The sequence below is a fragment of the Frisingicoccus caecimuris genome, from assembly GCF_004340975.1.
In the GTDB taxonomy this organism is placed as follows: domain Bacteria; phylum Bacillota; class Clostridia; order Lachnospirales; family Lachnospiraceae; genus Frisingicoccus; species Frisingicoccus caecimuris.
In genome coordinates, this window is record NZ_SLXA01000004.1 from 1 (window position 1) to 57671 (window position 57671).

Sequence of the window (57671 nt, forward strand, 5' to 3'; positions counted from 1 at the left end):
ATAAGATGTTCCTCCCTAAAAAACCTTAGATTTTTTAGAGTAATTATCTCACAAAAACTAGCAAGTGGCATGGTACCGGCTATTTACCATTTACTATAAAACTGCGGCAGTCGGACATCTGACAATAATTGTGTCATTTCCCGGCTGCCGCAACTTAAACTATTTTTTAAAATTATAATCTTCTCCTTTTATCCAACCACTTCATCCCAATAGGGAATCGAGACAGCGGCTCCCGGCCTGGATACGGCGATTGATGCTGCCCTGGACGCTATCATTAACGCCCTTTCCGGCGATTCTCCCTCTGCCGCACATTTGAGAAAATACCCGGTAAACGTATCTCCCGCTCCGGTCGTATCCACCGCATCTACTTTAAACGCTTTCTGATAACATTTCTTTTCACAGGATTGATATAAAACGCCCTGGCTGCCAAGAGTAAGCACCACTTCCATATCCGGATAGGATGCCAACAGGCTTTTCGCAATATCTTCCGGTTCTTTCTTACCGGTCAGCCATTCTCCTTCAATCTCATTCAGCAAAAGCCAACGAACCTTCCTCAAGTCACACTGGCGGATAACTTCATTGGCCGGTGACGGATTGAGAGCAATCCGCATTCCCCTATCCCAGGCAGAATCCAAAATTTCCGGCACCCGATTGATTTCATTTTGAAGGACTAAAATATCTCCTTTCCCAAATCTTCCCAAAACTTCACCCACAAATCTATGGTCCATAGTCTGATTTGCCCCATCGTAAAGAATAATAGCGTTTTGCCCTGCGTCACTTACCTGGATGATGGCCTTTCCTGTGTCGCAATCCGCTTTCTGAACCAAAGCAAAAGCTGTAAGGCTGTCGGATGACTCTGGAGCAGTTACACACACACCGGACTGACACATTAAGTCCACCAGCCACTGACCATCGGCTCCGATTTTTCCTGCATGATACACATCGGCTCCGGCTCTGGCTAATGCTACCGACTGATTCAGTCCTTTACCACCGGGAAACATTTGAAAACTCAATGATTTTTTGGTTTCCCCTGGCTGGACAAAATCGTCTACATGATAAACATTGTCAATATTTAACGATCCAAAATTCAAAATTTTCATTTCAACACCCCATTTATATATTCCAGTTTCGTCCGCATCAAGACGTCGGAGACAGCGTTTAACGCCACCGCATGTATATTTTCATCTGTAAAGTCTAAATTGAGACCATTAAAATGTGATTTGTAGGGAATTATCAGAAAAAGGCACTGACAACATAGCCAATGCCCTTTTTAAAATGATACATATGTTATTCATAGAATTTAATCAAAGCCTGAGTTCCCATATCGCCGTATTCTGCTTCCAATGTCCGGTAGTTTGCCAATACCTGTTTTAAGATTTTCAAATTCAATCCCTGCGCATTGGCTTCTTCCACCGCCAGATTCATGTCTTTGATAAAATGTTTCATAAAAAATCCCGGTGCATAATCGCCGTTCATGATTTTCTCGCCAAAAGCATCCAGTTGTTTACTTCCGGCCGCACCTGTAGCCACCGAATCCAAAAGCGTCTGAAGATTCAGGCCCTGGGCTTTTGCGTAACTCATCGCCTCGCACACGCCGGAAAGCGTTCCGGCGATCATAATCTGATTGGCCATCTTTGTATGCTGGCCACAGCCCGGTCCGCCTTCATAGTTAATGTTCGTTCCCATGGCCTCAAACACCGCATGACAGGCCTCGTAATCTGCTTTATCACCACCGACAAGAATGGAAAGCGTACCGTTCTTTGCTCCGGTATCACCACCGGTTACCGGAGCATCCAATGCATGAATACCCTTTTCCTTTGCTGACTCATAAATTCTCTTTGCCAGCTTTGGACTGGATGTCGTCATATCTATGACATAAGTCCCTGGTTTTGCACTGTTGAGAATGCCCTTTTCACCAAAATAAACTTCTTCCACATCCGCCGGATAGCCGACGATACTGATCATGGCCTCTACTTCTTCGACACATTCTCCAACGGAAGGATGAAAAATAGCGCCCTCCCTAATAACATCTTCAACCTTTGCCCTTGTTCGGGCAAAAATATGGAGTTCATATCCAGCCTTCATCAAATTCCGGGTCATGGATTTTCCCATAATTCCAAGGCCAACAAATCCTATCTTTTTCAAAAAAATTCTCCTTTCAGCTATTAACAAAACGGCTTAAAAATTCTTTTGTCTGAGCGCTCTGCGGATTTCCGAAAATCTGCTTTGGCTCCCCTTCCTCCACGATAACACCGCCGGCCATGTAAACCACATGATTGGATACATCCCGTGCAAAAGCCATTTCATGGGTAACGATCATCATAGTCAGGCCCTCATCTGCCAGTTTACGCATAACAGCCAAAACCTCCCCGACCATCTGCGGGTCCAGGGCTGATGTCGGTTCGTCAAACAACAGAACCTCCGGTTCCATAGCCAAAGCCCGGGCAATAGCTACACGCTGTTTTTGGCCACCGGAAAGCTGACGTGGTTTGGCGTTAATATATGGCGCCATGCCGACCTTATCCAAAAAGTACATGGCGTTTTTCCGTGCGGTTTCTTTATCTTTTTTTAAGACCTTTTCCTGTCCGACCATACAGTTTTGCAGAACGGTCATATTATTAAACAGATTAAAACTCTGGAACACCATCCCGACCTTGGCGCGATAAGCGGCCTCATTCATCCGCTCCTCCATCATATTTTTCCCATGATAAATAATGTCCCCGGCCGTCGGCTCTTCAAGGAAATTAATACAGCGGAGCAGTGTGGATTTTCCCGAACCGGATGCGCCAATAATACAGGTCACATCGCCCTGCTTGACAGAAAAATCAATATCCCGAAGTACCACATTTTTTCCGAAGGCCTTGCTCAAATGACGGATTTCTAAAATCTTTTCGTCCATGATCACTCTTCCTCCTTCTTTTCTGTTGAATAGTTGTACATTCCGCTTGTATGGGCCAGCGTATCTGTCGTTGCCAGATCGTAGTTATCTGGTCCATCCAGTCTGCTTTCCCAGAACCGAAGAATCCTTGAACAGGTGAAGGTCAGGATGAAATACATCACCATGGCAATGGCAAAGGATTCAAAGTACAGATATTTTGCTCCGGCAACCCCCTTCGTCGTATAGAACAATTCAACGGTGCCGATAATTGAAAGAACGCAGGTATCCTTAATATTGATGATCAGGTTATTGCCGATCTGAGGCATGATATTTCTCAGCGCCTGAGGCATGATAACATAGAGCATGGTCTGAACATGATTCATGCCAATGGCTTTCGCACCTTCTGTCTGCCCCGGATCAATGGATAAAATACCGCCGCGGACGGTCTCCGCCATGTAGGCTCCCGTATTGATGGATACAATAAAGAAAGCAGCAAACCACATGGACATATTAATATTAAATACGGCCGCCGAGCCAAAATAAATGAACATGGCCTGGGCCATCATCGGTGTGCCTCTGAAAACCTCAACATAGGCCGTCAAAATAAAACGAACCACTTTCAGAACGACACGTTTCACAATATTATCTTTTTTAGAAACAGGAATGGTCTGGACAATACCCACGGCAAAACCGATGATACATCCAATAAAGGTACCGACCAGAGCAATGATCATGGTCACGCCGGCTCCGCGCAGGAATGACGTGGAATATTCTTCAATTAACATTACGATTCTTCCCCAAAAGGTTTCAGGCATCGTTTTTTCCCCCTTTGTATATTACTCCGTATATATAGACATAAAGCACGGAGACCCTACCGTCCCCGTGCCTGTATTTTTTTCAGTTATTCCTTTATTCGGAAAGCGGCTGAACAGAAATTGCTTCTTCCATCATGGAATCGAAATCTTCTGATGTCAGATCTTTTAAAGCTTCATTAAGCTGAGCTGTCAGAGGACTGTCTTTCTTTACAGAAATACCGATATTGATCTCTTCTTCAGAAACTTCATAATCATCCTCTGTTCCGCTGAAGTCTAACAGTTTGAAATCCGGATAAGCTACCATTGCTGCCATACCAGTCGGCATATCCGTAACAACAACGTCACATTTTCCTGCATTTAATGCAACCAGCATGGCCGGTGCGGATTCCTGAGCCGGCAACTGATTAACGTTCGGAATCTGTGGAATACATGTGTCATACCATACAGTATTCAACTGGGAAGTACATGTAGCGCCATCTAAATCAGAAACCCCTTTAGCTTCGGCATATGGTCCGTCCGCTTTTACCAGTGTGATAATCGATGCGTAATAGTAAGGTGTTGTAAAATCCACCATCTCCAAACGGTCAGATGTAATGGACTGACCTGCGATAACGCAGTCTACAGTACCAGACTGTACGGCAGGTACAAGAGAATCCCAGTCGAGTTTTACAATTTCAAGTTCAAGGCCAAGTTTTTCAGCCACATATTTTGCCATCATAACGTCATATCCATAGGCGTAATCGGAGCTTCCCGAAATCGGAACCGCACCGTTTGCATCCGTTGGCTGCGTCCAGTTGTATGGTGCATAACCGCACTCCATAGCAACCTTTAAAACACCGTCTTCAATCGTTTTTACTTCGGCAGATGCTTCTCCTGCAGCGCTTTCTGCGCCTGTTTCTGCTGTTGTCCCGGCTGTTGTTTCAGCCTTTGTCTCGGTCGTTTTGGAACCGCATCCGGTCAGAATACCGCATACCATAACGCCGGCCATCGTCATCGCAAGAGCTTTTTTCAAATAACCTTTCATTTTCTCCATCCCTTTTCCTTTTTTCTATAGTGCAAAAATAGTCGCAAAGGCAGCATTTACGCACCTTTGCGACCTCTTAAAAACACTTCAATTATAAATGTTATCACCCTTAAAGTCAATATATAATTTTAGTACATCATCCCTGTCAACAAAATGCTGGCAATCACGCCGACAACTGCCGCTGTCAGGGCTCCGGCCAGGGTCCACCGGGTCTTTGTGATTTTCTGAGACATGTAATAGACCGACATGGTATAAATGCAGCTCTCCGTACAACTTAAGACCAAGGCTGATAACCAGCCGTTCTGGGAATCCACCCCATATTCTGTAAAAATATCCAGCATCAACCCCGTGGCCGCTGTGGAAGAAAATAGCTTGATGAAAATCAATGACAGTACTTCCGGCGCCATAGCCAATTTCTCAATGACCGGTTCCAGAGCCTGCCCCACATAATCAAAGACATTGGCTGCCCGAAGGACGCCTACTGCCGTCAGCAGCCCGATCAGCGTCGGCAGAATGCCGCCCACTGTTTTCAGCCCATCCTTCACGCCTTCCAGAAAAATATCAAAAATATCCAGTTTCATGCTCAGGCCAAGGCCGACCACATATAATATAATCACAGGAATGATACAATTGGACAAGAATAAAATCAGGTTCATGGGCGCCTCCCCATGATCTTAACAAAGATGATACCCGCCACCGTAGAGGCTGCCGTCGCCAGAATTCCCGGCAGAACAATCTCCGTCGGCACCGCTGCTCCAAACTGACTTCGGTAGGCTATAATGGTCATGGGAATAAGCTGTAACGAAGAAACGTTGATGACCAGAAACGTACACATTTCCCGGCTGGCCGTCCCAGCCTCCATTGCCAGCGGATGCCGTTTCACCCGACGTTCATCCTCCAACTGTTCCAGCGCCTCCATGGCCGAAATCCCGGCCGGTGTGGCCGCCCATCCAAGTCCAAGCACATTGGCAGCAAAATTCAGAGATATGTATTTCTCTGCCGGATGGCCCTCAGGAATATGCGGGAAAAGAAAATGAATCAACCCCTCCATTTTCCTGGTGAGAATATCCAACAGCCCTTCCGCTTCTGCCAGACGCATAATACCGCTCCACATGGCAACAACTCCCGCCATTCCGATAGCATGATTTACTCCGGTTTTCGCCGACTCCACCAACGCCGTGGACACTTCCGCCGATTTCCCGGTGAGCAGCCCCACCGCAATGCCGATGATCAGCATCCACCCCCATATTTTATTCAAATATTCTCACCCTTGACTGTAATTATTTTCATATATATGGAATTTTATTGAAAAATATTCCATCAAAATCCATTGACAAATTCCCCCGTCACTGCTATGATTGGGATAAATCAATGATATAAAAGTCAACGGTGACTGTCAGACACATAAGGTGTTTTGGCAGTTTTTTTGTTTTCTCAAGGAAGTTGTTTGAAATGAAAAGTACAGGTATTGTAAGAAAATTAGATGAGCTGGGCCGTATCACCCTGCCGATCGAACTGCGGCGAACTCTCAATATCAGTGAACGGGACCCTTTGGAAATATTTGTAGATGACGAACGCATTATTCTGAAAAAATACGAACCCTGTGATATATTCACCGGGGATATGAATGATCTGATCGATTACCATGATAAAAAGGTTTCTAAGCGTTCGATTATTGAAATGGCCAAAATGGCAGGGCTTACTATCCAAGAGTAAGCCCGCATTACATAGCCTGACGGTATAGTCTGTATCGTAATCAGGCCCATTTTGTCGGTGACGTAAAGGGCTCCCCCGGTCCTTGCGTCACCATCCCCCCTCTAATGAAGTAAATATTGATAGACCTCGCGTTTGGTCATCCCCCGGTCCGAAGCCACCGATTTCATTGCTTCTTTTTTGGTCTGCCCCTTTGAAAGATAAATCCCCATATGTTCTTCAATGGACAGGGATTCCCAGGCAGCCTGCTCTTCCTTTTTCAGTGCTTTCGCATCTGCGCCTTCAAGGACAAGGACATACTCTCCCCGGGGTTCATTGGTCTCATACCATTCAATGGCCTCTTCCAAACAGGTCGGCCAGGTTTTCTCATGCCGTTTTGTCAGTTCCTTACAAATGGTCAAACGTCGGTTGCCAGCCGTTTCCTGAAGAACTTTTAATGTTTTCAGCAGACGATGGGGCGCCTCATAAAAAATCGTTGTACGGGTTTCCCGCTGCAGCCGTTCCAGAACCACTTCCCGCTCTTTTTTATCCATTGGCAGAAAACCTTCAAAGCAAAAGCGTCGGGTAGAAAGCCCCGACATCGTCAGCGCCGTGATACAGGCAGCCGGGCCGGGCAGGGACGTCACCTCGATTCCCGCTTCAAGACAAAATCTTACCAGTTCTTCTCCCGGGTCGGAAATGCCCGGCGTTCCTGCATCCGTCACCAGCGCGATATTTTTCCCCGATTTCAAATCTTCCACAAGAATTTTAGCTTTATCGATTTTATTAAATTCGTGATAGCTGGTCATCGGTGTTTTTATATCAAAATGATTCAGCAGTTTTATCGTATGACGGGTGTCTTCCGCCGCGATCACATCCACACTGCGCAGAGTTTCCAATACCCGGAAAGTGATATCTTCCAGATTGCCTATAGGTGTGGCACATAAGTATAATTTTCCTGCCATGACATTTCCTCCTAATATCCGTAAATATCATATATGACGTCATGATAAACGCCGGGTTCTTTATAAACGATCAATGGTTCCTCCACTTTGATCATGGATTTGGCTCCCCGGACCGCCTCTATCATGACCATATTGGGTTCCTTATCCACAAAGGGATACACCAGCTTCATCCGTTTCGGCTCCAGCTTATAGGCTGTCAGCGTCTGAAAGATCTCCACCAGCCGAAATGGCCGATGAACCAGATAAAATCGTCCGCCGGGCCGCAATAGCCTGCTCGTCTCCCGCACCAGGTCCTCCAGCGTGCACAATACCTCATGCCGCGCAATGGCCTTCGGTGCATTCGGATTTTTAATGCCATGGGCATCCGTCATATAGGGTGGATTTGATGTGATCACATCGAAGGACGCCAGCGGAAACAGCCTGGAAGCTGCCTTGATATCTCCGGTCACAATATCTACCTTTTCTTCCAGATGATTGTAAGCCACACTGCGCCGGGCCATATCTGCGCTTTCTTCCTGAATCTCCAGACCAGTAAAATGCCGTCCCTCCGTCTTGGCCTCCAGAAGGATTGGAATGATTCCCGTTCCTGTCCCCATGTCCAGGACCTTTTCACCTTTTCTCACCCGGGCAAAGCCGGACAGCAGCACCGCATCCATCCCAAAACAAAACTTATTCGGATTTTGTATAATCTTATAACCGTTACGCTCCAGATCATCGAGGCGTTCGTCCTTTTTTAATTCAATCATCGTTTAACTCCATACATTTTTAGGACGCAGACCTTTTCTGCCCCCGAAAAAGGACATCCCATACTCATGGGATGCCCCGATCATTCAGTTCTCCTGAAGCACTGTATATCCGACATACAAAATGTCCTACAGGGCGGAGCCTCCGTCCCGTTTTTCCATCGCTTCCAGTTGTTTGAGTTCCGCATCATTGATATTCAACCGCTCTTTTTTACGTTTTGACCGGAATTTCAACTGAGAAACGGGATACTCTTTAATTTCTTTTTCGTCATTATCCAAAGTGACCACAATCTTGACAAGCTGACGCAGCACATTCACCCCGGAGACTTCTCCGCGGAAACCATCCAGTGTGGTTACCCGGTCGCCAATCATCGGAAGCTTGCTGTTCAGATATTCATAAGTCTCTTCCTCATTTTTTAAACAACACATAAGACGTCCGCATACACCGGATATCTTGGTCGGATTCAGGGACAGATTCTGTTCCTTCGCCATTTTTATGGATACCGGCGCAAACTCAGATAAATGGGAATGGCAGCACAGTGTTCGTCCGCAGATACCGATACCGCCGAGAATCTTTGTCTCATCCCGGACACCAATCTGACGCAGCTCAATCCGCGTTTTAAACACAGAAGCCAGATCCTTCACCAGCTCACGAAAGTCAATACGCCCGTCTGCGGTAAAATAGAAAAGCACTTTATTATTATCAAACGTATACTCCGCATCAATTAATTTCATTTCCAGCTTATGTTTGGCAATTTTCTCAAGACATATATTAAAAGCGGATTTCTCTTTTTCTTTATTCTTCATCTCTATCTCGTCATCCTCCGGCGCTGCCACACGAATCACCGGCTTCAGCGGCTGAATGACTTTATCATCTTCTACTTCCCTGGGCCCTGTCAGAACCAGCCCGTATTCAATTCCCCGGGCCGTTTCCACAATGACATGCTGGCCGACTTCTATATCAAAATCTACCGGATCAAAATAATAAATCTTTCCGGCCTGACGAAATCTCACGCCAATTACTCTTATCATCTTTAACTCTCCTTCATCACAAGCAACATCATCTCCATGGCCACATCGAAATTTACATTGGCGGCCAGCCGGGCTTTCGCCTTTTCCAATGACTGAATGATCTCATTCAATCCTTCATAAGACGAACGCTTCGCCTGATCCATCAGGAAACGATATTCATCTTTATATACAATGGCATTGGCATCCTTTGTCACTTTGAGAATAAGTACATCCCGATACCAGACCATCATCATATCAATCACATCGTTTATATCGGTTTTATAGGCACTGAGCCTCTTTACGGCCTCGATCACCTCATAAACATCCATTTCATGAACATTTTTTACAATGTTCAGCACATGATACTGAAGGTCGTTAAAATCCTCCGATGAAGCCATCTGGATTGCTTTCCCGACCACACCCTGGGAAAATGCGGCGCAAATCCGGGCCTTATAGTCGGGCACACCATATTCTTTCTCAAGGAACTCCTCGATTTTATAATTGTCCACCGGTTTCAGATGAAATACAATACATCTGGACAAAATCGTCGGCAACAGAGCTTCCAGATTGTTCGTCAGCAACATAATAATGCCGTATTCCGGCGGTTCTTCAATCGTCTTTAACAGGGCATTCTGAGCCTGTTCGTTCATCTTTTCCGCTTCATCCACTATATATATCTTATATTTACTGCTGTAAGGCTTAATCCCCATGTCTGCATTGATCTGTGTCCGCACATCATCTACGCTGATGGTCGCCGGCTTTTCGTGGGTGAGCCACTTCACATCCGGCTGGTTGCCCGTGTCCATCTGATGGCAGGAGCGACACATGTTACAGGAATCTCCGTACCCGGCTTCACACTCCAGAGCCTTTGAAAAGGCTTTCGCCAGCATATTTTTACCGCAGCCGTTCGGGCCCTCAAAAATATAGGCATGAGATATTTTTTTGTTTTTTAAAGCAGTTGACATATGTTGGATAATCTGCTCATGACCAATAACACTTTTAAAGTTCGACATAATGTGTCACCCCCTGTTTCTGCATTCACTTATTTTGAGTATAACACATTCTTTTTCAAATTACGATACTTCGTTATCTCTGAATTTCAAAATATCCTTACGGATTTCTTTCAAACATATCTCCATATCCACATTTTCATATCTATGTTCAATCTCGCATTGTTTCAATCTCTCTCCGGAAAAATCTTCCATGTCGGCGAGGAACCGCCGGCACATCTCAGCATACCCCGGGACAGCCTGCTGTTTTTCACGTTCCAAAGCCCGGGACAATCGAAGCCCGTCTTCCACGTAAATATAAATCGGACGGACATGTTCTTTTCCGAAAAAATTGCGGATTTTCTGATAAGATTCCAGGGTCCCGATAATAATCAAATCCCGCGGCCCGGAAAAATCAATCTGTCCATCGTCCACCATAAAATAATTCCACAACCCGTGAACCGTGTGGTAATCCCGGCACTCAATTACCCGTCCCTCATTCCGAAAGGTTTCAAGTGTCTGCGGTGAGACAAAATGATATTCCACACCTTCCTTCTCACCTTCCCGCATCGGCCGGGTCGTATAGGAAACGACGGTCTTTAAGTTAAGAGCCTCATCCTGAACCAGACGTTTAAATATGGTATCTTTGCCCGATGCACTTTTACCCATGATGCAAAATAACTTTGACATTTCCGTTCTCCTTCAAATAGCCTCCATGGACTTCCAGCCCCTGGCTTAGGTAATTCTGAATATTTTCTATATGTTTCATCTGTATCACTTCTCCCGGGACAAGGATAGGCACTCCCGGAGGATACAGATAAAGATAATCGCCTATCACTCTTCCATTCGCGTCCGCCAGCGCCACCTCTTCTGTTGGCTGCTCCGCCGCCGCATCAATTTCCATATATCGTTCCGGAGTCAAGAGAGAAATCCCTGTTTTATCCGCTACGGATCGCTGCACCGGACTATCGTTCTGAGCGGCTTCGCTGTCAATAACTTCCAGAGCCTGTGCCAGTCGCTGCAACCCCTCCGAACTGTCGCCTACTGTTGACATTGCCAAAACATAACGAGCCGACGCCATCTCCATCTGCAGATCAAAGCTTTTCCGAAGCCGATCGTAAAGCTTCCGACCGGTCTGATCGGACCTGTCAGTACAGATGACCAGTTTTCCCCAGTCAAATATCCCCTCCGATGTATAAAGATACAAATGTTTCATATCTTTCAGGCGTCTGCGGAACTTCCAAACCTCCTGACTGTAGCAGGCAAACCGCTCTGCTCCCTCCTGTACCAGCCATGACATACATTGACTGATAGAAGCCATGAGCACGTAGGATGGACTGGATGTCTGATAAGTCACCAGCATTTTCCGAAGTCGCTCCCGGTCCACCAGACGGCCATTGATATGAATCAGGGCGGTCTGGGTCAGGGCCGGCATGGTCTTGTGGAGACTTTGAATGACCACATCGGCACCGCAGGCCACCGCATCCGGCAGTCCAATCCAACGCAGATGGGCTCCATGAGCCTCATCCACAATACACGGGATTTGCCGTTGATGCGCCGCCTCGCAAATTCCTCTGACATCTGACAGAAGACCCTCATAGGTGGGCGATGTAAAAATTACCGCCCGAATATCCGGGTATTTCTCAAGGGCTTCCTCTGCCTGTCTGCAAGTAAGTCCCTGGTAGATTCCCGGTCCTTCGTCAAGCTCCGGCCATAAATACACTGGCCGCAGCCCATTCAGTTCCAGAGCATGATATACGCTTGTGTGGCAATTTCTCGCGACGAGCACCCGATCACCCCGGTGAGTCACACCACCGATAGCTGACAGAAGGCCGCCTGTGCTCCCGTTGACCATAAAATGACTTTCCTCCGAGCCGTAAAGGGATGCTGCCTGCTCCTGCGCCCTTTTCAGTAAATTTTCAGCCCCATGAAGATTGTCAAATCCGTCAATCTCTGTCAGGTCAAATCGATAGGGGTCTTCCATGGCCATCATCTGCCGTTTATGTCCCGGCATATGAAAAGGATAAGCCCGACTCCGGCTGTATTCAATTAACTGGGTATACAGTTCCGAATCACGCATGCTTCTTTTTCAAAATACTTCGTGCCACTGCCAGACCATTAGCCGAAGCCTGCTGTAACCCCCGAGTCACAGATGCTCCGTCGCCCATAGCCCGAAGTCCCTGGATATTTGTCTCAAAATCATCATTGACCAGAACTTTATTGGAGTAAAACTTGACCTCCACCCCATAGAGCAGCGTCTCATCACTGGCAATACCCGGTGTGACCTTGTCCAATGCTTCGATCATCTCGGCGATGTCCACCATGATCCGGTGCGGGAATACAAGTGATAAATCTCCCGGCACTGCATCCTTTAACGTTGCCGTAATATTATTTCGGATCATACGTTCATCCGTCGTCCGGCGGCCCCGCTTGAAATCGCCGTACCGCTGAACAAGAATCTTTCCATCGCAGAGCATATTCCCCAGCCGGGCAATATATTTACCGTATTCTATCGGGGATTTAAACGGTGACGTAAAGTTTTTCGATACAAGAATGGCAAAGTTCGTATTCTTTGTTTTCAAATCCTGAGATTTATAGGCGTGTCCATTGACAACAGCCAGTCCCTCATCATAATATTCTGTAGCCACTTCCCCCGACGGATTTGTGCAGAATACCCGCACCTTATCATCAAAGGTCGGTGTGTAATAAACGAGCTTCGCCTCATACAGTTTTTCATTCAGCTCTTTCATAATTTCATCCCGGACTTCCACGCGGACACCCACATCTACCGTTCCGACCTTTGTATCAATGCCGTGGCTCTGGCAAATATGTGAAAACCATTCGGAACCTTCCCGGCCCACACCGGCAACGATTTCATCCGCATAGAAGGTTTCACCTTTATCCGTGACAACACCCTTTGCCATACCATCCTCAATAATAATATCCTGGACCATGGTCATAAACCGAATCTCCACACCAGCAGCCATCAAATGATTCTGAAGCCGGGTATAGATCTTATATCCTTCCTCAGTACCAAGATGACGGATCGGACATTCGATAAGTTTCAGATTGGCACGGATAGCTTTGGTTCGAATACGTTCAATCGCCGCATAATCCTCCAGACCATATACCCGTTCATCTGCGCCAAATTCCAGATAAATCTTATCTGCTTCATTTAATAATTCAATGGTCCGGTCATATCCAAGAATCTCCGGCAGATTTCCACCGACGTCCGGAGAAAGGGATAATTTGCCATCGGAAAATGCTCCGGCTCCGGCAAAGCCCGTCGTAATAGAGCAGGGTTTGCAGCCGACACATTTTTTCGTTGTCCGCTTTGGACAATTCCGACTCTCAATGGCCCGGCCCTTTTCAATCATCAAAATTCTCATTTCCGGATTGTTGCGAATCAGCTCATATGCACAAAAAATACCGGATGGCCCGGCCCCAATAATAATTACATCATACTTCATTTTATATCACTCCTTGCTGGTCGCATTTAATCATTGTAATCATAACACATTCATCAGACTTTGGCAACGAAGACTGCCTTTTCTTGTTTTCTTCCAATGAATATGTTATGATAATCTGAACGTGAATATACAAGTTTTTAAGGGGGTTCTAAAGTGAATCAAAATACACCGAATAAACTGGGTACAGAAAAAATCAGCCGACTGTTGTTCCAACTCGCTCTGCCGGCCATCACTGCCCAGATTATTAACATGCTGTACAATATTGTGGACCGGATTTACATCGGCCATATCACCGAAATCGGAACACTGGCCCTGACAGGCGTCGGCGTATGCTTTCCTATTATTATATTAATCTCTGCTTTCAGCTGCCTGATTGGTATGGGTGGTGCGCCCCAGGCATCTATCCGAATGGGTGAACAAAATATGAATGAAGCCGAGCGAATTCTCGGTAATTGTTTTGCCGCTCTGATTATTCTTGCCGTCACCCTGACAGCGGCTTTTCTCATCGGAGGCCGGACACTGCTCCAGCTTTTCGGTGCCAGCAGTGACACCCTCCCTTATGCCATAGAATACTTAAATATCTATGTTATCGGTACAATCTTTGTAATGATTTCTCTGGGACTGAACAGCTTTATCTCCGCTCAGGGTTTTGCCAAGATCAGCATGTTTACTGTCGTTATCGGCGCTGTTATCAATATCGTTTTAGACCCGATTCTTATATTTGGTTTACATATGGGCGTCCGAGGCGCTGCACTGGCCACCATTATCTCCCAGTGTATCTCGGCTGTCTGGGTTCTCAAATTCCTGACCGGAAAGAAAACCACATTAAAAATCCATATTTCAAATATGAAAATTTCCAAAGGAATCCTGATGCCGGTCCTGGCGCTTGGCCTGTCGCCATTTATTATGCAGAGCACCGAGAGCCTGCTGAGCATTTGCTTTAATACCTCTCTGCAAAAATACGGCGGAGATTTGGCGGTGGGCTCCATGACCATCCTGACAAGTATCATGCAGATTTTGTCTCTGCCCCTGTCCGGACTGACCCAGGGCGCACAGCCTATCATCAGCTATAACTTCGGCGCCGGCAATAAAGAACGCGTAAAGCAGGCCTTCCGGCTGCTCTTTATTTCCTGTGTCGCCTTCGCCACCCTGTATTGGCTCCTGAATATGGCCGCTCCCGGACTCCTCGTCGGTGTCTTCGCCAGCGACCAGGAGTTAAAAGACATGGCTTCCTGGGCTTTACGAATTTATCTGGCCACCGGCTTCATGATGGGTATCCAGATGGCCTGTCAGCAGACCTTCGTCGCCATTGGCCAGGCAAAAATTTCCCTCTTTTTGGCCCTGCTTCGAAAAATCATTCTGCTGATCCCCCTCATTTACATTTTGCCGAACTTCTTCGCAGATAAGGTATTTGCGGTATTTCTGGCCGAGCCGATTTCCGATTTTATCGCCGCTTCCACTACCTTCACCCTGTTCCAGCGGCGTTTCAACAAAATGCTGAACAAACGGGAAGCCCTGCTGGAAAAACAATAAAATACAGTATTCCCATTAGGTCTATACCCAAAACGGCACGGAGCCGGAAACCTGTGATATGGTTCCCGGCTCCGCATTGTATCTTTACTCGTAAGCCCCACTCAAGTCTAACCGCCATCCATCAATATAGAATTCATATTCTTCTATTGGGCAGTCTATGTACTTTGCTCCAACTACAGCATTATTTGATACTTCCATTTCCTGAAAAACGCCTTCCCTGTTATCTGATATTTCGGTATTTTCTTCCGCCCCACGGAGATACAGCATATAATACTCGCCCTGTACTTCTTCAATCATATACCGCCTTAACAACACCTGACCGCTCTTTACATTTTCCCCCCTATCATAATAGGCGCCATTGATTTTTTCAGCCGCGGCAAATGAAAAACGCAACGTGTCCGAAGCATTGCCCTCACCGCTTTCTTCCACAATTAATAAGGTTCTGTCTCCCTGCACAAGTAAATATTTTTCACCAAGCCCAAGCGCTGATATATAGTCTTCCAATGTATAAAATGGTATGTCTTCCGACGATTTATCTCCCAGGTTGTACCCATCACTTAAATCCATTAACACTCCATTTATGTACAGCTCATATTCCTCTATTGGACAATCAATATATCTTGCTAATAATTCCACGCCGTCACCGGCCGGAACCCGCTGAAATTCTCCTCCCAGACTGTCCTCCACTACATCTTTGTCTTCAACATAAAAATAAATATAATATTCTCCCTGATTTATTTGAAGTGTTTGTTCTGATGCGTTCTTCACTCTCATCGTGTCCTGGCTATAGTAATAGCCGTCCGCTTCTATTACAAATGCAAGCACATAAAAACTTTTGATTCCGTCTGAATCTTCCTCACGGAAAAACAGTAATGTACTATCCCCTCTTACAATAAAATAGTTCGAAGTTCCTTTAGATTCTTCTTCAATTAATGCTTCTTCTGTGGGATAATAAACAACTTGTTCGGCCTGCTGCGTCTCATCATCTGCTCCTGCCGCTGTTTCTTCAATAATAATCTTCTCCCTCGAGTCTTCTGCTACAGCCTCTGTTTCAGCCCTCTTTGTCCTGCTGAATTTTAAAGAAATATTGCCGCTTAAAAATCCCCAAATATTAATTAGAAAAAACAAGACTATCGCCAAAACAATAATTTTCTTCCTGGACATTATTCTCTCCTTCTTTATGGGCCTCTCCCCTTTGTTTTTAAGCCAAAAGATTGTTTAAAATCTTTAAGAGGAGGGCTTCTACTTCTCTGAACCGTTTATCAAAAGATTTATAATTGGTCTGACAAATATAAATTCTCCTTTCGTCAAAGGCAATCACACTCAGGCTCTGGTACTGTCCCATATTCTGAAGAAGATTCCGATGGACAAATTCATCAGCCTGTTCATTTAGCTGACGGATACAGATACATTGGATCAATTGAACATCATACTTCTGTATTTTCCCCTTTCCAATTTTCTTTTCTGCTACTTCCCAGAATAAATCCGTCATTTTTCTTAAAGTATCCTCGTCAAACGCATCCGTCCAAAAAGTTTGTAATATAGTCAACTCCCTTTTTTCACATTTAGACGCCAATACTGTTTCTATATTGTTGTCTGATACCACCGTTTGCACATCTCCAAAGCCTTCCTGCTCTGCCTCCTGAAACAATCGATTCTTGAAGTCTTCAAAGCTGCTTACATTCAGCGTTTTAATTAAAGGTTCCACTTTCAAAGTCCATGGCTGAGCATCAATTCTGGCTGCAAAATATAACCCCGGTATCGACAAAATCAATATTATGACTATAAAAATAACGAAAACCAATATATTTTCTGTTTTAAGCGCCGCATAAAAACCCACTACGCCACAGAATATATAAAATATCATAAAAACTTTCATCCACATAATTTTCGTTTTCGTTTCCATCTTCTCCGAAGCCTCCTCTCAATTTGTTACGGATACCGAGCAGTTTTTCTATGATAAATCAGAACTACTGCTCAGTATCACTTTTTTCCAGCCACTATTGCTCAATCCATATAGACAATAAATTCCATCAAGATTGTACATGTCTTCTCTCCTATGATTCAATTTGACTTTGGAAGTTACTCATTTCTTTCTCTGGCAGTTATGTAATACCACTGTTTCTCCTTTTGTTCCGAATTTACTTCATAACCATCCCACAAACATTCTCTTACCACCTGCTCTATATTCATCGCATTATCATCAGATTTATAAACAAACATAGAAAAGCCACTGTCCAAAAATCCTCTCTTAACCCAAAATCCAATCATACATTCATCATTATTCCGATATATTAAAATATCTCCCCCGGAAGAGCATTTTTTATATTTGTCAGGAAGTTCGACGAATCCCTTCTCTTCAGATTCACCAAGTTGATAGTTTTCTACCATTTCAACAATTTCATATCTCACATTTTTATACACTCTAAAATTCAGCTTATTCTGGCTTCCGCTTAATAAATACATAAGGTATACAACAACCAAAATTATAGGAATAAAATCCTTAATTGATTTATGATTTCCTTTTAAATATTTCACCGCCCATATACCACATGCAATGAATAAGAAAAAGAATAGCATATCCAGAATAGAATAGAGAACAAAAAAGTGAAAAAACAATTGTTCATAATACCAAGAACTTAAAAAATTTATCAAAACCACTGCCGCGCACAATAAACTAAGCTTCTTTAAATTTCTCGTCATACTCCATTCATCTCCCTTTCCTAAATACATTTAGTCTGCCTGCTTTCAAAACTATTATCATTTTTTGAAAGCAGGCGACAAGAATTTAGAATTTAAAATATGAATTTACCCTATCTATGTCCCATAATATGGATCCAAAAATAACCATTAATTGATCTCGTGGATCATCAAATAAAGCATAAAAATGTTTCCACTGAATATTGGGAAAATCCGTCTTAACTTGATATGCGCCTCCTCCTATAAGAAGAATATCTATTCCAAATAATTCACGTCCTACATACCCATAGTGTATATTTCCTATATCGTCATTTCCTAATGCTATCCCGTTAAATGTGTAAGTAAAATTATCACTAAAACTCCAATTTGACTGATTTTTCAAATCCCAATCGTCACCTGTTTTTACTTTATTTATAAAATATAATGCTGCCAATATAAGTCCATAGTTTTTCTCATATTCCCTTAATTCTTCGGCATTTTTTCTCATTTCATTAGTCAACTTCCATGTTATATCAACAACAGGCTTTGTTTTTGGTGCAGATTTCCTTTCATAGTTTCCTAATTTGTTACGGATACCGATCAGTTTTTCTATGATAAATCAGAACTCCTGCTCAGTATCACTTTTTCCAGTCATTATTACTCAATCCATATAGACAATAAATTCCATCAAGTTAGATACATAACAATCCCAGTCTTTTTTTATCGTATTTGCTCATAGCTGCTATTTCCCAAAAAGCTTTGCATGAATAAAATATGTAATAATGAGAATTGCCACACAAATATACCCCATTTTGCAAAAAAGTTCAAAATTCCATGGTATATTGAATTTTGCAAGTGTTTTTTCAAATAAATCTGGACCTAAAATATCATGTGCAAATCCTATCACTCCAAAGAAAACTACTAAAACAAAAGATATTCCTTTTATTGTGTTTAAAAGTATTTTTATAAAATCACTCATTTTAAAGAATACCTCCTTTTCTTTGCTCTCGCCATAGGATTTTTACAAAACAGAGCATATAGTACATGCATCCAATTATAAGCAACAAATCCATAAGGAACAACTTTACCGCCTGCCGATTTTAAAGTTTCACCAAAGCTTGTTTTCCCACCAAATATGTCTTCAACATTCATATTTAACCAGTGCTGACCTCCAATACTTGCCATTTTTGTAACCGGGGCTATCCCAACAACTCTTGCGCCATTGTCATAAATAGCTTCTGCCACATTAGTTGCAATTTTTTTCGTATCTAACCCTTCAGCTCTGCTTTTTCGTGCCTGCAAAACAGCCACTCTGGCCACTCGCCACCCCCGTCAAACATATTGACAGGATTGTTCCAACAATAAGCATATAAATTGTACTGCACAGAATTTTCATGAAACTTTACAAATGGTTCCACGTCATCCAAACTAATAAATCGGCACAATTCAGGACTATAATAACGGCTGGAAACATAATAAAACTTTGTCTCGGTATCGTAATAATAGCCGTATTCAACATTATTATACAGGATGGAGACAGGATTTCCAACACGGTTGTAAGAAAATCATACCATCGATAATATTTTTCTCTTAAAAAAGTACCCGCCGGAGCCTTTGTTTTTAAAACGCTCTTCGACGGGTATCTTTAATCTCTATTCTTTCCAGTGAAGTCGGTGAAGCTCACCGAGGAGCTGCATCTGTTTGAAATTCTGCTGCCTCAGCGCTTCATAAAGCACGATGGCCACAGAATTTGAGAGGTTCAGGGAACGGATGTTTTCAAGCATTGGTATCCGCACGCAAAACTCTTCATGTTCCACGAGAATTTCCTCCGGAATTCCGGCGCTTTCCTTCCCGAACATGATGTAGGCGTCTTCCTCAAAGGCCACGTCCGTATAGACATGTTTTGCCTTGGTCGTCGCCATATAGAGCTTCCCCTGACACTCGGGATTCTTTTCAAGGAAATCGGCAAAGTTATCATAGACAGTCACATCCAGATCTTTCCAGTAGTCCATTCCGGCCCGACGGAGCTGCTTTTCATTAATCTGAAACCCCAGAGGCTCAATGAGGTGCAGTCTGGACCCTGTCGCCACGCAGGTTCGCCCGATATTCCCCGTATTTGCCGGAATCTCCGGCTCTAATAATACAATATTCAGCAACTAAATCAATCCTTTTTCTTTACGAATCTCCGCAACAAACCGGGCAATACGGTCCGTCGCATGTTTTAACTCATCCAGCGAGTAGGCGTAGGAAATACGCAGAAAGCCCTCACCACATGCACCGAAAGCCGTTCCCGGAACGACGGCAACTTTTTCCCGGTTTAAAAGCTCCATAGCAAACTCATCCGAAGTCATTTCAAGCTCCTTGATACTCGGAAATACATAAAAGGCTCCGAAGGGTTCAAAGCATTTCAGGCCCATTTTACGGAAGGTATGCACGAGGAAGCGGCGGCGCTGATTGTAGGAAATACGCATCTCTTCTACATCTTTTTCCCCGTTTTTTAATGCATCCACGGCCGCATACTGACTTGTTGTCGGCGCACACATGATGGCAAACTGATGAATTTTAAGCATCTGCTCCAAAATGATATGGGGTGCGCATGTATAGCCAAGACGCCATCCGGTCATCGCATAGGCTTTGGAGAAACCATTAATTAAAATCGTCCGTTCTTTCATTCCCGGCAAAGATGCAATGGTCACATGCTTGGCCCCATAAGTCAGCTCACTGTAAATCTCATCCGACATAACGAGAATATCTTTCTCAATACAGACTTCCGCAATATCTTCCAAATCCTCGCGCCGGAGCACGGAACCCGTCGGATTATTTGGAAATGGAAGAATCAGCACCTTGGTCTTCGGTGTAATGGCTGCAAGCAGTTCTTCCTTCGTCAGACGGAACTCATTTTTCTCCTGAAGTTCCAAGATCACGGGTTTTCCTCCGGCTAAAACAGTACATGGCTCGTAAGACACATAGCTTGGCTGAGGGATAATGACCTCATCCCCCGGATTCAACACGGCCCGCAGACCAATATCGATGGCTTCTGACCCGCCGACAGTAACCATGACCTCTGTTTCCGGATTATATTCTACCTGATAGGTCCGCTTCAGGTAATCACAAATTGCATTTCTTAAATCCTTCAGGCCGGAATTGGACGTATAAAAAGTCCGTCCCCGTTCCAGCGAATAAATACCTTCTTCCCGGATATGCCACGGCGTGTCAAAATCCGGCTCGCCAACACCGAGGGAGATCACCTCCGGGTCGTCCATCTCGGATACTAAATCAAAAAATTTTCGAATACCGGAGGGTTTAATCCCCACGGTCCGTTCTGCCAACAGATTTTTCACGGTGTAATCAACATCCTTTCACGTGGGCTCTGGGAAACAAAAATCGTCCCGTGTTCTTTGTATTTTTTCAATACAAAATGGGTCGCTGTGCTGAGTACCGAATCCAGCGGTGACAGCTTATCGGAAACAAACATGGCAACCTCCTGCAGTGTCTTTCCTTCCAGCATGACCATCAGATCAAAACCGCCGGAAATCAAATATACCGAATTTACCTCGCTGAAATTATAGATACGCTCCGCAATCCGGTCAAAGCCCTGTCCTCTCTGCGGTGTTACACGTACTTCAATCATAGCGATAACCTTCTCGTTATTCACTTTATTCCAGTTGATCAGGGTGTGATATCCACAAATAATCTTGTCCTGTTCCATCTCGTAAATAGCTCTGGATACATTATCCTCCGTATCCCCCAGAAGAACGGCCAGATCTGCCACACTGACCTTACTGTTCTTCTCCATGATCGCTAAAATTTTTTCTTTTAATTCACTCATTTCGACTAATCCTCCAAGAAAATCTATATAATATTGTAAAGTTCATCGGTTTTAGGCGGTTCCAGATAACGGGTCTCCCCCTCGTCATAAATAATGACTTTATCATTATTATCTGTAAACTTACCGATCACTGCGCTATGAATACCTTCTTTTTTCAAAAGCTCCACAAGGTCATGTCCCTTATCGCAGGCGATCAGCATCGAACCGCTGGAAATCAGCTGATAAGGATTCAGATCAAAAAATTCGCAGATTTCCACCGTCTCCTGCTTCAGAGGAACTTTCTTCAAATCTACCGAAAGACCCACATTACCCGCAGCCGCCACTTCCCAGAGAGCGCCGAAAACACCGCCCTCGGTAATGTCGTGCATGGCCGAAACACCAAAGTCCCGGGCCAGCATCGCTTCCTTTACCACGGAAATATACCGGATAAAGCCCTTCGCCCGGTCTACAAAATCCTGGCTGTAATGGGCCCGAAGCTCCGCTTCTTTGGCAGAGGCAATAATGGATGTACCTTCCAGCCCGATCCATTTGGTCACGACAATATCCTGTCCCGGCCGGGCGCCCCTGGTAAAAATCACTGCATCTTTCCTGACTTTACCTACGCCTGTGACTGTGACCACCGGCTGATTCACCACCGGTGTCACCTCGGTATGCCCCCCGATAACTTCTATATTTAGTGGTTCACAGGCCGATTCAATCTCCCGTATCAGAGATTTCAAATCGGCCTCCTGGGCGTCTTGCGGCAAAAGCATGGACAAAAGTATGCCCACCGGCTCGGCCCCGGCCGAAGCCAGATCATTCGCCGTTACATGGACTGCCAGTGTGCCGATATCGGAAGCCGCCCCCGTGATCGGATCCGTAGAGAGGACAAACACTTCTCCCGGTGCAAGCTCCAGTACAGAGCAATCTTCACCAACCCCCGGATGGATCAAAACTTCGTCTCTTTTTATTTTTATCTGTTTAAATACCGAGCGTTTTAAAACATTCTCCGGTACTTTTCCAATCTGCATGTTCAAAGCTCCTTATTATAAAAATGAAACCAAAATTCCTGCCACCATTGCAATGATCAGCAATATAACGATGACTCTCGAAATCATTGTTCTTGTTTTACGATTCATATTCTATCCGCTCCTTACTTTTTCACAGGCCACGACCCACGCTGTCGCTCCATCCGTCCATGTTGAAAAAGAATCTTATCAATCATCCGGGATGCCTCGCTCCGGGTCAGAGTTTCCAAATCGCTATTAATGTCTATTTTATGATATTTTGCCAATTCCTTCAAGTATTCCTTTTGCCGTTTTGTCGCCGGTTGGATTTTCTTCTGCTTCCACACCAGCGGCGCCGCCGTAAAAAGTTTTTCCTCCGATGTACCGAAATAATATTTGAGCGTCTGATACAGTTTTGCTGTTGCCAGTGCATCGTGATAAGCCCGGTGAGCCGAGGAATTCACGATACCATAGTGGCTGCACAGATTCTCCAGACTTTTCGAAGGCAAGTCCGGCAAAACCTTTCGCGCAATCTTTAAAGTATCCAGCCCTTCCTTCTGAAAATCCATATAATATTTTTTCGCATACCGGTATGTAAATCGATAATCAAACATCAGGTTATGTCCAACCACCGGATACTCTCCGCAAAAATAAAGGAAATCATAAATCGTCTGATCTGTAGGCCCCGCATCGGCCACCATATCATTGCTGATACCGGTCAGCGCAGTCACCATCGGAGAAATCGGTTGATCCGGCTTTACAAACCGTGAAAAACGTTCAATGACCTTACCTTCCTCCACTTTCACGGCTCCGATCTCTATGATCTCATCCTTTTCCGGCGAAAGCCCGGTCGTCTCCAGATCAAAACATACATAAGAGTTTACCATAATTTCACCTCAACCGTTCGGCTCTTATAGGTCAGCGGATCCCGATGCATATAATCAAACCAGATAAACACCGGTCCTTTTCCCGCGCCTGTCCCAGCCATATCTGTCCGAACAGGTAAGTCAAACCGCTCAATATGGGTCATCCGCTGAATCTGCTTTGTCGTATATCCTTCATATCCTGAAAAATAGCGTGAACGATTTTCTTCATTCTTAAAAAAGTCCACATACAACCCCTTGTAAGTGTCCTGGTTCGGCGCCCAGGCAGGCCGGCTTTTTACATTTTCTCTCAAATACAAATCATACGTCAATATCTGCACAAAAATATTGGTTTCCTCTTCCTTCATGCTCTCCCGTACAAAATCCAGAAGAATTTCATATCGGGCCAACCGGGAATGACTGATACCGTTCAGCCCCTTTGTCTCATAATACCGGGCCAGCGTCTCATACATGACAAAGGCCGACGGAAAGTAATTTTCCAGCCAGTTGAGACTGTTCTCAAACTGACGGCTATTATAATAGACCTCCACCATCTCTTCCACAGATTTTAAAACAAGCAGGTCATCATAGGAAAGCCACCGGGTGGCCAACACTTCGTAAGGCGGTTCAGGTTGGTAGATCAAACCATAATCTTCCGCCTTTTCCCTCATATAAGAACCTTTCAGCACCTTCAAAAATCCAAGCTGAAACTGCTCCGGCTTCAATGCGTAGACATCATTAAAAGACTGTTTGAATCGTTCCAGATCCTCAAAGGGCAGTCCTGCGATCAAGTCCAGATGCTGATGAATATTTTTTCCCACATGAATCCGCCGGACAATCCTCTGAAGCTTCTCAAAGGACACATTCCGCCGGATTTCCTTAAGGGTCGCCGGATTGGTCGACTGGACGCCGATTTCTAATTGAATCAATCCTGGACGTAGTCCGGCCATAAAATCCAGTTCTTCCTCCGTCAACAGGTCCGCCGTAATCTCAAAATGAAAATTCGTCTTGCCCTTATCATGAGCTTTAATAAATTTTAAAATTTCCATGGAATGTTCCCGACGGCAATTAAAGGTTCTGTCCACGAATTTTACCTGAGGAATCCCCCAGTCAATAAACTGCTGCAATTCCTGCTTTACCAGTTTCAAATCCCGAAAACGCACTTTCTTCTCCACCGAAGAAAGGCAATAACTACATTGGAATGGACACCCCCGGCTCGTCTCATAATAGATAATTTTATTCTTAAACTTCTCCGACTGCGTATAGACAAAATTCAATTGACTCATGTTGACAAAATCTCTTGGAAAATGGACATGCACTTTTCCATCCCTCTGCCGGTGACCAATCCCCAGTATATCTTCGATATTTTTTTCACCATTCCAGCAGGCCATCATCTCCCGAAAAGTATCCTCGCCCTCGCCATACATAATGCCATCAATAAAATTCCATTTTTTCAGCCGTTCATGTATATCAAAGGAAACTTCCGGACCACCGAGCCAGATTTTTATCCCGGGCATAACCTGCTTCAGCCACCCGGCCACTTGCCCCACAATTCCAATATTCCATATATAACAGGAAAAGCAGACCACATCTGTCTTTTCCCGGTACAGGCTCTGAAAAATTTCTTCTGGATATTGATTGATGGAATATTCCATCAGCTTCACCTGCGGCTCATAACTGCCGCAATTCGCCTTCAGACTGTAGACCGCCAGATTAGAATGAATATATTTTGCATTGATTGCTGTTAAAAGTACCTTCATCTTTTCACCTAAAAAATCCTTTATTAATTACCTTACTATATTCTTTTAAATAGTCAATAGCCAAATTGGGGAAAGTATGTTATACTAATACGAAAAAAATGATTTGCATGCGAACTATTGTCAAAAAATAGTTTGGAAAGGAGTTTTATTATTATGAGATACGAGGGAATTGTTTACCGTCCTCCAAGCGAAGCCCGCAGTCTGATTCTCCAGCTCACCATCGGATGTGCCCGGAATGAGTGTACCTTCTGTAATATGTATAAAGATAAAAAATTCCGCATCCGTAACCTGGATGAAGTGGTTGAAGATATGATTATGGCAAAAAAATACTATATGTTTGATATCGAACGGGTATTCCTTGCCGACGGCGACGCTTTAATCGTAAAAACAAGAGATTTGCTTTATATTATTGACAAAATCCATGAGATTCTTCCGACGGTTAATCGGATTACCGCCTACGGCGCTCCGAAGGATGTGCTGGCAAAAACACCGGAAGAATTGGAAACATTACAAAAAGCCGGACTGGACATGGTCTACATGGGCGCCGAATCCGGCTCAGACAAGGTATTGAAAGCCGTTAAGAAAAATGCGACCCAGGCCGAAATTATTGCTGCCGGTCAGAAATTAAAGGCTGCCGGTTTAAAATCCTCTATCACATTGATCTCCGGTCTCGGCGGCATCGAAAATCTGGAAGAACATGCAGTAGAATCAGCCAAAGTCATCTCTGCCATCAAACCGGAATATGCCAGCCTTCTGACCCTGCTCATCGAGCCTGGCACACCGCTTCATGAACAGTGGAAAGCCGGTGAATTCCACCCGCTGGAAGGACCGGATGCTATTTTTAAGGAAATGACTCTTTTCCTTCAGAATATCGACAGCGAAGGCACCGTATTCCGCGCGAACCATGCTTCCAACTATATTCCGCTGGCCGGTACCTTTAACAAGGACATTCCAATGCTTCTTGCACAGATTGACCAGGCCGTGAAAAACCGGACTTTCCGTCCGGATACTTTCCGCCAGTTATAATCTATTCTATCCAAAAAGAGGTTATCCTGAAATCTGCTGATTTTAGAATAACCTCTTTGATTTTTACATTTTATGCATGACACCCGTGGTTTCCGCAGCCATGTCCTTCACCATGATGACCATGCCCGCCGCAGTTATGACCTTCACCATGACCCTCGCCGTGATGACTGCACATCACATCCGGATCATAATTCAGACTTCCTGTCAGGAAAGAAGCCACCTGAGCGTCTGCATCTCCACAGGCGCCGCCAAACAACTGAATACCCGCCGCTGCAAGTGCATTTCTTGCACCGCCGCCGATGCCTCCACAGATCAGGACATTCACGCCCCGCTCTGCAAGAAATCCACCCAGAGCGCCATGACCCTGTCCGTTGGTATCTACAACTTCTGCCGACACTATCTGTCCGTTCTCTACTTCATAAATTTTAAACTGCTCCGTATGACCAAAATGCTGGAACACCTGACCATTATCATAAGTTACTGCAATCTTCATTCTCTTTTCTCCCTTTCCTTTGGCTTTTTGTTCGCACAGCGAATAATTCCCGCCTTCAATTTTCAAAGATGTCCCTTCCACTAAAAAACGAGCCAATTTTTTCCGTGCTTCCGTATATAAAGCCTGTATCGTCGCCCGGGAACCACCCATCTGGCGCCCACATTCCTCCTGGGAAAATCCCATATAGTCAATCAAACGAATCGTTTCATATTCTTCCACGGTAAGCGTTATAGCGGAATCATTCCCTTTGCCGCCATAGAATTCCTGACACAGGGGAAGTCGACAGACTCTCCTGAATTTTGCCGGTCTGGCCATGGGCACATCTCCTTTCTTTCTTATCATACTCTTATTATTGGCATATGTCAATAATAAGAATTTATCGGGTAATATTTTTCAGCCATTTCCGCGAGCGATATCTTGCAAAGGAAAAAGGAAGCTTCAGCATTTCATCACAAGTCAGGCACAGGTAAACGCCCCATACCGGAAATTTCAGGAAAAAGGCCCCCACAAAACCCAGTGGAATACAGATTGCCCACAGAGACACAAAATCCAGCAAAAGGCCGATACGTGTATCGCCGCCCGCCCGAAAGGCTCCCACAATGAACGTAACGTCCACCGACTGGCACAACACATAAAAAGCCATGATGATCATCATTTGACGCAGATATACACCGGCTTCCGGGGTCAGCGTCATAAACCGCTCAGCAATCGGCCGAACGCAGAGGACTACCGCACTGCCGCCGATTCCCAAAAGTCCGCTCAGCTTTACCAGCCGGTCCGCATAAATCACGGCAAGCTCTTCCTTCTTCTCACCAATCGTACGTCCGAGAATAATTGCTGCCGCGTTGGCAACCCCCATCGTCACAACAATTGCCAGCTGACGTGTCACCTGGGTAATGGAGTTGGCCGCCACCGCCGCACTCCCCAGATGTCCAATAATGGCTGCGATCGCCGAAATTCCCGTTCCCCAGGCTAATTCATTTAATATGACCGGCAATGCATAGATCTTAAAATCCTTCATCAATGCCTTTTCCCGAATAAACAGATTTTTCAGTCGAAAAAACACGGAATGATTAATCCTCAGAATATAAAATACAACAATGCCAAATTCCACCACATGGGCAATCACCGTGGCACAGGCCGCACCGGCGACCCCCATGGCCGGCGCCGGACCAAGACCAAAAATGAATATGGCATTAAAAATCACATTAATGACCAGTGATATCGAATACACCAATGTGGATATTATGACCCGTTCCACACTCCGCATAATATTTAAATAGACCACTGCAGCCGCAGCTAAGGGATAGGACCAGGATACAATTCGAAGGTATCTGACGCCCTCTTCAATAATAATGGGTTCCGATGTAAAAATCTTCATCAACGTTGTCGGCATAAGCTGGGCAGCCGCAAAAAAAAGAAGCCCAACACTCAATCCAATACGCATTGATATACCAAGGACCTTTTCAATCGTCTCGATATCCTTCTTGCCCCAGTACTGGGCGGTAATTACCGCTGCTCCCGAAGTCAGTCCAAAAAGAATCAGGGACATGATAAAATAAATCTGCCCTGCCAGTGAACTGGATGACAGGGCAATTTCTCCAACTTTCCCAAGCATGATTACATCTGCCGATGTAATTCCTACGTTGATGAGATTCTGCAGCGCCATTGGAAGTACCAACGCAAATACATTCCTGTAAAACAGGGCTTTATCATCACAAAATCTATGTTTTCTCATTTTACAACTATTCCCATACATCATTTTCGCCAGACTGCCCCTTAAATGTCAACTCAGGACTCTTCACAATAACCTTTGTTCTCGGAGGCACCGAACTGGTAATAAAGGAGCCGCCGGCAATTACCGATTCTTCACCGATCACCGTCTCGCCGCCGAGAATCGTGGCGCCGGAATAAATCGTCACCTTATCTTTGATCGTTGGATGCCGTTTCACTCCGGCCAGTTGTTGTCCGCTCCGCGTAGAAAGCGCACCAAGCGTAACACCCTGGTACAATTTTACATGATCGCCGATACATGTGGTCTCGCCGATAACAATACCCGTACCGTGGTCAATAAAGAAATATTCACCGATCGTGGCGCCGGAATTAATATCGATTCCGGTCCGGCTGTGCGCATGCTCTGTCATAATTCTCGGAATAAACGGAACATTCTTTATATAAAGTTCATGTGCTATACGGTACACAAAAATAGCATACAAGCCCGGATAGGAAAAAATAATCTCTTCCTTACTCTTAGCCGCCGGATCGCCGTCAAAACCGGCCTGAACGTCTTTCAAGAGCAATCTCTGTATGTGGGCCAGACGCCCAAAAAAATACTCGCAGATCTCCATAGCCTGCACAGAAAGCTCCTCAGCGCTCTTATTCTCTTCATTCTTATACATCAGGGCCGTTTCTATCTGCTCCTTCAGCACCTCATAAACCTCGGTCAGCGTATTACCAATAAAATACTCCGGTGCTGTGTCCGTAATGTTCTCTGTCCCAAAATACCCCGGGAACATCACGCGCCGCAGATCCTTGATCACTCCGATAATAGCCCCCCTGTTCGGCAGATGTTTTCCCGTTTTTATCGCAAATGACTCTTCGGACGAATAATACTGGGCAATCTCCCGGACGGTTCTGCCAATAGCCATTTTAAATTCTCCTTTCATATATCCAGCCTCCCCATCTAAATAAAATTTATAATACATATTATAGAAGAAAAAAGGGTTGTTTCCAACCCTTTAAATATCTACACCAGCTAATAATCTCAAATGCGCTTTTAATGATTCACATTCATCTTCAGAAAATACAGACATTACCTCATCGTTGACTTCTTCAACCGCACTCAGTACATCCTTTTCCAGGCTCGCACCCTTTTTAGTAACAAGCACCTGAATAAACCGCCGATCTTCTTTACTGATGCTTCTCTCAATTAAGCCTTTCTTCTCCATCCGCTCCAGAATTCCGGATATAGTGGAATTTTCCAACTTTAACCGTTCGGCAATTTCCTTTGGACTCCTTCTATCGTTTTCCCATAAACAATATAAAACCGCATACTGAACCGGAGTAATGTCAAAAGCTGAAAGTTTTTCAGTCATTTTCAAAAAAACAGAATGTTGCGCCGTTGTCAACAAGTAATTCACGCATTCCTCCAGCTGCACCTGTTTCACTCCCTTTCTCTTATTAAATAAAGATAAATGTTTTTCGACGTATTGTCAATCTTTTTTACCTTTTTTAACAACACTTTTTGATCTTGAATTCCTTTGAATTCAACTTAATCGTGAAAATGTCCAAAAAATTCCCATTTTTTTCTATGTAAAAAAATTGAATTTTGCCATTTTTTTAACGTAAAAATCATTGACATTAACATATGCCAGCGTTATAATTTTCATATAGTAATTAGCATGCAAAGTTTTATTACGGCAAGCGCTTTGCATGAAACTATCAACCAAATATTTTTAGGAGGCGACATTATGAACAATTTATTAATGGAAGTCGAAAACGAAATCGCAGTGGTAACTATCAACCGTCCAAAGGCATTAAACGCTCTGAACACAGAAACAATCGTAGAACTTAACGAATGCCTTAAAGATATCGAAGCAAGAGATGACATCAAAGTTGTTATCTTAACAGGTTCTGGACAGAAATCCTTCGTAGCTGGTGCTGATATCTCCGAAATGGTTCATCAGAACCCTGCTGAAGGCCGTGCTTTTGGTCTTAAAGCCAAAGAAGCTTTCGGAAGACTTGAAAACATGCGTCAGGTTACGATCGCAGCTGTTAACGGATTTGCTTTAGGCGGTGGATGCGAAATTTCCATGTCCTGTGACTTCCGTGTTGCATCTGACAACGCTAAATTTGCTCAGCCAGAAACAGGCCTTGGTATTATCCCAGGTTTTGGTGGAACACAGAGACTTCCTCGTTTAGTAAACAAAGGCATCGCTAAAGAAATGATCTACACATGTGATATGATCAGCGCTCAGAGAGCATACGAAATCGGTCTTGTTAACCATGTTGTATCTCAGGATGAACTGATTGACTTCTGTAAGAAGATCGCAGCTAAGATCATTGACAAAGGAAGCTATGCTGTTTCCATCGCTAAACAGGCTATCAACATGGGTCTTGACATGGATCTTAACAACGGTTTAACTCTTGAAGCTAACTTATTTGGTCTGACCATGTCCACAAACGACAAAAAAGAAGGTATGACAGCATTCCTTGAAAAACGCGGTAGAACATTAACAGATTTCTAATTAGATTTACATCAATTCAGAATAACGTTAATCAATACATACATTAGGAGGCTTTCTTTACAATGGCGAAAGTAAAAATCATCACAGCAGCTGAAGCTGCTGCTCAGGTTCCGGACGGAGCAGTCATTAATACCGAAGGTTTTGTTCAGGCTGGTCTTTCCGAAACATTAAACAGAGCGCTGGAACAAAGATTCCTTGAAACTGGTCATCCAAAGGATTTAACGATCTTTACGATTGCAGGACAGGGCGCTGGCGCTGGTACGGGTTCTGACCACTTCGCTCATGAAGGCATGGTTAAACGCCTGATTGCTGGTCACTACAATCTTGCGCCAACACTTCGTGCTATGGCTATCGAAGGCAAAATCGAAGCATACAATCTGCCACAGGGTACTATGGCTCAGATGGTTCGTGATGCCGCCGGTAAACGTGTCGGCACGATTACACATGTTGGTTTGAACACATACGTTGACCCACGTATCGAAGGTGCTAAGGTTAACTCCAAAACCACCGAAGATATTGTTAAACTTATTGAAATCGAAGGCGAAGAAAAACTTCTCTTTAAATCTCAGCCATTGGATGTGACATTTATCCGTGGTACATATGCTGATGAATCCGGTAACATTTCTCTTGAAAAAGAATGCTGTACTCTGGATGCCACTTCTCTTGCACAGTGTGCAAAGAACAACGGCGGTAAAGTATTCGTTCAGGTAGAAAAAGTTGTTGCCAACGGCAGTCTTGATCCTAGAACAGTTAAGATCCCTGGTATTTATGTAGACGCAGTTATTATCGCTGAAGGCGATGACAATGCGCAGATTTACAAACAGGAATATGATGGTTCTATGACAGGCGATTTCCGTGTTCCTCTTGGTTCTCTTGAAGCTCCAAAGCTGGATGCCAAGAAGATCATTGCACGTCGTGCAGCTATGGAATTACAGAAAGGCGCTGTTGTTAACCTCGGTATCGGTGTTCCTGAATTCGTATCTGCTGTTGCCAACGAAGAAGGCATCGGTGACTGGATGACATTAACTGTAGAAGCAGGTCCTGTCGGTGGTGTTCCACAGGGCGGTTCCCGTTTTGCAGGTTCCGTAAACGTTGACTGTATCCTTGACCAGCCATACCAGTTCGACTTCTATGATGGCGGTGGTATCGACCAGGCATTCCTTGGTCTTGCACAGGTTGACGAAAAAGGTAACCTTAATGTAAGTAAATTTGGCGGCCGTATCGCCGGCTGCGGCGGATTTATCAACATTTCCCAGAATGCCAAGAAAGTTTACTATCTTGGTACATTTACAACAGGTGGTCTGAAGATTGCCACAGGTAACGGAAAACTGGAAATCACACAGGAAGGTAAATCCAAGAAATTCGTTAAAGAAGTTGAACAGATTACATTCTCCGGTTCTTATGCAGCCAAGATTGGCCAGCCGGTTATTTATATTACCGAGAGAGCTGTATTCGAACTTCGTCCAGACGGCGTTTACTTAACAGAAATCGCACCTGGTATTGATTTACAGACTCAGGTTCTTGATCTTATGGACTTCGCTCCAAAGATGGACGGCGAGCCAAAATTAATGGACGCCCGTCTTTTCACAGATGAATTAATGGGTCTTGCTGAATAATCAAACACACATAAGCGCCATCAAAGGGGATGGGTTCCTATCCATCCCCTTTTTTGGACCAAAAAAACAGAATAAAATAAGATAATATAACCTTAAGGGGGGCCAATTTGTTATGAATTTAGGTATTTTAGTATTGGTTGCCGCATTAATCTTATTCGGTTTATTAGCATTTAAACAGATTAACGCATTAATTTTGGCGCCATTAGTAACCATTTTCGTAATCGTTTGTTCCGGTCTGCCAATTCTTGAAAGCTTGAAAACAGCCTTCATGCCGGCCGCTTCCGATTACGTAACAAGCTACTTCTTAGTATTCTTCGTTGGTGCATTGTTCGGAGCTGTTTACCAGCATACAGGCGCTGCTGAGTCTATTTCCAAAACTCTGGCTGGTCTGTGTAAAGGTAAATTTGTTGCACCAATCATCATGACGATCACAGGTATTCTTACCTACGGTGGTGTTAGTGGTTTCGTAGTATTCTTCGTAATCTACCCAATTGCTTTGAACATGTTCAAAGAAGCAAACCTCACTCGTCGCCTTATTCCGGGCGCTATCTCTGCCGGTTGCTGGACATGGTCCATGTATGGTCCTGGTTCACCTTCCATCCAGAACGTTATCGGTATGAACAGCCTGGGAACACCTTCTACAGCTGCTATCGTTCCTTCTGTAATCGCTACAGTAGCTACATACATCCTGATTTTCGTATGGTTGGAAATGAGAGGCCGCAGCTTCACGAAGAAAGGTATTACATTCAACGATACAACTTTGAAATTCCAGTTGTCTCCTGAAGAGATGGCTATGGATGAAGACAAAGATCTTCCAAATTTCTGGATTGCTATGATTCCTATCGTTGCTATCCTTGTTGCCTTCAACGGATTCAAACTTCCTGTTGAAACAGCTGTATTCCTCGGTGTTGCTTTAGCTACAATCCTTATGTGGAACCGTGTTAAAGGTCTTAACGCCTGGATCGCAGTATTCAACGAAGGCGCTGCTAACTCCGGTGTATCCATCCTGAACACAGCTATCGTCGTTGGTTTCGGTGGTGTTGTTAAGAATACACAGGGATTTGCCGACTTGGTTGAGCTTCTTAAGACCCTCAACATGCCTGCACTTGTATTCGTTATGATTACAGTTGCTATCTGTGCCGGCGCTTGTGGTTCTGCTTCCGGTGGTATGGGTGTTGCATTCAACGCTTTAACTGATACATATATCGAATTAGGCGCTAACCTTGAACATGTTCACCGTATTGCTACAATCGCTGCTGGTACTCTGGACAGCTTGCCACACCAGGGCGCTCAGATTACATTACTTGGTATCTGTAAGCTGACACATAAAGAAGCTTACTTCGATATTTTTGTTACACAGATTGTTATTCCATTTATCTCCTGCTTTATCTTCATCATTTTTGCATCGATGGGATTATAGGATTAACCGGTTAAATCAAGTACGCAAAAGCGTCCGTAAAATCTTCGGATTTTTCGGACGCTTTTTTCACCGGAGAACATGCTTCTCTCCTCTACTTAAATAACTTTTTCTGATAATAGGATTCCGCATTGTAAATTGCCGCTACCGGATTATGGCCGGTCACCCGATCTTTAACCACCATGGTCGTCGTTAATCCCTCCGCATATTTATAAAACAAACTGTCATGCCCGACGCAAAGTCCCATCACGATGTTCAGGTCTGTCTCTGCTTCATTTAAAAGCTTTGCCTGAAGAATCGGATTGCACATATTTGCTCCGACTGCACAGCATTCTTCACGGATTCCCACCGACGTTTTCGGCTGAGCCCCGACCTTACAGGCAATACCATACACTTCAAATCCATGATGCCGCAAAATCTTCGTCAGCATCCGTGTCTCCCGGATCAACCCAACACAAGTGGCAATGCCGATTTTCTTAAATCCCATACGCTTTGCAAACTCTATGGTCTCTTCAACCCGCGTCAGCCGGCCATAGCCTTCATATTCCACATCCGCCGCCTGAACCATTATATTGTGATTATCCGGCTCATTATAGGCCGCCATAGCTTCCTCTTTCACTCTTTCATCTAAATGAGTTGTCAGACAGAATCCCGGATACGTCTTATTTCCCACATTACAATTTGTTACGCCGCAGTCTCCGCAGCTTAAATTTACATTACACATAATTTTTATCCTCCTGCTTATTTACCTTCTTTTATCTCTATTGTAATCTCTTTAAACGTCTATGTCTATGTCCCAAAATTCAAGAAAATCTTGCCTAAAATTCAACTATTCTTGGCCGTGAAGTGGTATAATGAAACAGGTAAATTTTTGTTAAAGGAGTATTCTTATGAACTGGCAACATCTAATCTACTTTAAAAAGGTCGCCGAATGTGAACATCTTACCCGTGCTTCTGAAGAACTTTTTATTTCCACTTCCGCTTTAAGCAAAGCCATTGCTAATCTGGAAGAAGAACTTGGCATTGTTCTCTTCGAAAAATCAGGAAGAAATATTCAATTAAACCGATATGGAAAAATGTTCTATAACTATGTCGTAAAAGCTACCGGTGAAATCGAAGAAGGTATTCATTTTATCCAGCGTGCAGCCAATGTATATACCAGAAACATCCACGTGAGTACGATTTTTTCCGTTGGAACCAACTATCTTCCCGAACTGCTGAGCCGTTTCAATAAAGAGTATCCCCAGATTCATATCGAATTGTCCCAGAAAACTACCCGGCAGATTTTATCGGAGCTTAGCGCTAACCAACTGGATTTAGGATTTTGCAGCGAATTTAATCAGGCCGAAGAATATCCTTTCATCAACCGTGACCTTCTGTATGCCGAAGAAATATTTCTGGCCATTCCGGCTGAACATCCCCTGGCAGACCGCACGGAGGTCTGTTTCGAAGATATCCATGACGAAACCTTTATCAGCTATAATCATGCCACAGGTATCGCCTCTACGATTAGCAAGGCCATAGAAAAAACAGCCGGCCCGGATTTTCACTTAAAAACCGTTTTTTCCGTCAATGACCCATATACCATCACACATATGGTAGCAAAGGGCCTCGGCCTTGGTTTTGTCATTGAAAATTCGAGCCTGTATACAGCAAATATTAAACTTTTAAAAGTTACGGACCTTAATTTCTTTCATCCAATCTACATGGTCTGGAAAGATAATGTCTATATGTCTCCGGCCGCAAACGCCCTTAGGAAATATGCCCTCTGCCACCGTAATCTGCGCACTCCATATATCCGTCCAGCCTTTTAGTATTTAACCCGCATATGAGGGAAATGATGCTCCAGAACCGGTACGAGTATTAATGCTGTGATTCCTGCGCTGAACCCGCCGTTAAAGAGCATAAATCCGCCGTGAATCGCCGCTGTGGAAGTACATATAGACGCGCTGATGATCCCCGCAGCCATGCCGGAGCGCCAGCCATAGCGGCCATGAATCGGCGCGAGACCAGTAGCGAAAGCCACACCATTGATATACCCCTGAGTTGACAATGTCCATGGTACTTCCCGCCCCTGGAGCATACATACGAAAGTCACGAACACAAAAAGAACCGCATAGCCCATAAAAATGGACCATGTATTTTTAGGGTGCTGTCCTATCGCCGCAAAAGTCACTGCAGCAAATATGGCCCCCACTGTAGGACCTGTAAAAGCAACGCCTTCTGTCAGCAACATGATCAGATTCATATAAGCAAGCACCATAAATCCATAAACACCAAAATTGATAAAACAAAGAGGCATACCATAACGTTCCGCAAAGTTGGACATGTGCCCTGTCTCCTTCATCAACTCTCTATAGCCTTTAAAGCTTTTTCCGTTCAACACATATCCCACTGCCAAAGTAAATCCAAAAATGAATATAAATACGAAATTTGAAAAGAGCCAGTCGGACTCTCCGATACCATCGTAAAATCTGTTATTAAGCTCAATAAGCCCCGAAGATTCCACCCCCATGGTTTTATATAAAAAAGCATATAAAAAGCAACCTACGAGGCCAAACGCCAACCCTCCGTTATATAAGTTATAGCCCTTATGCATCCATAAAGCGCCTTCCAGCATACCGGGCAATACCATTCCGGCGGCCAGCCCAATGATCAGTGTCAGGATTATTCCAGACAAGGTAAATCCGGATGCCCCAGATTCAAATGCCTCTCCGATCGGATAACGCAGAAGCATCTCACTGACAAGTGGACCGAAGGCCATTGAGAACATGGCAATATGCAAATGTTCCCTGAAATTCTTTTTCTTTTTTATATAATACAAAATAACGCCAATATAGCACGGCCATATATTAAGGAAATTCATTCCATAAAAGCAGTGGGCAACTACAAGCAGGTAGGCCGCTAAAAAAGAGGCGTTCACCCTGGCTCTACTGACAGCCGCAATCATCCAGCAGGCAAAAGAACATATTGCCGCATTAAAAAATGTGGCGCTGATGCCTCCAATTCCAAAATAATCCGTAATCAAAGGACAAGGCGCAATAAGAATCTGCTTCCATCCCTGAATCATCCCTTCCACTCCGCCACTAAATGGCACAGCTGCAATCGCAGCCCCCATCAAAATAACAGTCAAACCCAAACATAATCCTTTGATCATATTCCCGTTCTTTTCCGAATCTATTCTCAATATTTTCCCCTCTTTCGTTGATTTTTTTCCTGTGCAAGCGTATGATAAAGAGCAAAGACTCTCACTGATAATGACTTAAAGGACAGGTGATTTTTTGTTTAAAAGTATATTGTTATTTATTTTAAAGCCTTTTTCATTTCTTCCTATGGTAGCAATGATGATGCTGATATTTTCTTTTTCATCCCAGACCGGTGTGGATTCCGGCCAACTCAGCTATAGAGTGAGCTGTAAAATCGTCGAATTCGGAGGACAGATTTTAGATAAGCCGCTGGAAGACTGGCAGATTGATGCCTACGCTCAAAAGATTGAAGGCCCCGTCCGAAAGCTGGCTCATATGACCGAATATTTTATCCTGGCCATTACGGTCGCCTTGCCGTTTTATGTTTACGGTCTACGGGGATTTCCACTGCTTTTGATTGCCGGAATCATATGTGTCGTTTTCGCCTGCACCGATGAATACCACCAATCCTTTGTGGCCGGACGCAGCCCATCGATGCGGGACGTATGTATTGACAGTACCGGAGCTTTCTTCGGTATTATGCTCGTACGTATTGTCTGCTGGACTTTACTGGCACCTTCCAGAGCTATGAAGCGCCGAAAACGCCGGCTCAGGCAACAACGGCGCAGGAGTGTCAGCCGATAAAATCATTATCCAACGTACAACAGGAAAAAAGACGGATCGTGCAGATACCGTCTTTTTTTCTGTAATTATATTGCATTATAAGTTCAAGCTTAGGGATAATGTTTGAAATTCATCAAAAGATATTTCAGGGGATTGGTGCGATCCCCTGAAATACCCAAAATCTTTAATTAATCAACTTTTTTTAAAGCTTCTGTTAACTTCGGAACGATCTTGTTGAGATCGCCTACGATACCTAAATCACAGATACCGAAGATTGGAGCAGATTCTTCTTTGTTGATAGCTACGATAAATTCGGATTCTTCCATACCAGCTGCATGCTGAATAGCTCCGGAAATACCACAAGCAACATAGAGGTCAGGGCGAACAGTTTTACCTGTCTGACCAACCTGAAGGTCTTTTTCAATCCAACCGCTATCTACAGCAGCTCTGGAAGCAGCAACCTCACCACCAAGAACGTTTGCAAGGTCTTTCAACTGTGCAAAGCCTTCAGCGGAACCAAGTCCACGTCCACCAGCAACAAGAATCTTAGCTTCTGTAATATCAACAGATTTCTTATCTGTTTTGACAACTTCACAAATTTCAACATTCATATCTGCTGGTGTAAATTCTACAACAAATTTTTCAACTGTGCCAACTTTGTCACAGGATTCTAATGCCTGCATAACGCCTGGACGTACTGTAGCCATCTGTGGTCTGTGATCTGCACAAAGGATAGTAGCCATGATGTTACCACCAAATGCCGGACGAGTCATGTTCAATAATTTTGTTTCTGGGTCGATTTCCAGTTTTGTACAGTCAGCTGTCAAACCTGTGTGAATTCTTGCCGAAACACGAGGAGCTAAATCTCTACCGATAGAGGAAGCACCAAATAATACGATTTCCGGGTCATTAGCTTTGATAACAGCTGTAGTAGCTTTAGCATATGGCTCAGTTACATATTCTGCAAGTATTGGATCGTCAACAACGATAACTTTATCTGCGCCAGCTTTTGCCAAATCGCCAGCAACAGCTTCAACGCCGGAACCCATAAGAACTGCTACAACATCCTGTCCTAAGTCATTAGCGAGTTCTCTGGCTTTTCCGATTAATTCATAACTTACTTTCATAATTTTGCCGTCTCTCTGTTCGGCAATAACAAATACGTTTTTACTCATTTCATTGAACCTCCTGACTTAGATTAGATAATATATTTCTCTTTCAGTTTAGCTACGATTGCGTCAACAGCTTCGTCCGGTGTTAAGTCTTTTAATACCGTACCAGCAGCCTTAGGCTGTTTTGTGAAGGACTGTTTAACTCTTGTAGGAGATCCTTTAAGACCGATATTAGCTTCATCAACTGTATCTTTAAGATCTTCAAGACCCCAAACTTTAACTTCTTTGGAATCATAAGCATCGACGATACCGCCAACTGTCATGTATCTAGGCTCTGCAAGCTCTGCTAAAGCTGTGATAACGCAAGGCATTTTAACTTTGATGATGTGGTAACGATCTTCAAACTGACGCTGTACTTTCAGGCAATCACCGTCAATCTCAACGTTTTCAGCATAGCTTACCTGTGGCAGTCCAAGGTGTTCAGCGATCTGTGGTCCAACCTGAGCTGTATCACCATCGATAGCCTGACGGCCTGTGATGATCACATCATAGTCAATTTTCTTTAATGCAGCAGCAATTGTAGAAGATGTAGCCCATGTATCAGCTCCACCAAATGCTCTGTCTGTAACAAGAATAGCTTCGTCACAACCCATAGCCAATGCTTCTCTTAAAGCAACATCTGCCTGAGCAGGTCCCATGGAGAGAACAGTAACTGTACTTCCCGGGCATTTTTCTTTTAACTGTAAAGCAGCTTCGATACCTGCTTTATCATCTGGGTTAATAATACTTGGCACACCATCACGGATCAATGTACCAGTTTTTGGATCTAATTTAACTTCGGTTGTATCCGGTACCTGTTTTGCACAAACAACAATCTTCATGATTTCTTCCTCCTATTTCTTATTTCACTGCGTTCATTACTGCGCCGCCGGCAACCATCTTCATAGCTTCGGATGTACCTTCGTAGATCTCAGTAATCTTAGCATCTCTATACATACGTTCTACTGGATATTCTCTGGAGTATCCATATCCACCCATCAACTGAACTGCAAAACGTGTAACGTCAACAGCAACCTGAGAAGCGTATAATTTTGCCATAGCAGATAATGGTGTGTAATTTTCATGATCGTCTTTAGCTTTAGCTGCACGCCATGTTAAGAGACGGGCTGCATCGATTCTTGTCTGCATTTCAACACACTGGAACTGTGTATGCTGGAAAGAAGAAATCGGTTTTCCAAACTGTTTTCTTTCTTTGGAGTATTTGATAGCTTCGTTTAAAGCGCCCTGAGCAATACCTGTAGCCTGAGCAGCGATACCGATACGTCCACCAGCAAGAGCGCCCATAGCGATTCCGTAACCTTTGCCTTCTTTACCTAACAGGTTTTCAGCCGGAATCTTGCAGTCTACGAATGCAAGCTCAACGTTGGAAGCAGCACGGATACCCATACGTTTGATGTTTTCACCAACGATAACACCCGGAGTACCTTTTTCTACGATAAATGCGGACATACCTTTTGGTCCTTTTGTCTTATCTGTCAATGCGAATACAACGTAAACATCAGCAAATCCACCGTTTGTAGCGAATACTTTCTGACCATTTAAAATGTAGTATTTACCATCTTCTGTTTTCTCAGCGATAGTCTTAGCACCAGAAGCATCTGTACCAGCGCCTGGCTCTGTTAAGCTGAAGCAACCGGACCATGTTCCGTTTACCAGTGGTCTTAAATATTTTTCTTTCTGTTCTTCTGTACCGAAATCATTGATACATGGGCAGCAAAGAGAGTTATGTACGGACATTGTGATACCGCAGCTGGCATCTACCTTGGAGATCTCTTCCATAGCTACTGCATATGTTAAGATGTCAGCACCGCCGCCGCCGTATTTTTTGTCATATGGGATGCCCATTAAACCGATTTTTTTCATTTTTTCAAGTAATTCAAGGTTGAATACTTCTGTTTCGTCCATTTCTGAAGAGAGTGGCTTAATTTCTTTTTCTGCAAATTCTGCAAAAAGTTTTTTTGCCAATAACTGTTTGTTGGTCAGCTTAAAATCCACCATAATTATACCTCCTGTTTAAGCTCTCATATTAATAGTTTGTCCAGGCGCTTTTGCCTGCACGAATACTTTGTATACTAATTATATAGCACGCGGACTGCTTCGTCAAGTATTTATCAATCATATTTTTTATATATTTTATATTTTTTTGTCTGAAAAAAGCCTTACATTAGTGATTTTATCATCCCACTTAACATAAGGCTTTTTTACTGGATATTATTGTAAATAATTTTCGCGAATTTCTATTTTTCTTTGAAAATAACGCCTGTTACGGTCGGTCCGGCATTGACTGCAATGGCTGCTCCGATCTGATAAAAATCCACAGGAGCATAGCCAAGAAGGCGGGTCATTTCTTCGGCCATCTGATCTCTGATCTCCGTATTATCACCATAAACAATCATGTACGGAGTCCCTTTTTCGATATCTGCCATGGTCTTTTCTGCGATTTTTTTCACAACCCGTTTTTCACCCCGGACAGTCAGCGCCGTGGAAATCATGTGGTCATATATCCGCATGATCGGTTTAATGCCAAGCTTATCACCGACAAATGCCGCCGCACTTGGGATTCTTCCGCTCTTACTGGCATATTTTAATGTATACGGTACAAAATAGATGACGCAATGGTCCACCCAGTCTTTCGCAAAGGCAACGATTTCTTCGACGCACTTTCCATCCCTGACCATTTTTGCGGCTTCGATCACCGCATAGCCATAGGCACCGGTATAACTCCTGGAATCAATGCTGTGCACTCTGAATTTTTCTTCGGCTTCCGGATGTTCTTCCATGAAAAGCTTATACGCCATTAAAGAATTCTGATAGGTCGCCGAGCCCTCACTATTGATCAGAATACCAATCAAATCTGTATAACCCTCTTTATAAAATTTCTCATACATTTCCTGAAATTCAAAAGCTGTGACCTGAGATGTGGTTGGAATGCCATCATATCCTGCCATTAATCTGTAAAATTCTTCATTATTAAAATCGACTCTGCTGATATAAGATCTGTCACCCATTGCAATATTGAAGTTAACCATCTCTATATCCAGGCTTTTCTCATTTTCACGAGTAATGTCGCTGGCTGAATCAGTAAATATCTTTATTTTTTCCATTGGCTGTTTTCCTCCTCGTTGCAAACGCACTCAAATCAATGGTTACAGTATAACATATTTTAAAATTAAAATACAGAATATTAAAAAATTACTTCTTTATCTTCTTTATTTTTGTGATAATATAATCTCATACCATTAAACAAGAGGAAATAAAAATCATTATGAGCCATGAAGAAATTATTAAAAAAGAAAAAATATATTTTGAACTGGTCACACGGCTTGGCAGTGAAATGCTGGAAAACGGCGGAGAAATTTTCCGTACCGGAGATGTCATGACTTATGCTGCCCATGCTCTGGGGCTGAAGGATTTTAATACATTTGTCATTGCCAACGGAATCTTTGCCTCCATGCTGACAGACAGTCAGATGTATTCCTGCCGTGTCCGCTATATTTCACTGTCCCCTATAAACATCTGCCGTTTAGAGGCATTAAACACCTTATCCCGAAGAATCGCAGCCGGCCTGAATGATCCGTCGGAAATCGAAGCCGAACTGGATAAAATCCATTCTCTTCAATCTTCCAATAATTTAATAAAAATCATCAGTGCCGGCTTCGGAAGCGGTGGTTTCTGTTATCTCTTCGGGGGAAGTTTTTTTGATGCTCTGACGGCTTTTTGCGCCGGATGCATTCTTTATATTTTTGTATTATACCTGCTGCCAAAACTGTCTCTGCCGAAGATCATGTATAATATCGCCGCAAGCATCATCGCCGTCTGTGCATGTATTCTTCTTCATTTTATCGGTTTAGGTGATCAGTTGGATCGCATCACCATCGGAGCCCTTTTCCTGTTGGTCCCTGGAATTGCGCTGACAAACTCTTTTCGCAACTTCCTCGAAAACGACTATCTTGCCGGTCTGGTCCGACTTGTTGATGCACTGGTGACCGCCGGAGGCATTGCCATTGGTGTCGGAATTGCCACAGCATTGTTTTTATAATAAAGGAGGGCATCCATGATGGAGATTTTATTTCAATTAATCGCAGCTTTTATAGGAACTGTTTCATTTTCCATACTGTTCAGCACACCAAATAAGTATCTGCCCCAATGTGGTCTGGTAGGTGCTCTCGGGTGGGGTGTCCATCTTCTGACACTCAATGTGACCGGCTCTTCCGTGACGGCCATTTTTGCGGCAAGCGCCATTCTTACAATCTATTCAAGATATCTCGCCCGCTTCTATAAGGTAACGACAACACTTTTCCTGATTTCGGGTATCTTTACGCTCGTTCCGGGAGCCGGCATTTATTACACAGCCTACTATACGATCACAGGTCTGGAAGAAACAGCCCTTTACTACGGTATGAGCAGTTTAAAAACGGCTATCGCCATCGGTCTTGGAATCGGTGTGGCTTACTCTTTACCCCCGGAGCTCTTCGGTTGGAAACGACGAAGCTGAAATCTTGTTATACCTTATCGCGCGAAGCCTGACGGAGCGCGCCCGCCCGAAGGGCATATATTGCGGTATGCCCGAAAGGGTACTACCTTTCTAATAATCTCAAAATATCCGGAAAAGGTTCCAGACTTCGTTTTAAAATTCCCTGAGTATGTGCGATAAGAATTCCATAATTCGTCATCGGCACTCCCTGCTCTTCAGCACACTTCTGCCGGTACTTCATTTCCCGCTCGTTCAACATACAGCCGCCACAGTGGATAACCAGCCCATAAGCATTCAGATTCTCCGGAAACTCTGTTCCCGAACTCCATTCGTATTGAAAATGTTTCCCTGTATATTCTTCAATCCAACGCGGTATCTTCACAGTACCTATATCATCGCACTGGCGATGGTGGGTACATCCTTCGGAAATGAGAATCCGGTCACCATCCTTCAATTTGTCCAAGGCCCCGACACCTCGTACCGTCGATTCAAGATTTCCTTTATAACGGGCAAACAATATAGAAAAAGAGGTCAGCAATATATCTGCCGGTGTATTGGCCGATACCTTACGGAAAGCCTGACTGTCCGTAATGACCATTTTAGGATTTTTACCAAGCTTCTCCAATGTCTGTTTCAATTCTGAATCTTTTACAACAATTGAAACCGCATCTGCCTCCAACAAATCGCGTATCGTCTGCTGCTGAGGCAGGATCAGCCGCCCCTTCGGCGCAGCGGAATCAATCGGCACCACCAGTACAACAAAATCGCCCGGCCGAATCAAGTCCGCTACAATACGCCGTTTTGGAGTTTCTGTAATCGCCAGACGGGCTATTTTCTCTTTCAGTCCATAAATCCCGGATTTTTCCTTTGCACTGACCCAAATATAGGGCTCGTCCGCGCCATAACTGCACACAGTACACAGATCGCCTTTATTCAGAGCAATAATATAAGGAATTCCCTTTTCTTTAAAAAGGCGAATCAATTCTTCATCCGCACCGTTCATACCTGTCGTTCCATCAACAACAAGAACCGCCACATCTGTTTTATTAAGTACCTGACGGGTTTTCTTTATCCGCTGCTCGCCAAGTGCCCCTTCATCATCGATTCCCGGTGTATCAATGATCATTACGGGTCCTATAGGAAGTAATTCCATCGTTTTATATACCGGGTCCGTCGTTGTCCCCTTTATCGGAGAAACAATAGCCAAAGTCTGATCTGTTACCGCATTGACAACACTGGATTTTCCGGCATTTCTTCTTCCAAAAAAACCTATATGTACTCGATCTGCTGCCGGTGTCTGATTCAATCCCATTTCTTCTTTCCTTTCCGCTGATATAAACAGCCATTTATCCACAAAATAAAACAAAAGGCATTTTCATCCGAAGAAAGCGGACGGAGGTCTATGTCCCATTCTTCTTTGAAAATACCTTTTTATTCTACCTTTATTTTGAATTTTCTTCAAGTCCATTCATGGACAGAAGCATATAACGGTCCACATCAAAATGTCGTTTTCCGACTTTTCGTACGCCCTTCACATCGCGGCGCTTGATCGCCTCGATAATCCCCAAATGATCCCGATGAATAGACCTCATTGATTCCGGAAATATATCTTCCATCAACACGCTCCTCTGTCCGCTGGACTCATACAGGGTGTGTACCAAAATTGGAAAAATGTCGTTATGCGTTGCTTTCGCGATCTGCATATGAAGCTTCAAATCCAAATTCCCATATCCGGTTTTTTCACCGAGATTTTTCTCCATCTGCTCATAGATTTTTTCCATGGCATCAATGTCATCGCTGTCCGCATTTAATGCAGCTTTTTCAAACATTGCCAGTTCTAATATTTCCCGAACCTCAAGTACCTGCATCTGACTATGACGGTCTTCCTCAAGGATACTTTCAAAATGTTTGGCGAAACGAAGCTTTTGTTTATCAGTCACATAGGAGCCTTTACCCGGTCGGATCTCAATCAGGCCTCTGTCACCCAGCAGCACTAACGCTTCTCTCAGCACATTCCGGCTAACGCCGTATTCCTGAACCATCGTCCTTTCCGACGGCAGCTTTTCTCCTACCGACATTTCCTTAATTCTCTCTTCCAACTTTTTATATATATCCGTATATAGATAATCCACCGGACACCCCCCTTTTTCAAGATTTATACTAAGCCCAATCTGTATAACTCTTTTATTTGAAATGGCATCAGTATGTATCACACACTGATGCCACTTCTAACATGTATGCTTTATATGCTTTTAATAGCTTTTTTGTTTAGAGAATAACACCTACATAGCAACATACGCAAAGGATAACGAGGTAAAGAACACACCATTTAAGTGTTGCGCTCATGATCTTACCATCGGAACCAGCCACACTGATAGCAGCTGCAGCCATCGCGATACTCTGTGGAGAAATCATCTTTCCAGCGGTTGCACCTGCAGAGTTTGCAGCTACCAGCCAGGTCGGATCAATATTCAACTGACCGGCAATTTCTGTCTGCAGTTTTGCAAACATAACACAAGCAGAAGTTGCACTACCTGTAACGAAGCATCCGATACCACCAATGATCGGAGCGATAAATGGATAGAAGCTGCCTGTAAGAGCTACTAAGCCGTTAGCTAATTTTGTAACCATACCAGCATAACCCATCAATTTAGCAATTGCTACGATAAATACTACGGTTGCTACGGCTTTCCAGTATTTCTTAATAGTTGCAACAAATTCTGCACCAAGGTCGCCGATGCTTGCGCCCTGAACCAGACCACCGATGATACCTGCAAGGAACATCCACACACCTGGTGTATTGATCCAGGAGAAGGATAATGCACCGGCATTTTCTCCTGCATAAATCTTAACTGTTGATTTGATCGCACCTAATGCGGAGTTGATCGGAGGAACTAACTTGGAAGAACCAAGAATGAAAATAACGATCAATACATACGGAATCCAGGCTTTTACAACGCTCATCTGCGGTTTTGCCGAAGCTGCTGCCTGTGCTGCCTCATCTTTCTTTTCAAGCAGATATTCTTCCGGAATATCGCCGCTGGATCTACGTCCCATGATTACAACTGCTACTAAAGAAATGATAGCGCCAATCGTAACAGAAAGTTCAGGACCAACAAATGCAGAAATTACATAAAATGGTACATAGAAAGATACTACAGATACAATTGTAATAGGCATAACGCCTTTAAGCGCTTTTGGAGTTCCGCCAACCAACCATACGATTACAAACGGAGATAAAATACACAGACCTGCAAGTAACAGGGATGTCGGTGCAGATAAGGAGATCATATCGATTCCCATTGCTTCAAAGCCTGCTGTATTGTAAGCACTGATCGTCGGTGTACCGATAGCACCGAAGGCAGGAGATGCTGCATTTCCGATCAAACAGATAACAGCGGATGCAATCGGATCAAATCCAAGACCTACCATCATGGCTGCCGGAATAGCAACGGCTGTACCGAAACCAGCAATACCTTCCATGAAGTTACCGAAACACCATCCAAGAATCAACGCTGCAACACGTTTATCATTGGATACAGAAGCCAACATGTTCTTGATAACATCCATACCACCTGTACGAAGACTCAGGTTGTATACGAACATGGCACCAAACATAATGATACCGATTGGCCAGATGGCCGCCAGAGCACCTTCTAATGCGCCTGTGCCGACCTGAACTACTGACATACCATATACAGCAAGACATTCAACTGCTGTAATGATAAGACCGATACCGCAGGCATTAAAACCTGACATCTTAAACGCTGTCATAGAGATGATCAGCCATGCGATAGGTATAATTGCGAGAATAACTTGTAATAACATAATCCTCTCCCTTTCTTTGATTTAAATTGCTCGACTGGTTCTACCAGTTCTATCAGTTGTCATGTTGCTATTATAACACCCCTTAGCCAAATTGTCTATAAATTTTTATCGTTAATTTAATAACTTTTGACAACTTGTACAAAGTACAGGAAAACCAGGCTTTTTTACATGTTTTTTGCATAAAATCTATTGCTTTCAGCCCCTTGGTTCTATCTATTTACGTCAGTCGAAAATAATGAAGACGCTGAATGATTATATGGAAATTATAGAAGATAAAGAAGAAGACGGGTTTGTCGGGTTTGAGCAATTAACCAGACCCCGGAACAGAGAGAATTTCAAGTTTTGTATAAACTGAAAAACGGATATAAGAAGGAGCCATTGCTCCATAGAGGATTAATTACCTATGGATCAATGGCCCAACAATTAAACTTTCTTATAACCACATTTGGGGCATACGCTATTCTCATCCAATGCCGTTCCGCTTATCGTCAGCGTCAATGTTTTTTCCTTCATTTCAGATTCCGGTATAGTGTTTTCACCTCAGATACTCCCCAAAGAAGGACTTCAGCTTCTCAAAGGGAATCGCATCCAGCTGATCGTACAGATCGGTATGATTTGCGCCCGGAATGATCAGCAATTCCTTGTTGTCTCCGGTCAGCTTGTTGTAAACTGTCTCGCTGAAATAGCGAGAATGGGCCTTTTCACCATGCACCAGCAGTACGGCGGAACGGATCTCACTGCTGTATTGCAGGATCGGCATATTCATAAAGGACAGCGCGGATGTCACATTCCAACCGCCGTTGGAATTGAGAGAGCGGGGATGATAGCCCCTCGGAGTTTTATAATAGGCGTAGTAGTCCTTCACAAACCGAGGCGCGTCCTCCGGCAGCGGATCCGCCACGCCGCCCGCCAAAGCATAGTTTCCATTTTTGAAATCCTCAGTGCGCTGGGCGTTCATAGCCTTTTTCTTTTCGTAACGGGCGTCTGCAGTATTTTCGCTGTCAAAATAGCCGTTTGCATTGACACGGGTCATGTCGTACATGGTCATGGCGGCAGTGGCCTTGATGCGTGTATCGATAGCGGCAGCGTTGACGGCCATACCGCCCCAGCCACAGATGCCGATGATTCCGATACGATCCGGGTCTACACAGTCAAGTGTAGAAAGATAATCCACCGCCGCACAGAAATCCTCGGTGTTGATGTCCGGGGATGCTACATAGCGAGGCTGCCCACCGCTCTCTCCTGTGAAGGATGGGTCAAAGGCAATCGTCAAAAAGCCCATCTCTGCCATTTTCTGCGCATACAGCCCGGAGGACTGCTCCTTCACCGCGCCGAACGGACCGCTGACGGCGATTGCCGGGAGCTTTCCTGTTGCGTTTTTAGGTACATACTGGTCAGCTGCAAGGGTAATGCCGTAACGGTTATGAAAGATTACTTTGCGGTGAGCCACCTGATCACTCTTTGGAAACACCTTGTCCCATTCCTCTGCCAACTTCAGTTTTTCCATGACTCAAACCTCCTTGCCGGCCTGATAGGCCTTTTCCAATGCCGGGTGCCCGACAATGTCACCCACATCATTTACGCCGCCCGCAAACACCGTGCCACTCAGCTCGCAGCGGTCAAAGCAATCCACCCAACCCTGCACGTCCTTTTCGGTACCCTCCACCGTACTCGGCTCATTCTCTGCCGCTGTTGCCAGCAGATACGCCTTGGTGAAGTGATAATCGCTGTCAAACAGCGGATTCGCCCGATCCAGCATGGTTTTCAGCTGGCCGCTGACGCTATAATAGTAGACCGGCGTGGCAAATACCAGAACATCGGCGTCATGCATCTTTTGGGCGATCTCCACCGCATCATCTTTGATGACGCAGTGGCCCAGCTTCAGGCAGGCGAAGCAGCCCTGACAGAAGCCGTACTGCTTTTCACGCAAATACACGGTCTCTACCTGATGACCTTCCTCCTGCACACCCTTGGCGAAGGCCGCCGCCAACGCCTCCGAATTGCTGCCTTTGCGGGGGCTGGAAGACAGAATCAGCACTTTTTTATTCATAACAATTCACTCCTTGTATTTGGTTTTCTTTTGTGCTACATTATATTCTACAATCTAAACCTAACTTCAGGTCAATACTTTTTTTAAATTTAGGGAGGGATTTATATGTACTCGATCGGACAGGTATCGGAGATGTTCGGTTTGCCTATCTCTACGCTGCGATATTACGATAAACAAGGACTTTTCCCGGGAATGGAGCGCAAGTCCGGCATACGAAAGTTTGGAGAAAAGGAACTTGAGACACTGCGGGTGATTGAATGTCTGAAAAAATCCGGGTTAGAAATCAAGGACATTAAGCAGTTTATGGATTGGTGTGTAGAAGGAGCATCCACCTATGCACTTCGGAAGGAATTATTTGTAAGACAGAAAAGGACAGTAGAAGCGGAAATCGCACACATGAATAAAATTCTGGATATGCTCAGGTTCAAGTGCTGGTATTATGAACAAGCCATACAGGACGGAAGCGAGGAACGGATCCAGAGCCTTCTTCCCAGCCATTTACCGGAAGATATTCAAAAGATTTACGACAACGCACATAGCTGATAACAAAAAATACCCCTGTTTCTAGGGGTATTTCTTCTCTGGTGATATGGACGTAATGCACTCCGCATCCACATCATTTTGTGAAGCGCGAGACGGGATTCGAACCCGCGACCCTCGCCTTGGCAAGGCGATACTCCACCACTGAGCCACTCGCGCATAATATATTTAATTGTAAAGCGGGTGATGGGAATCGAACCCACGTATCCAGCTTGGAAGGCTGGTGTTCTACCATTGAACTACACCCGCGTGCCCAGAACCGGAATCGAACCAGTGACACGAGGATTTTCAGTCCTCTGCTCTACCGACTGAGCTATCTGGGCAAATGCAACGATAGTATATTATCATTTCAAAGTATCTTTGTCAAGCATTCTGCTTCAATTTTTATTAAATTTTCAACTTCCCTCCTTTAGCGGCACAAAAACACCGCCGATAAAAATCCGGCGGTGTTTTCCTGATTTAATTTCCAATCTGAACTTGTAATAAATCTTCTCCGGCCTTAACCGGACCACTGCAAAGCAGACGCACCCGACTGTCTTCATCAAGTTCGGTACACACGATCGGTGATGCCAGAGACGGGGCATGCTGTCGAACATAATTCAGATCAACACGCATTAAAATATCCCCTTTTTTAACCAGATCCCCTTCTTTAACACGCACCTCAAAACCTTTGCCCCTTAAATTCACCGTATCGATCCCCACATGAAGGAGAAGCGCAATACCGTCAATTGTTTTAAATCCAAGGGCATGATGTGTATCAAACACAAAAGACACCGTACCGTCAGCCGGAGCCACAATATCCGGTCCGGTCAACTCTACAAAAGCGCCCTCTCCAATTGCTCCGCTGGCAAATCCTTCATCCGGAGCTTTACTGATGTCTGCCGCAATTCCCGTATACGGACTTGCGATCACGCAGCTCTTTGGTTCTGAGTTTATCTGACAGTTTTTTGGTGTCTGTCCATCATAAGTCCGCGGCACAGAGGCCTCCGGCATTTTTTCCAGATAATCCTCCAGATGGGATTTGATCACCGTGACTCTCGGTCCGTAAATCACCTGAACACCATTACCTTTTTGAATCACACCGGATGCACCGGTCGATTTTAACACATCTGTTTTCACTTTTTCAGACTGATGTACCGTACACCTTAATCGGGTGGCACAGCAATCCACATCAGAAATGTTGTCCCGTCCGCCAAGTCCTTCACAGATTCTCGCCGAAATTTCATCGCTTTCGGAGACTGAGCTGCCAGAAGACATACCGTTTTCCTTGAAAGCATTTCCACCAGCGCTTTCCTTCTTTCCGCTCCGACGTTTTTTATCCACATCACTCCGATGATATAATTTAACTTCATCCGACATTTCCCGCCCCGGCGTTTTCAGATCAAAACGGCGAATCAGAAAGGTAAACAGGAAATAATAAACAATAAAATACGCAATACCAACAATAACAACCCATATCCAATTTGTTTTCGCATTTCCCTGCAAAATACCGAACAGGAAAAGGTCTATAAGACCACCGGAAAAAGTCATACCAACGCCTACATTAAATATATGCATCAGCATATAGGCTGCGCCGGCAAAAACACAGTGAATCGCATACAGGGCAGGCGCAACAAACAAAAAGGTAAATTCCAGCGGTTCGGTAATTCCCGTCAGCATGGATGTCAATGCTGCTGAAAGCAAAAGTCCTTCGACGGCTTTTCGTTTTTCCGGCCGCGCCGTCTTATACATGGCCAGCGCCGCTCCCGGGAGCCCAAAAATCATGAGTGGAAATTTACCGGACATAAATCGAGTCGCTGATGATGCAAACTGCTCCACTGTTGGATCTGCCAACTGGGCAAAGAAAATATTCTGGGCCCCTTCAACCAGACGGCCCCCAACTTCCATCGTACCGCCCACAGCTGTTTGCCAGAAAGGTAAGTAAAATACATGGTGTAGCCCAAAGGGAATGAGGGCCCGCTCCATCACACCATAAATCCACGTCCCCAGATATCCGGAATTCAAGACCACATTCCCCACACTGTAAATCACGCTCTGAATCGGCGGCCATATATAGTACATCAAAATCCCCACAAGCGTATAGACCAACGCAGAAATAATCGGCACAAACCGGGTTCCTCCAAAGAAAGACAACACCTGAGGCAGTTCAATCTGATAAAACCTGTTATGCAGAGCCGCCACACCCAGTCCAACGATAATACCACCGAAAACCCCCATTTGAAGGGATGTAATACCAACAACTGAAGCAGAGGCTCCGGCCAGAAGATTTTCTGCTCCACCATGGATCGTGATCATCGCACTGATCGATGCATGCATGATAAAAAAGGCTACGGCCGCAGCCAAAGCGGCAACTTCCTTTTCCCGCCGCGCCATACCGATTGCCACGCCCATGGCAAACAAAATCGGAAGATTCGCAAAAACGATATCTCCTGCCTCTTTCATGACTGTAAAAATCGCATACAACAATGTTCCCGGTCCCATGAATCCCATCAATCCATAGGCATTCAACATCGTCTCATTCGTAAAAGAACCTCCGATTCCAAGTAACAGTCCTGCAACGGGAAGCAGGGCAATCGGGAGCATGAAAGAACGCCCGACACGCTGTAAAACACCAAATACTTTATCTTTCATAATATGCCTCCTTATTTATAAGGTATTTTTAACCACAAAGAGGCTTTTCATACATAGAAAAAGAGAAACATTGGAAATCCAATGTTTCTCTCCATTCACATATATGCCGGCGACCGGAATCGAACCGGTACGATCGGTTAGGATCGCAGGATTTTAAGTCCTGTGCGTCTGCCAGTTCCGCCACGCCGGCTGAGTGGATGGAGAAGGATTCGAACCTTCGAAGTCGTCGACAACAGATTTACAGTCTGCCCCCTTTGGCCACTCGGGAATCCATCCACAATTGTCCTGACAATATATTAATTTAGCATATGTCTTTCCAAAATGCAAGTATTTTTTTAATGTCCGGACTTATTTTTTGCTTTTTTTGCTTTCAGAAGCAATCCACTGTATCTTTCCATGGAAACGCAAATGTAACCATGCTGAACCGAGTGCATCATTGCATTTGTGTAATATCCGGATTCATTGATCCGCATCAGGGTCACCATCTGTGTATCGCTTCTTATGCCCAAAATCCAAACCGGAATCCGTACTTCTTTATCCTGGTCATCATTATTTAAAATCGTGATCATCTGTTCGTCCCGATTGAACCGCCCGAAGGCCAGCCACTGATAGCCGCCCGCCAGGAAACGATAAGAACCGGTCTTCAACACCTGATGTTCTTTATGAATACGAATTAAATCCCGATGAAAGGCAATCAATTCTTTATTCTCCGCCCCCCACGGATAGGTTCTCCGGTTATCCGGGTCCGTCCACCCACACACACCGGCTTCATCCCCATAATAAATGGTCGGTGCTCCCGGCCAGGTCATTTGAAGCAGCACCGCTTCACGAAAAATTCCATAATTGATATTATCACTGGCTGCCTCGGCCCCCGCTGTGCCAATACGCCCCACCCGATGGTTTGTTCGGGTCAAAAATCGTGAATGGTCATGATTGGAAAGCTCATTCATAGCCACATACAGTGACTCGCTGTGAAAAGCACTCATATGATGATCCATGGCATTTTGAAAGGCCTCCGCATTCCCATACAAATCCGAACGGTAATCATCGCTGTGCTTCTCAACGCCGGTCAACATCCATGTCACCGGCTCCATAAAGGCATCATAATTCATGACCGTATCCCACTCATCTCCCTGAAGCCAGGAGGATGGATCACCATAATGCTCAGCCAGAATCAGCGCATCCGGATTAATTTCTTTCACCGCTTTCCTGAAATCCTTCCAAAAATGATGATTAAATTCCGGCGACAATCCTAAATCTGCCGCCACATCCAGCCGCCAGCCATCAATATTATAAGGCGGCGACAACCATTTCCGGGCCACTCCGAGAATATATTTGTAAAGCTCTTCAGATCCTTCATAATTTAATTTCGGCAGCGTCTCATGTCCCCACCAGCCATCATAATCGCCATTATTCGGCCAATTCTCACTATGAAAAGAAAAGAAATTTCTGTAAGGACTGTCCCCGCTGACATAAGCCCCTTTATCATATTCAGGATTTTTGTCATAAATCCGTTCCCGGTCCATCCATTTATTAAAAGAACCGCAGTGATTGAAAACTCCATCCAGAATAATCCGCATTCCTCGACGGTGTATTTCCTGAACTAATCGGGAAAATAATGCATTGCTCGCTTCCAAATTCGCCTTATCCGTTACTCTGGCAATAAACTTCGTGGCCTGCTCATTACTCGAATCTCCCTCATTGAGACAATTCCCTCTGTCATAGATGATCTTCCCATAATGCGGGTCCACATAATCATAGTCCTGTATGTCATATTTGTGATTCGAAGGCGAAACAAAAATCGGATTCAGATAAATCACATCAACTCCCAATCCCTGCAGATAATCCAATTTGTCCATAACTCCCTGCAGATCACCGCCATAAAATCGACTTACGTCGTATGCTTCCGGCAGGCTGTTCCAATCCTGAATCTTTCTTGTATATTTCTGAATATAAATATACTCCCGGTCTTCCACATCATTGGATGGATCGCCATTATAAAAACGATCCACAAAAATCTGATAAAAAATGGCTCCCTTTGCCCAATCCGGCGTATGGAATCCCGGAATGATTTTAAAATCGTAGTATTCCTGATGCTCGCTCTGCACGCCCTTTTTATTGTAATACAAAACCATCTTTCCAGAAACTATCTCAAAATAGTAAGGTATGCTTTCTTCCGGGCAGGGAACTTCAATCTGATAATAATCAAAGAGGCCCGATGATTCCACTTTCCGCATGGGCAGCCTGGCATCGCCGCTTCGCAGAAATACGTCTCCCACATTATTCTTTCCTGTCCGGAAACGCAGACGCACTTTCTCGTTTAACATTTGTACATATTCTGCAGTTCCATCAGCAAACAAGGCGTCTTTTAAAATTACCGGTTTCACATGCTTTAAATAAAAATATCTTATTTCTGCCTGACTGCAATCTATTTCATTCATCCCAAAATTCATGGCGCCTTCTCCATTCATCGCTTTTTACATATATATAATAAACGCAAGCCCAACTCCCGTCAAGCCGCCAGGTTCTCAGGGCATGAAAAAAGGACAGCCATCGCGTTCTGCTGTCCTTTTTCGGAGAAGGTATTTTTTGTTTCTTATGGGGTGTAACAAAAAACTATATAATGTATTGGGGGGGTTTACGTTCTTTATTATAGCTTCACATCTAAAATAAATGTTAACAAACATGGATTTTTTTTAAATGTGTTTTTATGCAATTTGCAAGGGTTTTTATGACCTTATCGTCATTTTATTCACTCCCAACGCAAAAGCCCCGATTATTTTGTATAATTCGCCCTTCTTTTTCAATACCTTCAAAAATATTTCTAGTTTTCAGACACCGGTTTGTTTGTATCAAAAAGTGCTTCAAACTCTTCTCTGCCAATCTTTTCTTTTTCAAGAAGCAGCGTCGCACATTTTTCAAGGACATCCCTGTTCTCCTGAATGATCTTTCTGGCCTGTTCGTGACACTCATCCACGATCCGCTTCACTTCCTGGTCGATCACAGTCGCAATGCCCTCACCATAGGACTTGGTATGGGCCAGATCCCGTCCGATGAAGACTTCATCGTCATCACCGCCATAGTTGATGAGACCGACTTCATCCGACATACCATACTGGGTCACCATCGCCCGTGCCGTCCGGGTTGCAGACTTAATATCCTGAGCCGCCCCGGTGGTAATATCATCAAAAATAAGCTCCTCGGCCACACGTCCCCCTAGAGCAACCGTAATATCCTGAATCATACGGCCTTTTGTATAAAACATCTCATCCTTTTCCGGCAGCGGCATTGTATATCCGGCAGCTCCGATACCTGTCGGTATGATCGATACGGAGTAAACCGGTCCCACATCCGGAAGCACATGGAACAAAATCGCATGTCCGGCTTCATGATAAGCCGTAATCCGTTTCTCTTTGTCGGAAATGATACGACTCTTTTTCTCAGCTCCAATACCCACTTTAACAAAGGCTCTTTGGATATCTGCCTGAACAATGTAGGCACGATGTTCTTTCGCTGCCATGATAGCCGCTTCATTCATCAGATTTTCCAGATCGGCGCCTGTAAATCCGGCCGTCGTCTGGGCAATCTGATCCAGATCCACATCATCACCCATAGGTTTACCCTTTGTATGAACATCTAAAATCTCCCTGCGGCCCCCCACGTCCGGACGGCCAATGCCGACTTTTCTGTCAAAACGTCCCGGACGCAGAATGGCCGGGTCCAAAATATCTACACGGTTTGTTGCTGCCATAACAATGATTCCCTGGTTGACACCAAAACCATCCATCTCTACAAGAAGCTGATTCAATGTCTGCTCTCTTTCATCATGGCCGCCGCCCATACCTGTACCACGGCGCCGGGCTACCGCATCAATCTCATCAATAAAAACAATACACGGTGCATGCTTCTTGGCATCCTCAAATAAATCCCGGACACGAGAAGCACCCACGCCGACAAACATTTCTACAAAGTCAGAACCGGAAATACTGAAAAACGGGACTCCCGCTTCGCCGGCCACAGCTTTCGCCAATAAAGTCTTCCCTGTTCCCGGCGGTCCTACGAGAATGACACCCTTCGGAATCCGAGCGCCCAATTCCGTATAACGTTTCGGATTTTTCAGGAAATCCACAACTTCCTGAAGTTCTTCTTTTTCCTCTTTTAATCCGGCAACCTTTTTAAAGGTCGTCTCCTTCGCCGTCTCATCTGACATCTTGGCACGGCTCTTTCCAAAATTCATCATCTTGGAATTCGAACCGCCCTGCTGGCTATTTATAAATGAGAACAAAAATGCCAGAAATACAACGCCCAAAATCAGTGGCGCCGCATTTTTTTCAATCCAGTTGTCACGCTTTGCATCCGTGACAAACCAGTTATCCAAATTCTCTTCCAACAATACGGCTTTCACTTCGTCAACATCCGTGACATAACACCTGGTCGTGCCTCCGTCTTTCCATGCGACCTCCACAGAGCCCGTCGGCACTTCATTATTTGGAATAATCGCGATTCTTTCAATGGCATCTGCCCGGTTCTCCACATCCTGCAGAAATTCCGGATACGTATAATTACCGGCTGTGTCCAGAAGCAAATCTCCATAAAATATCACTGCCACAACGATAACGACCAGAATCAGCGGCCAGATTCCCAATCCTCTTTTTCTATTCAAGTGACAACCTCCTATTCATCAAATACGACAGATCCGATAAAAGGCAGATTACGGTATTTCTGATCATAATCCAGACCATAACCTACAACAAATTCGTCTGGAATCACGAAGCCGGTATAATCCACATGAACATCTGCCACACGGCGCTCCGGTTTGTCAAGAAGTGTACAGATTCGAATGTTCTTCGGCTGTCTCTTATATAAAATTTCCACCAGATAGTGGAGTGTGTTTCCTGAATCGATAATATCTTCCACGATCAATACATTTTTGCCTTCCAGCGGCTCATCCAAATCCTTAATGATCTTTACAGCACCGGATGAAACCGTTCCGCTTCCATAACTTGACACGGAAAGGAAATCCATAGATACCGGCACGGAAATCCGTTTCGCAAGTTCACACATAAAGAACACGCCGCCTTTTAATACACAAATTAAATGTACATTCTCTCCGGCATAATCCTTACTGATC

Annotated in this window: 57 protein-coding genes and 5 tRNA genes (1 of these 62 running past the window's edge); 11 read left to right on the plus strand and 51 right to left on the minus strand. The window is 44.3% G+C overall.

The window, feature by feature from the left end; genetic code table 11:
- Positions 1-188: 188 nt before the first annotated feature.
- From EV212_RS05380 to EV212_RS05410, 7 genes are all read right to left on the minus strand, one after another.
- Positions 189-1100: a ribokinase gene (locus EV212_RS05380; protein ID WP_132090034.1), complete on the minus strand. Its 912-nt coding sequence runs from the start codon at positions 1098-1100 to the stop codon at positions 189-191.
- A 187-nt stretch (positions 1101-1287) separates the two neighbouring features.
- Positions 1288-2145, minus strand: a complete 858-nt coding sequence (locus EV212_RS05385) for an NAD(P)-dependent oxidoreductase (protein WP_132090037.1) — start codon at positions 2143-2145, stop codon at positions 1288-1290.
- A 13-nt stretch (positions 2146-2158) separates the two neighbouring features.
- A complete protein-coding gene (locus EV212_RS05390; RefSeq protein WP_243115469.1) occupies positions 2159-2899 on the minus strand; it encodes an amino acid ABC transporter ATP-binding protein in 741 nt (246 codons plus the stop codon).
- A gap of 2 nt (positions 2900-2901) precedes the next feature.
- A complete protein-coding gene (locus EV212_RS05395; RefSeq protein ID WP_132090040.1) occupies positions 2902-3693 on the minus strand; it encodes an amino acid ABC transporter permease in 792 nt (263 codons plus the stop codon).
- A gap of 94 nt (positions 3694-3787) precedes the next feature.
- The gene (locus EV212_RS05400; protein WP_132090042.1) at positions 3788-4717 is read right to left on the minus strand and encodes a transporter substrate-binding domain-containing protein; all 930 of its coding nucleotides are present in this window, start codon (positions 4715-4717) and stop codon (positions 3788-3790) included.
- Between the two features lie 128 nt (positions 4718-4845).
- Positions 4846-5373: a nucleoside recognition domain-containing protein gene (locus tag EV212_RS05405; protein WP_243115470.1), complete on the minus strand. Its 528-nt coding sequence runs from the start codon at positions 5371-5373 to the stop codon at positions 4846-4848.
- A complete protein-coding gene (locus EV212_RS05410) occupies positions 5370-5975 on the minus strand; it encodes a nucleoside recognition protein (protein ID WP_132090045.1) in 606 nt (201 codons plus the stop codon). Before EV212_RS05410 ends, EV212_RS05405 begins: the two co-directional genes overlap by 4 nt.
- 194 nt (positions 5976-6169) lie before the next feature.
- Between EV212_RS05410 and EV212_RS05415 the strand changes: the two genes are divergently transcribed.
- Positions 6170-6433 (plus strand): AbrB/MazE/SpoVT family DNA-binding domain-containing protein, encoded by a 264-nt coding sequence (locus EV212_RS05415; protein ID WP_132090048.1) that lies wholly within the window; start codon positions 6170-6172, stop codon positions 6431-6433.
- A gap of 101 nt (positions 6434-6534) precedes the next feature.
- Here the strand turns inward: EV212_RS05415 and rsmI are convergent, their stop codons facing one another.
- From rsmI to EV212_RS05450, 7 genes are all read right to left on the minus strand, one after another.
- On the minus strand, positions 6535-7374 hold the full coding sequence (rsmI, locus tag EV212_RS05420; RefSeq protein ID WP_132090051.1) for a 16S rRNA (cytidine(1402)-2'-O)-methyltransferase: 840 nt from the start codon (positions 7372-7374) through the stop codon (positions 6535-6537).
- Between the two features lie 11 nt (positions 7375-7385).
- Complete coding sequence (locus EV212_RS05425) at positions 7386-8120, minus strand: tRNA1(Val) (adenine(37)-N6)-methyltransferase (protein ID WP_132090054.1); 735 nt, start codon at positions 8118-8120, stop codon at positions 7386-7388.
- Positions 8121-8246: 126 nt separating this feature from the next.
- Positions 8247-9149, minus strand: coding sequence for a PSP1 domain-containing protein (locus EV212_RS05430; protein WP_132090057.1), 903 nt, complete (start codon positions 9147-9149; stop codon positions 8247-8249).
- A 2-nt stretch (positions 9150-9151) separates the two neighbouring features.
- On the minus strand, positions 9152-10141 hold the full coding sequence (gene holB / locus EV212_RS05435) for a DNA polymerase III subunit delta' (protein WP_132090060.1): 990 nt from the start codon (positions 10139-10141) through the stop codon (positions 9152-9154).
- A gap of 60 nt (positions 10142-10201) precedes the next feature.
- Positions 10202-10807: a nucleoside/nucleotide kinase family protein gene (locus EV212_RS05440; RefSeq protein WP_132090063.1), complete on the minus strand. Its 606-nt coding sequence runs from the start codon at positions 10805-10807 to the stop codon at positions 10202-10204.
- Positions 10779-12197: an aminotransferase class I/II-fold pyridoxal phosphate-dependent enzyme gene (locus tag EV212_RS05445; RefSeq protein ID WP_132090083.1), complete on the minus strand. Its 1419-nt coding sequence runs from the start codon at positions 12195-12197 to the stop codon at positions 10779-10781. Before EV212_RS05445 ends, EV212_RS05440 begins: the two co-directional genes overlap by 29 nt.
- Positions 12190-13587 carry an NAD(P)/FAD-dependent oxidoreductase gene (locus tag EV212_RS05450; protein ID WP_132090086.1) on the minus strand — a complete coding sequence of 466 codons (1398 nt, stop codon included), beginning with the start codon at positions 13585-13587 and terminating at the stop codon, positions 12190-12192. The genes EV212_RS05445 and EV212_RS05450 overlap by 8 nt, the downstream gene beginning before the upstream one ends.
- 153 nt (positions 13588-13740) lie before the next feature.
- Between EV212_RS05450 and EV212_RS05455 the strand changes: the two genes are divergently transcribed.
- Complete coding sequence (locus EV212_RS05455) at positions 13741-15120, plus strand: MATE family efflux transporter (RefSeq protein ID WP_132090089.1); 1380 nt, start codon at positions 13741-13743, stop codon at positions 15118-15120.
- Positions 15121-15204: 84 nt separating this feature from the next.
- On the opposite strand, the gene EV212_RS05460 is transcribed toward EV212_RS05455, so the two are convergent.
- The 13 genes from EV212_RS05460 to EV212_RS05520 form a co-directional block, all read right to left on the minus strand.
- Positions 15205-16284, minus strand: a complete 1080-nt coding sequence (locus tag EV212_RS05460) for a hypothetical protein (protein WP_132090092.1) — start codon at positions 16282-16284, stop codon at positions 15205-15207.
- Between the two features lie 37 nt (positions 16285-16321).
- Positions 16322-17026, minus strand: coding sequence for a hypothetical protein (locus EV212_RS05465; protein ID WP_132090095.1), 705 nt, complete (start codon positions 17024-17026; stop codon positions 16322-16324).
- A gap of 176 nt (positions 17027-17202) precedes the next feature.
- Entirely contained in the window at positions 17203-17853 is a 651-nt protein-coding gene (locus tag EV212_RS05470; protein WP_132090098.1) for a hypothetical protein, read from the minus strand.
- A 55-nt stretch (positions 17854-17908) separates the two neighbouring features.
- Positions 17909-18319, minus strand: coding sequence for a polymorphic toxin type 44 domain-containing protein (locus tag EV212_RS05475; protein WP_165873312.1), 411 nt, complete (start codon positions 18317-18319; stop codon positions 17909-17911).
- Positions 18320-18541: 222 nt separating this feature from the next.
- On the minus strand, positions 18542-18778 hold the full coding sequence (locus EV212_RS05480) for a hypothetical protein (RefSeq protein ID WP_132090104.1): 237 nt from the start codon (positions 18776-18778) through the stop codon (positions 18542-18544).
- Complete coding sequence (locus EV212_RS05485; protein WP_132090107.1) at positions 18775-19119, minus strand: hypothetical protein; 345 nt, start codon at positions 19117-19119, stop codon at positions 18775-18777. Before EV212_RS05485 ends, EV212_RS05480 begins: the two co-directional genes overlap by 4 nt.
- Complete coding sequence (locus tag EV212_RS14025) at positions 19068-19331, minus strand: RHS repeat-associated core domain-containing protein (RefSeq protein ID WP_132090662.1); 264 nt, start codon at positions 19329-19331, stop codon at positions 19068-19070. The genes EV212_RS05485 and EV212_RS14025 overlap by 52 nt, the downstream gene beginning before the upstream one ends.
- Positions 19332-19451: 120 nt before the next feature.
- Entirely contained in the window at positions 19452-19955 is a 504-nt protein-coding gene (locus EV212_RS05495; protein ID WP_132090110.1) for a tRNA (cytidine(34)-2'-O)-methyltransferase, read from the minus strand.
- On the minus strand, positions 19956-21140 hold the full coding sequence (locus EV212_RS05500; RefSeq protein ID WP_207669072.1) for an aminotransferase class I/II-fold pyridoxal phosphate-dependent enzyme: 1185 nt from the start codon (positions 21138-21140) through the stop codon (positions 19956-19958).
- Positions 21137-21628, minus strand: a complete 492-nt coding sequence (locus tag EV212_RS05505) for an Lrp/AsnC family transcriptional regulator (RefSeq protein ID WP_132090112.1) — start codon at positions 21626-21628, stop codon at positions 21137-21139. The genes EV212_RS05500 and EV212_RS05505 overlap by 4 nt, the downstream gene beginning before the upstream one ends.
- A gap of 23 nt (positions 21629-21651) precedes the next feature.
- Positions 21652-22638 (minus strand): AIR synthase family protein, encoded by a 987-nt coding sequence (locus EV212_RS05510; protein WP_132090115.1) that lies wholly within the window; start codon positions 22636-22638, stop codon positions 21652-21654.
- A gap of 122 nt (positions 22639-22760) precedes the next feature.
- The gene (locus EV212_RS05515) at positions 22761-23501 is read right to left on the minus strand and encodes a 3'-5' exonuclease (RefSeq protein ID WP_132090118.1); all 741 of its coding nucleotides are present in this window, start codon (positions 23499-23501) and stop codon (positions 22761-22763) included.
- Complete coding sequence (locus EV212_RS05520; protein WP_132090121.1) at positions 23495-25237, minus strand: B12-binding domain-containing radical SAM protein; 1743 nt, start codon at positions 25235-25237, stop codon at positions 23495-23497. The genes EV212_RS05515 and EV212_RS05520 overlap by 7 nt, the downstream gene beginning before the upstream one ends.
- Positions 25238-25390: 153 nt before the next feature.
- Between EV212_RS05520 and EV212_RS05525 the strand changes: the two genes are divergently transcribed.
- Positions 25391-26263 (plus strand): radical SAM protein, encoded by an 873-nt coding sequence (locus tag EV212_RS05525; protein ID WP_132090124.1) that lies wholly within the window; start codon positions 25391-25393, stop codon positions 26261-26263.
- A gap of 70 nt (positions 26264-26333) precedes the next feature.
- Here the strand turns inward: EV212_RS05525 and EV212_RS05530 are convergent, their stop codons facing one another.
- The 4 genes from EV212_RS05530 to EV212_RS05545 all read right to left on the minus strand — a co-directional run bounded on the left by EV212_RS05530 (position 26334) and on the right by EV212_RS05545 (position 29851).
- On the minus strand, positions 26334-27071 hold the full coding sequence (locus EV212_RS05530) for a NifB/NifX family molybdenum-iron cluster-binding protein (RefSeq protein WP_132090127.1): 738 nt from the start codon (positions 27069-27071) through the stop codon (positions 26334-26336).
- A gap of 61 nt (positions 27072-27132) precedes the next feature.
- The gene (locus EV212_RS05535; RefSeq protein WP_132090130.1) at positions 27133-28494 is read right to left on the minus strand and encodes an MATE family efflux transporter; all 1362 of its coding nucleotides are present in this window, start codon (positions 28492-28494) and stop codon (positions 27133-27135) included.
- A gap of 7 nt (positions 28495-28501) precedes the next feature.
- Positions 28502-29422 carry a serine O-acetyltransferase gene (locus tag EV212_RS05540; protein ID WP_207669073.1) on the minus strand — a complete coding sequence of 307 codons (921 nt, stop codon included), beginning with the start codon at positions 29420-29422 and terminating at the stop codon, positions 28502-28504.
- Between the two features lie 72 nt (positions 29423-29494).
- A complete protein-coding gene (locus tag EV212_RS05545; RefSeq protein ID WP_243115471.1) occupies positions 29495-29851 on the minus strand; it encodes a MarR family winged helix-turn-helix transcriptional regulator in 357 nt (118 codons plus the stop codon).
- Positions 29852-30226: 375 nt separating this feature from the next.
- Here EV212_RS05545 and EV212_RS05550 point away from each other — a divergent pair, with 375 nt between their 5' ends.
- The 3 genes from EV212_RS05550 to EV212_RS05560 all read left to right on the plus strand — a co-directional run bounded on the left by EV212_RS05550 (position 30227) and on the right by EV212_RS05560 (position 34039).
- Complete coding sequence (locus tag EV212_RS05550) at positions 30227-31003, plus strand: enoyl-CoA hydratase-related protein (RefSeq protein WP_132090133.1); 777 nt, start codon at positions 30227-30229, stop codon at positions 31001-31003.
- Positions 31004-31065: 62 nt separating this feature from the next.
- A complete protein-coding gene (locus EV212_RS05555; RefSeq protein ID WP_132090136.1) occupies positions 31066-32619 on the plus strand; it encodes an acyl CoA:acetate/3-ketoacid CoA transferase in 1554 nt (517 codons plus the stop codon).
- A gap of 112 nt (positions 32620-32731) precedes the next feature.
- The gene (locus tag EV212_RS05560) at positions 32732-34039 is read left to right on the plus strand and encodes a GntP family permease (RefSeq protein ID WP_132090139.1); all 1308 of its coding nucleotides are present in this window, start codon (positions 32732-32734) and stop codon (positions 34037-34039) included.
- 91 nt (positions 34040-34130) lie between these two features.
- On the opposite strand, the gene EV212_RS05565 is transcribed toward EV212_RS05560, so the two are convergent.
- Positions 34131-34760: a DUF1847 domain-containing protein gene (locus EV212_RS05565; protein ID WP_132090142.1), complete on the minus strand. Its 630-nt coding sequence runs from the start codon at positions 34758-34760 to the stop codon at positions 34131-34133.
- A 166-nt stretch (positions 34761-34926) separates the two neighbouring features.
- Here EV212_RS05565 and EV212_RS05570 point away from each other — a divergent pair, with 166 nt between their 5' ends.
- Positions 34927-35850, plus strand: a complete 924-nt coding sequence (locus tag EV212_RS05570) for a LysR family transcriptional regulator (RefSeq protein ID WP_132090145.1) — start codon at positions 34927-34929, stop codon at positions 35848-35850.
- On the opposite strand, the gene EV212_RS05575 is transcribed toward EV212_RS05570, so the two are convergent.
- Positions 35847-37223 carry a DUF1576 domain-containing protein gene (locus tag EV212_RS05575; protein WP_132090168.1) on the minus strand — a complete coding sequence of 459 codons (1377 nt, stop codon included), beginning with the start codon at positions 37221-37223 and terminating at the stop codon, positions 35847-35849. The two genes, EV212_RS05570 and EV212_RS05575, sit on opposite strands and share 4 nt — an antisense overlap.
- A 145-nt stretch (positions 37224-37368) precedes the next feature.
- Here EV212_RS05575 and EV212_RS05580 point away from each other — a divergent pair, with 145 nt between their 5' ends.
- Entirely contained in the window at positions 37369-37866 is a 498-nt protein-coding gene (locus tag EV212_RS05580) for a VanZ family protein (protein ID WP_243115472.1), read from the plus strand.
- A gap of 167 nt (positions 37867-38033) precedes the next feature.
- Here EV212_RS05580 and EV212_RS05585 read toward each other — a convergent pair whose 3' ends face one another.
- The 4 genes from EV212_RS05585 to EV212_RS05600 form a co-directional block, all read right to left on the minus strand.
- Complete coding sequence (locus EV212_RS05585; protein ID WP_132090171.1) at positions 38034-39020, minus strand: electron transfer flavoprotein subunit alpha/FixB family protein; 987 nt, start codon at positions 39018-39020, stop codon at positions 38034-38036.
- Positions 39021-39043: 23 nt separating this feature from the next.
- Positions 39044-39838, minus strand: coding sequence for an electron transfer flavoprotein subunit beta/FixA family protein (locus EV212_RS05590; protein ID WP_132090174.1), 795 nt, complete (start codon positions 39836-39838; stop codon positions 39044-39046).
- Between the two features lie 19 nt (positions 39839-39857).
- Complete coding sequence (locus EV212_RS05595) at positions 39858-41015, minus strand: acyl-CoA dehydrogenase family protein (RefSeq protein WP_165873313.1); 1158 nt, start codon at positions 41013-41015, stop codon at positions 39858-39860.
- A gap of 239 nt (positions 41016-41254) precedes the next feature.
- On the minus strand, positions 41255-42121 hold the full coding sequence (locus EV212_RS05600) for a DegV family protein (RefSeq protein ID WP_132090177.1): 867 nt from the start codon (positions 42119-42121) through the stop codon (positions 41255-41257).
- A gap of 161 nt (positions 42122-42282) precedes the next feature.
- Between EV212_RS05600 and EV212_RS05605 the strand changes: the two genes are divergently transcribed.
- Complete coding sequence (locus tag EV212_RS05605; protein ID WP_132090180.1) at positions 42283-43056, plus strand: threonine/serine exporter family protein; 774 nt, start codon at positions 42283-42285, stop codon at positions 43054-43056.
- A gap of 15 nt (positions 43057-43071) precedes the next feature.
- On the plus strand, positions 43072-43512 hold the full coding sequence (locus EV212_RS05610) for a threonine/serine exporter family protein (protein WP_132090183.1): 441 nt from the start codon (positions 43072-43074) through the stop codon (positions 43510-43512).
- An 82-nt stretch (positions 43513-43594) separates the two neighbouring features.
- Here EV212_RS05610 and hydF read toward each other — a convergent pair whose 3' ends face one another.
- From hydF to EV212_RS05635, 5 genes are all read right to left on the minus strand, one after another.
- Complete coding sequence (gene hydF, locus EV212_RS05615; protein WP_132090186.1) at positions 43595-44803, minus strand: [FeFe] hydrogenase H-cluster maturation GTPase HydF; 1209 nt, start codon at positions 44801-44803, stop codon at positions 43595-43597.
- 130 nt (positions 44804-44933) lie between these two features.
- Positions 44934-45623, minus strand: a complete 690-nt coding sequence (locus EV212_RS05620; RefSeq protein ID WP_132090189.1) for a FadR/GntR family transcriptional regulator — start codon at positions 45621-45623, stop codon at positions 44934-44936.
- 136 nt (positions 45624-45759) lie between these two features.
- Positions 45760-47319 carry an L-lactate permease gene (locus EV212_RS05625; protein ID WP_132090192.1) on the minus strand — a complete coding sequence of 520 codons (1560 nt, stop codon included), beginning with the start codon at positions 47317-47319 and terminating at the stop codon, positions 45760-45762.
- 535 nt (positions 47320-47854) lie between these two features.
- Positions 47855-48826: an alpha/beta hydrolase gene (locus EV212_RS05630; RefSeq protein ID WP_132090195.1), complete on the minus strand. Its 972-nt coding sequence runs from the start codon at positions 48824-48826 to the stop codon at positions 47855-47857.
- 3 nt (positions 48827-48829) lie between these two features.
- A complete protein-coding gene (locus tag EV212_RS05635) occupies positions 48830-49369 on the minus strand; it encodes a flavodoxin family protein (RefSeq protein ID WP_132090198.1) in 540 nt (179 codons plus the stop codon).
- Positions 49370-49474: 105 nt separating this feature from the next.
- Here EV212_RS05635 and EV212_RS05640 point away from each other — a divergent pair, with 105 nt between their 5' ends.
- Positions 49475-49912, plus strand: coding sequence for a MerR family transcriptional regulator (locus EV212_RS05640; protein WP_132090201.1), 438 nt, complete (start codon positions 49475-49477; stop codon positions 49910-49912).
- A gap of 84 nt (positions 49913-49996) precedes the next feature.
- On the opposite strand, the gene EV212_RS05645 is transcribed toward EV212_RS05640, so the two are convergent.
- The 9 genes from EV212_RS05645 to hpt all read right to left on the minus strand — a co-directional run.
- A tRNA-Gly gene (locus EV212_RS05645) sits at positions 49997-50068 on the minus strand.
- A 19-nt stretch (positions 50069-50087) separates the two neighbouring features.
- A tRNA-Gly gene (locus tag EV212_RS05650) sits at positions 50088-50158 on the minus strand.
- A 1-nt stretch (position 50159) separates the two neighbouring features.
- A tRNA-Phe gene (locus tag EV212_RS05655) sits at positions 50160-50232 on the minus strand.
- A gap of 136 nt (positions 50233-50368) precedes the next feature.
- Positions 50369-52540: a PTS transporter subunit IIABC gene (locus tag EV212_RS05660; RefSeq protein ID WP_132090204.1), complete on the minus strand. Its 2172-nt coding sequence runs from the start codon at positions 52538-52540 to the stop codon at positions 50369-50371.
- A gap of 104 nt (positions 52541-52644) precedes the next feature.
- Positions 52645-52730, minus strand: a tRNA-Leu gene (locus EV212_RS05665).
- 4 nt (positions 52731-52734) lie between these two features.
- Positions 52735-52816 (minus strand) — tRNA-Tyr (locus EV212_RS05670).
- A gap of 59 nt (positions 52817-52875) precedes the next feature.
- Positions 52876-54981, minus strand: a complete 2106-nt coding sequence (locus tag EV212_RS05675; RefSeq protein ID WP_207669074.1) for a glycoside hydrolase family 13 protein — start codon at positions 54979-54981, stop codon at positions 52876-52878.
- Between the two features lie 383 nt (positions 54982-55364).
- On the minus strand, positions 55365-57203 hold the full coding sequence (gene ftsH / locus EV212_RS05680; RefSeq protein WP_243115473.1) for an ATP-dependent zinc metalloprotease FtsH: 1839 nt from the start codon (positions 57201-57203) through the stop codon (positions 55365-55367).
- Between the two features lie 11 nt (positions 57204-57214).
- A protein-coding gene (gene hpt, locus EV212_RS05685; protein WP_132090207.1) for a hypoxanthine phosphoribosyltransferase crosses the window boundary here: on the minus strand, positions 57215-57671 show its 3' portion. The gene runs 71 nt beyond the window's last position; only the last 457 of its 528 coding nucleotides appear in the window; its start codon lies off the right edge, out of view — the gene reads right to left on this strand; it ends in the stop codon at positions 57215-57217.

Bases quoted from the DNA above. Each gene is read 5' to 3' on its own strand.
- EV212_RS05585 (WP_132090171.1), bottom strand. From the start codon at position 39,020: ATGAGTAAAAACGTATTTGTTATTGCCGAACAGAGAGACGGCAAAATT.
- EV212_RS05430 (WP_132090057.1), bottom strand. From the start codon at position 9,149: ATGATAAGAGTAATTGGCGTGAGATTTCGTCAGGCCGGAAAGATTTAT.
- EV212_RS05520 (WP_132090121.1), bottom strand. From the start codon at position 25,237: ATGAAGGTACTTTTAACAGCAATCAATGCAAAATATATTCATTCTAAT.
- EV212_RS05565 (WP_132090142.1), bottom strand. From the start codon at position 34,760: ATGTGTAATGTAAATTTAAGCTGCGGAGACTGCGGCGTAACAAATTGT.
- EV212_RS05545 (WP_243115471.1), bottom strand. From the start codon at position 29,851: ATGACTGAAAAACTTTCAGCTTTTGACATTACTCCGGTTCAGTATGCG.
- EV212_RS05445 (WP_132090083.1), bottom strand. From the start codon at position 12,197: ATGCGTGATTCGGAACTGTATACCCAGTTAATTGAATACAGCCGGAGT.
- EV212_RS05510 (WP_132090115.1), bottom strand. From the start codon at position 22,638: ATGCAGATTGGAAAAGTACCGGAGAATGTTTTAAAACGCTCGGTATTT.
- EV212_RS05530 (WP_132090127.1), bottom strand. From the start codon at position 27,071: ATGGCCAGACCGGCAAAATTCAGGAGAGTCTGTCGACTTCCCCTGTGT.
- EV212_RS05660 (WP_132090204.1), bottom strand. From the start codon at position 52,540: ATGAAAGATAAAGTATTTGGTGTTTTACAGCGTGTCGGGCGTTCTTTC.
- EV212_RS05535 (WP_132090130.1), bottom strand. From the start codon at position 28,494: ATGAGAAAACATAGATTTTGTGATGATAAAGCCCTGTTTTACAGGAAT.
- EV212_RS05590 (WP_132090174.1), bottom strand. From the start codon at position 39,838: ATGAAGATTGTTGTTTGTGCAAAACAGGTACCGGATACAACCGAAGTT.
- EV212_RS05630 (WP_132090195.1), bottom strand. From the start codon at position 48,826: ATGGAAAAACTGAAGTTGGCAGAGGAATGGGACAAGGTGTTTCCAAAG.
- EV212_RS05625 (WP_132090192.1), bottom strand. From the start codon at position 47,319: ATGTTATTACAAGTTATTCTCGCAATTATACCTATCGCATGGCTGATC.
- EV212_RS05440 (WP_132090063.1), bottom strand. From the start codon at position 10,807: ATGTCAAAGTTATTTTGCATCATGGGTAAAAGTGCATCGGGCAAAGAT.
- EV212_RS05465 (WP_132090095.1), bottom strand. From the start codon at position 17,026: ATGGAAACGAAAACGAAAATTATGTGGATGAAAGTTTTTATGATATTT.
- EV212_RS05550 (WP_132090133.1), top strand. From the start codon at position 30,227: ATGAACAATTTATTAATGGAAGTCGAAAACGAAATCGCAGTGGTAACT.
- EV212_RS05505 (WP_132090112.1), bottom strand. From the start codon at position 21,628: ATGAGTGAATTAAAAGAAAAAATTTTAGCGATCATGGAGAAGAACAGT.
- EV212_RS05605 (WP_132090180.1), top strand. From the start codon at position 42,283: ATGAGCCATGAAGAAATTATTAAAAAAGAAAAAATATATTTTGAACTG.
- EV212_RS05610 (WP_132090183.1), top strand. From the start codon at position 43,072: ATGATGGAGATTTTATTTCAATTAATCGCAGCTTTTATAGGAACTGTT.
- EV212_RS05555 (WP_132090136.1), top strand. From the start codon at position 31,066: ATGGCGAAAGTAAAAATCATCACAGCAGCTGAAGCTGCTGCTCAGGTT.
- EV212_RS05395 (WP_132090040.1), bottom strand. From the start codon at position 3,693: ATGCCTGAAACCTTTTGGGGAAGAATCGTAATGTTAATTGAAGAATAT.
- holB (WP_132090060.1), bottom strand. From the start codon at position 10,141: ATGTCGAACTTTAAAAGTGTTATTGGTCATGAGCAGATTATCCAACAT.
- EV212_RS05515 (WP_132090118.1), bottom strand. From the start codon at position 23,501: ATGGTAAACTCTTATGTATGTTTTGATCTGGAGACGACCGGGCTTTCG.
- EV212_RS05415 (WP_132090048.1), top strand. From the start codon at position 6,170: ATGAAAAGTACAGGTATTGTAAGAAAATTAGATGAGCTGGGCCGTATC.
- EV212_RS05560 (WP_132090139.1), top strand. From the start codon at position 32,732: ATGAATTTAGGTATTTTAGTATTGGTTGCCGCATTAATCTTATTCGGT.
- hydF (WP_132090186.1), bottom strand. From the start codon at position 44,803: ATGGGATTGAATCAGACACCGGCAGCAGATCGAGTACATATAGGTTTT.
- EV212_RS05600 (WP_132090177.1), bottom strand. From the start codon at position 42,121: ATGGAAAAAATAAAGATATTTACTGATTCAGCCAGCGACATTACTCGT.
- EV212_RS05400 (WP_132090042.1), bottom strand. From the start codon at position 4,717: ATGAAAGGTTATTTGAAAAAAGCTCTTGCGATGACGATGGCCGGCGTT.
- rsmI (WP_132090051.1), bottom strand. From the start codon at position 7,374: ATGGCAGGAAAATTATACTTATGTGCCACACCTATAGGCAATCTGGAA.
- EV212_RS05425 (WP_132090054.1), bottom strand. From the start codon at position 8,120: ATGATTGAATTAAAAAAGGACGAACGCCTCGATGATCTGGAGCGTAAC.
- EV212_RS05390 (WP_243115469.1), bottom strand. From the start codon at position 2,899: ATGGACGAAAAGATTTTAGAAATCCGTCATTTGAGCAAGGCCTTCGGA.
- EV212_RS05580 (WP_243115472.1), top strand. From the start codon at position 37,369: ATGGTAGCAATGATGATGCTGATATTTTCTTTTTCATCCCAGACCGGT.
- EV212_RS05640 (WP_132090201.1), top strand. From the start codon at position 49,475: ATGTACTCGATCGGACAGGTATCGGAGATGTTCGGTTTGCCTATCTCT.
- EV212_RS05480 (WP_132090104.1), bottom strand. From the start codon at position 18,778: ATGAGTGATTTTATAAAAATACTTTTAAACACAATAAAAGGAATATCT.
- EV212_RS05460 (WP_132090092.1), bottom strand. From the start codon at position 16,284: ATGTCCAGGAAGAAAATTATTGTTTTGGCGATAGTCTTGTTTTTTCTA.
- EV212_RS05540 (WP_207669073.1), bottom strand. From the start codon at position 29,422: ATGAAAGGAGAATTTAAAATGGCTATTGGCAGAACCGTCCGGGAGATT.
- EV212_RS05380 (WP_132090034.1), bottom strand. From the start codon at position 1,100: ATGAAAATTTTGAATTTTGGATCGTTAAATATTGACAATGTTTATCAT.
- EV212_RS05450 (WP_132090086.1), bottom strand. From the start codon at position 13,587: ATGAAGTATGATGTAATTATTATTGGGGCCGGGCCATCCGGTATTTTT.
- EV212_RS05675 (WP_207669074.1), bottom strand. From the start codon at position 54,981: ATGAATGAAATAGATTGCAGTCAGGCAGAAATAAGATATTTTTATTTA.
- EV212_RS05405 (WP_243115470.1), bottom strand. From the start codon at position 5,373: ATGAACCTGATTTTATTCTTGTCCAATTGTATCATTCCTGTGATTATA.
- EV212_RS05595 (WP_165873313.1), bottom strand. From the start codon at position 41,015: ATGGTGGATTTTAAGCTGACCAACAAACAGTTATTGGCAAAAAAACTT.
- EV212_RS05635 (WP_132090198.1), bottom strand. From the start codon at position 49,369: ATGAATAAAAAAGTGCTGATTCTGTCTTCCAGCCCCCGCAAAGGCAGC.
- EV212_RS05525 (WP_132090124.1), top strand. From the start codon at position 25,391: ATGAGATACGAGGGAATTGTTTACCGTCCTCCAAGCGAAGCCCGCAGT.
- EV212_RS05570 (WP_132090145.1), top strand. From the start codon at position 34,927: ATGAACTGGCAACATCTAATCTACTTTAAAAAGGTCGCCGAATGTGAA.
- EV212_RS05470 (WP_132090098.1), bottom strand. From the start codon at position 17,853: ATGTATTTAGGAAAGGGAGATGAATGGAGTATGACGAGAAATTTAAAG.